The following is a 57,671-nucleotide window of genomic DNA, read 5'->3' as shown; positions in this document are numbered from 1 at the left end:
GTTGTTACCGAACCCGCCGGGTCGGACACCTTTGTCTCGATGCAATTGGGGGGCCGCGATGTGATTGCCCGGATGCGCTCTGACGCTGAGGTTGCGGCGGGACAGGATTTCGACTTTGCCGTCAATATGGAAAAGGCCGTGGCCTTTGACCCGGAAAGCGAGATGCGGATTGTTCCGTGACAAACCCGGATGTCATAATCATCGGATCTGGGATCGGAGGGGCGACGCTAGCCGCAGCACTTGCCCCCACGGGCCGTCGCATTCTGATCCTAGAACGCGGCGACTATCTGCGCCCTTCGCCCGTGGACCGGGACACCAATGCGATCTTTGCGGATGGGCGCTTCCGCCCCGATGAAACATGGCTGGATGGCGAAGGGCAGCCCTTCAATCCGGGGAACTACTACTGCGTCGGCGGCAACTCGAAATTCTACGGTGCTGCGCTGATCCGTTACCGGGCCGAGGATTTTGAACCGCGACAGCACATGGGGGGTCGCTCTCCCGGCTGGCCTCTCCGTTACGACGATCTGGAACCGGACTACACGGCAGCCGAGCAGCTGTACACGGTGCGTGGGACTGCTGATGAGGACCCAACCGAGCCGCCGCATAGCGGCGCTTACCCGCATCCTCCTGTGGCCGATGAGCCTGACATCGCGGATCTGCGCGCGCGCTTGCGTGGGGCGGGCCTGTCGCCTGCATCGGTCCCTTTGGGGGTGGATATCGATCGCTGGCTCTTGGCCGGGCAAACCACGTGGGATGCATTTCCGAACACCTGCGGTGGCAAAATGGATGCCGAAACCTGCGCTCTGGCGGACGCCCTGAAGCACGAGAATGTCGAACTATTGACGAACGCACCTGCCGAAAAACTGCTGAGCGACAATGACGGGCAAATCACAGGCGTTGAGGTCAAGGGGCATGGTACCCTGCACGCGCCGGTGATCGTGTTATCTGCTGGGGCGGTTCAGTCCGCTGCGCTGTTGTTGAAATCCGCCAATGACAATTGCCCCGCCGGATTGGCGAACCGATCCGATCAGGTTGGGCGCAACTTCATGAACCACAATTGCTCGGCGGTTCTGGCTTTGCATCCGCTGCGCCGTAACCGCTCGGTCTATCAGAAGACATTGATGTTCAACGACTATTACAACACTGACGGGCAGGGCGGCGCGCCTTTGGGCAATATTCAAATGCTGGGCAAGATCACTGGTCCGATCCTGGCGTCTCAGACCGGGCTGCCCGGCTCAATAGCTGCGCTGATCGCAAACCGCAGCTTCGATTTCTACGCCATGTCCGAGGACCTGCCCAACCCCGACAGCCGGGTAACGATCGAAGGTGATCAGATCCGGCTGGACTGGAAACGCTCGAACTGGCAGGCGCATGAGGCACTGGTGGCCAAGCTGAAACAGCACCTGCGACGGGCCGGGTTTCCAATTGTCCTGTCCCGGCCCTTCGACCGGCGCACCCCCTCGCACCAATGCGGAACCGCGCGGATGGGGCAGGACCCGGCCAGCAGTGTTGTGGACCCGTTCTGCCGCAGCCATGACCACCGGAACCTGTTCATCGTTGACGCCTCGGTCCTGCCGACCTCGGCTGCCGTCAATCCCGCCCTGACTATCGCGGCGCTGGCCTTGCGCGCCGGTCGTCACATTATTGAAACGGAGTTAGCGGCATGAGCCGAGTCGCTTTGGTCACCGGAGGGCAGCAGGGCATTGGCCTCGGCATCGCACGCGCATTGATCGCCGCCGGGCACAGAGTTGCGCTTGCCTCGGATGTGAACCCAGAAGACCCGGTCGTGCAAAAGGCACTGGCGGATCTGGGCCCGAATGCAATCTACCTGCAGCATGATGTCTCTGACATCAAATACGTGCCCGCACTTCTGGATCAGGTCGAGGCACAGCTAGGCCCGGTCACCGCGCTGATCAACAATGCAGGCGTCGGCGCGCCGGTCCGCGGCGATATGCTGGAACTGACGCCCGAGAACTGGGATTTCGTGCAAAACATCAATCTACGCGGCGCATTCTTTCTGACGCAAGAGGTCGCGCGGCGCATGTTGGCCGACCCGCAGGACAGCTATCGCTCTATCACATTCATTACATCGGTCAGCGCCGAGATGGTGTCCGTTGAGCGGGCCGAATACTGCGTGTCCAAGGCCGCCGCCGCAATGATGGCGCAGCTGTTTGCGGTGCGGATGGCCCCGCATGGGATTGGCGTGTTCGAACTGCGCCCCGGCATCATCGCCACGGAAATGACGGCGGGCGTGCGTGACACATACACCGCCCGGATCGAAGGCGGGCTGGTCCCTGCCGCGCGATGGGGTGAGCCGCAAGATATCGGCACGGTCATCGTTCCCATCGTGGACGGCCAGATGCAATTCGCCACCGGTGCCGCGATCCCCGTGGATGGCGGGCTTTCGATCTCGCGCCTGTAAGGAACTCAGAGGACAAGATGTCTGAAGGATATGATTTCATCGTGATCGGCGGCGGCTCGGCAGGTTCGGTCATTGCGGCGCGCCTCTCCGAGGAACCCGAGGCCAAGGTATTGCTGCTTGAGGCCGGGTCTTCGGACCGGCATCCGTTTTTCCACCTGCCTGCAGGCTTTGCCAAGATGACCAAAGGCATTGGCAGCTGGGGTTGGTCGACGGTGCCGCAGAAGCACATGCAGAACAAGGTGTTCAACTACACACAAGCCAAGGTGATTGGCGGCGGGTCGGCCATAAATGCCCAGATCTACACGCGCGGCGCGGCGCAGGACTATGACGACTGGCGGCAGATGGGGTGCGAGGGCTGGGGCTATGACGATATCCTGCCCTATTTCAAGAAGTCCGAGGATAACGACAGCTACGACAATGAGTTCCACGGCAAAGGCGGCCCGCTGGGCGTGTCGATGCCGGCCGCGCCTTTGCCGATCTGCGATGCCTATATCAAGGCCGCCGGGCAGGTTGGCATCCCCGAAACGCGCGATGTGAATGGCGCAAAACAGGACGGGGCAGGGTACTACCAGCTGACCCAACGCAACGCACGCCGATCCTCGGCCGCGATGGCGTTTCTGACACCCAACCGGACCCGTCCGAACCTTACCGTGCGTATGGGCGCACAGGTCCACCGGATCACAGTCGAAAAGGGTCGGGCAACCGGTATTGAGATGATGAGTGGCGAAAAGATCACTGCCGCGCGCGAGGTGATATTGTCCTCCGGTGCAATCGGCTCACCCCGCCTGCTGCAACTGTCCGGGATCGGACCGGCGGATAATCTGGAAAGCCTCGGGATCAAGGCAGTCTATGACCAGCCGCAGGTTGGTGAGAACCTGCAGGACCACCTCGATCTCTATTCGATTTGCGAGGTCACCGGCCCGCACACTTACGACCGCTTCGCCAAGCTGCACCTGTCGGCTTGGGCCGGGCTACAATATCTGCTCACCCGCAAGGGGCCGGTGGCGTCCAGCCTGTTTGAAACCGGCGGCTTTTGGTACGCCGACCCCGACGCCCGTTCGCCCGACATTCAGATGCATCTGGGGCTGGGTACGGGGATCGAGGCCGGGGTCGAAGCGATGCCCAATGGCGGCGTCACCCTGAACGCCTGTTTCCTGCGGCCCCGGTCTCGGGGGACGGTGCGATTGCAAAGTTCCGATCCCGCAGCAATGCCTTTGATCGATCCGAACTATCTGGCCGATCCCTATGACCGAGAGATGTCGATCCGGGGTCTGAAACTTGTGCAGAACATCCTCGCGCAGGATGCGTTGAAGCCATATGTTCTGGCGGAACGTCTGCCCGGTCCGACTGTAAAGACCGAGGAGGAGTATTTCGACTTCATCTGCGTGCATTCCAAAACCTCGCACCACTGCGCGGGCACCTGCCGCATGGGCAATGACGCCGAGGCCGTTCTGGACCCGCGCCTGCGCTTCAACGGGATCGAGGGTCTGCGCGTGGCCGACGCCTCGATCATGCCAACGGTTAATTCTTCGAACACCAACGCGCCCACGATCATGATCGGTGAGAAAGCCGTCGACATGATCAAGCAAGATCAAGGATTTACGCAATGATCCGTCATATCGTTCTGACGAAATTCCGCCCGGATGTGACCGAGAAGACGGTCGCCCAAATCTACAGCGGGCTGGCCAAGGTGGCTGAAGCTCTGCCCGGTGCCAAAGGTTTCACCGGGGGCCGCAGCCAAAGCCCGGAACAGATCGAGCGCGGATATATGCACGGCTTCGTAATCGATTTCGACGATTGGGACGCCTTGGCGACCTATCAGGCGAACGAGGATCACAAGGCGTGCGGGGCGCAACTGGTCGCAAACGCCGTGGGTGGAATCGACGGCATTCTGGTTCTGGATCTGGAGGTCTGAGACAATGAAATTAGTATTGCCCAACCGCGACGGCCAGTTGGAACCTTATGCTCTGACCGGAACACCCTTGATCCCCCGCGCGCCGCAGGTGCCGTTGACGCGCACGGCATTTGCCGCGGCGCATGTCGTCTCGGACCCGCTGGCCGAGCGAAACCCGTGGGATGGCCGACCGGCGGTAGATTGGGACGCGACCCTGAACTTCCGCCAGGGTCTGTGGGATCAGGGCCTTGGGCTGGCCGAGGCGATGGACACCGCCCAACGCGGCATGGGCGTGGATTGGGAGACGGCGCTGGAACTGATCCAGCGCACGATGGTGGCCGCCAAAACGCACCCCCTGTCGCCACGCGTTGCCTGCGGGGCCGGGACGGATCATGTGCCGATGAGCGCGCTAAACACGGCAGGGGAAATCCTGTCCGCTTATGAACATCAAGCTGAGGCGATCGAGGCCGCCGGTGGTCAATTGATCCTGATGGCCTCACGCGCCTTCCCTTCCATCAACGCAGGACCCGACACCTATCACGATGTCTACCACGCACTGATCGACGGGGCGGCGGAACCGGTGATCCTGCATTGGCTGGGCGATATGTTCGACCCGGCCCTGACCGGCTATTGGGGCAGCACGGATGTGGATCAGGCCAGCGAGTTTGTGCTGTCTCTGATCTCTGAAAACCCCTACAAGGTCGATGGCATCAAAATCTCACTGCTCGATCAGGCGCATGAAGAGGCGTTTCGCAAGCGCCTGCCGGACGGTGTGCGCCTTTATACCGGGGATGATTTCAACTATGCCGATCTGATTGCCGGGGACGAGGACCATTACTCCCACGCCTTGCTGGGCATCTTTGCGGCGATTGCTCCGGCGGCCTCTCAGGCGCTTGAGGCCCTGGCGCAGGACGACATGGATCGTTACCACGCGCTGTTTGCCCCGACCGTGCCGCTCAGCCGCGAGATCTTTCGTGCCCCGACGCGGTTCTACAAGGCCGGGATCGCCTATCTGGCCTGGCTGAACGGGGCGCAGTCCCATTTCATCATGCCCGGCGGGTTCCAATCCAGCCGCGACATCTGTCATTACGCCGAAGTGTTCCGGCTTGCAGATCAGGCAGGTTTGCTCTCGGACCCGGATCGGGCCACAGCGCGGATGACAACATTGCTGAACCTGCATGGGGTAGATCAATAGACTGAATGCGCAGACCGACGATCATAGATGTCGCCAACAAGGCGGGCGTGTCGAAATCCACGGTCAGCCTTGTGTTGCAGGGAAGCGCGCAGGTCAAAGCGGAAACCCGAACGCTGGTTCACGCAGCGATGAAAGAGATCGGTTATGTTTATAACCGATCCGCGGCCAATCTGAGGTCAACCGGGAACGCGTTGATCGGGTTGGTGATCAACGATCTGACCAACCCGTTTTTCACCGAATTCGCCACCTCCCTGCAAATGGCTTTGGGGTCGCGGGGCTATGCGGTGGTGGTCGCAAACACCAATGAAGACCCCAGTATTCAGGACCAGGTGGTCACCGCGATGTTGGAGCACGGTGTTTCAGCCCTGATCCTGTCCCCTGCTTATGGGGATGTCTCAAAAACACTTGAGGCTGTTGAGCGTGCTGGTATCCCGATGATGCAGGTCCTGCGTCAGGTCGAAAACGAGACGGATAAACACCCCTTCATCGCCCCTGACTACCGCGCAGGCGGGCAGGCCGCGGCCCAGCACCTATTGAACGCCGGCGCACGCCGGGTTGCCTTTGTGGGCGGGCTCGAGGGGCGGCAAGTCACTCAGGAACGCTTCTCAGGCTATCTCGAGGTTATACAGGAAAACGGTTTGGACCCGATTGTCATGACGGGCAAAACCAGTCGCGCGTTTGGGCATTCAGCAGCGATTGACCTGTTCAGGGACCACCCCGATTGCGATGCGGCACTGTGTTTCAACGATTTGGTGGCCTTCGGAATGATCAACGCCTGCCACGAGGCCCGCGTAGAGATCGGAAATTCCTTTCAGATCATCGGGTTCGACGATATTCGCGAGGCCTCAGAGTGTTGGCCAGCGCTATCCTCGGTTCACTGCGGCGTCGAGGCCTTTGGGCGACAAGTGGCAGATACGATCTTATGTTGGCTGCAAAAGGACGAGATGCCCGAGGCCGAAACTCGAACAGATGTCCGCCTGATACCCCGACAAACGACAAAAGCGCTCGGCTGACAGTACTACGAAAGCGTTTGGCCAGAACCCGGCACAGGTTTTGGGATGACATGCCAACGTATATCGGATTGTAATGAATCAACCGGGGCTATGCTGCCTCTGTCATCCACGGATAGGCTGTTTCACGCATGAAGATTGTCTCGCAATTCCCCAATTCTGTTGAAGAAATCTATCACGTCGAGATTCCAATGTCGGATGGCTGCCGACTGGGTTCGCGCATCTGGATGCCCCAAAGCGCTCCGTCGCAGCCAGTGCCTGCGATCTTCGAGTTTCAGCCCTATCGCAAGAATGACATCATGGCCGAGCGGGATGTGACGCTTTACCCCTATCTCGCGGGGCATGGCTATGCAGTTGTCCGTGTCGATTTGCGCGGCAGCGGCGATTCCGAAGGCGTTCTGACCGATGAATACACCCCTCAGGAGCTGCAAGACGGGTGTGAAGTGATCGCCTGGATCGCTGAACAAGACTGGTGCGATGGCAAGGTCGGAATCACCGGGAAATCGTGGTCCGGGTTCAATGGGTTGCAGATCGCAGCTCTGCAACCGCCTGCGTTGAAGGCCGTCCTGACCCTGTGTTCAACCGATGATCGCTATGCCGATGATATCCACTACTCTGGGGGCTGCGTGCTGGGCGAGCAATTGACGTGGTCCTCGATCATGTTTGGCAAGAACACCATGCCGCCAGACCCGGCAAATGTGGGTGAACGCTGGCGCGAAATGTGGTTGGACCGCCTGCGTGGCTCGGGGCTTTGGCTGAAAACCTGGATGCAGCACCAAACCCGCGATGCGTTCTGGAAACACGGATCGGTGTGTGAGGATTTCTCGCGCATCAAAATCCCGGTCTTTGCAGTCTCAGGCTGGGCGGACGGGTATTATCCGGCGGTGTTTCGCATGATGGAACATCTGCAAGGACCGCGCAAAGGGCTGATCGGGCCTTGGGCACATCTGATGCCAAATGCTGGCTTGCCAGGTCCTCAGATGGGGTTCCTGCAAGAGGTTCTGCGTTGGTGGGATCATTGGCTAAAAGGGCATGACACCGGCATCATGGATGAGCCAATGCTGCGCCTTTACATGCAGCACAGCGCCGAGCCGAAGGAGGCGATGACCCATCGCGACGGGCATTGGGTGGCAGAAAGCAGCTGGCCATCACCCGCCATAGGATCATCTGACTGGTACCCGAGCGCAAAAGGTACTTTGGCGACCGATGCCCCCGGATCGGGAACAGTATCGGTCAACTCACCGGTCATGTCGGGTGGCTATGCCGGGTTCTGGTGCGCCTTTGCCAGCGATGGGGATTTGCCAGGCGATCAGCGACGTGACGATGTGCTGTCGGCCTGCTTTGACAGCGCACCACTCTCGGACTCATTCGACATTGTGGGCCAACCGATCCTGCGGCTGGCCTTTTCCTCCGACAAGCCGGTTGCGCAAATAGCCGTGCGCCTGAACGAAGTTTTGCCAAGCGGGTCATCATCACGCGTGACCTACGCTGTTTTGAACCTGACCCACCGCAACAGCCACGAAACTCCCGAGGCTTTGGTGCCCGGACAGAGCTATGAGATTGAGGTTCCATTACGCGCCATCGCCCACCGGTTCGGGGTCGGCAGCCGCATCCGTGTTGCGCTTTCCACCAGCTATTTCCCGTTGATCTGGCCAGCACCCGAAGCCGCGACCCTGACGCTCAATCTGGATCGTTGTTGTCTGACGCTGCCAGACCGGCAACCAAGCCCGTTAGATAAAACGCTTCACGCTTATCCCGAGCCCGAGCAAGCCGCACCGCTTGAAACGGTGACGTTGGCGGAAGGTGAAGGCGGCCGAAGCATCACCCATGATGTGGTCCGCGATATTGTGACCGTCGACACAAAGCATGAGACGGGCCGCTACAGGATCGTAGAAAATGGCCTTGAGATCGAAGTAAAAGGCCGCGAAATCTTTAGCGCTTCCGCTCAATACCCGGCAGGCGCAGAAGGCAAGACGCGCTGGGTCTACCAGATGTCACGCGACGACTGGTCGATCCGAACCGAAACCGAAGTTTGCATGACCGCCACGCCGAAGAACTGGCAGATCACCGCAACCCTACGCGCTTTTGAAGGCACCGAACCTGTCCATGAACAACATTGGTCTGAGGAGCTGCCGCGCAATCTGAACTGATGGCAGCAGGTCAGAGCAGACCGCGCTCCTCCAGCACTTTCCGGGCAACGCGGAAGCACTCCAGCGATTGCGGTACGCCGCAATAAATGCCGATCACGTGGATAATGGCCTGAATTTCTTCTTTGGTGACACCATTGTTCAAAGCGCCTTTGCAGTGAATTTCCCATTCATGCATCTTTCCCAGCGCGCCGATCATAGACAGGTTCATCATCGACCGGGTCTTGGCATCGATCGTGTCATCACCCCAGCCAAAACCCCAGCACCAGGCGGTCATCGCCTCTTGAAACGGGCGAGTAAAGTCATCGGCGGCGGCCAGGTTCTTTTCGACATAATCTGCCCCCAGTGTCGCCTTGCGCTGCTCTAACCCTTTTTCGAACAGATCTTCATCCATCATTTCTCTCCTGTTTCAATGCTTTGATGATGGCGCGACCCTATGCCCGCAACCAGATCACAATTCCAGATTTTCACATAGATCAATCGACTGCGTCGCGCATCCATTGCTGTAGCCGAGCGATTGAATGCTCGCTCATCACCCCGCCATCGGGGTCTAGAACCAGAGGCCCGGGAACATATCCCTTGGATTTCAGGCCGCGATACACGGATTCGACCAGACGGATATCTTCGGCCACAGTTGTCTCGCGATCCTGAACCGCCAGCCCGCGGATCACATCGCTTTCATGCCCGCCGGTCGTGTACCAGCCGCGCCAGACCGTACAGGTATCAACGGATTCAGCGCGCCAGTGATAGGTGTTCAATACATTGCCTGGATAACACTGGAACGAGAACATCGGCCACAGGAACCATGACTGGTAGTCGCCCGCATGTGGCGCTGACATGTCGATGGGATAAGTCATCTTTTCTAGGCTTTGACACTCGGTTGTGTGGCGCAAAACATAGCCACCACCCATATCGGGCTGAATATCGTAGGTTTCGGGTTTCACTACGCCTTCCGCAAATGTCGGGTGGTTGGTCGGGCAATGGTAGCATTCCGAATAATTCTCGACCGAGACTTTCCAATTGCAGTTTTCCGGGATTTCAACCCATTCCAACGGTGCCAACTCATCAATCTGGGGAACAAACGCGGCAATCTCTTCCCGCACACCGGGATACCAGTCGTCCATTGGCGCGGCATCCTTGTCCAAATTTACAAAGATAAAGCCCAGAAAAATCTCAGTCCGAACCTCGGTCAGGCAGATTTTCTCACGATCAAATCCGGGAACCTTTTTGATGTTCGGCCCGGCGCGCAATCCGCCGGTTAGCTCATAGGTCCATTGGTGATAGGGGCAAACGACCACGCGAGTGTTGCCTGTACCAGTTACCATCTCATGCGCGCGATGCTGACAGACGTTGTAGAACGTGCGGATCACCTCATCCCGGCCACGAATGGCAAACAGGTTCTGACCGGCGATCTGAAAGGCAAAATAGTCGCCCACATTTGGAATATCTGCCGCATGCCCTGCAAATTGCCAGGTACGAGACAACAGCCCGTTCATCTCATTCTGGAAGACGGCTGGATCGGTGTAATAGCTGGCCTCCAGCGAATGGGTGAGCGGTTTATTCATTCCCTGACCTCGTAACAAAGCCCAAGTGATAGGCGGCAAGTTTGGCCTCAAAAACCCAAGCCGCAATCATTTGTATCATTATTCATTGACCGTGGTACATTTGTTTGAATATCAAATCCACAGAAATCTGCGACTCTCGAACAGGAATTTTGTGATGTCCAATAAAGAACTGCCGCAGCGCGCAAAGGTCGTCATTGTTGGCGGCGGCGTTATGGGCTGCGGCCTGGCTTATCATCTGGGGCATGAAGGCTGGGGCGAAGACGCGATCCTGCTGGAAAAGGCTGAACTGACCAGCGGATCAACATGGCACGCGGCCGGACAGATCACCCATTCCACCAGCTCCTACGGGCTGGGGCGGATGGTCGATTACAATATTGGCCTCTATTCCAAGACGCTTGAGGAAGAGACAGGGCAAGCGGTCACCTGGCATGGCTGCGGCTCGTTCCGGCTGGCCTATACCGAGGATGAGATGGACTGGCTGCGCCACACCTTGTCAGTCGGCCGTTCGCTGGGTTTCAATATCGAGCTGGTCGGGCCGGACTTCATCGCAGAAAAGCACCCGTTTTATAATCTGGATGGCGTTTTGGGCGCGCTTTACACCCCGGATGATGGCCATGTGGACCCGTCTAACGTGACCATGGCGATGGCCACCGGTGCGCGTCAGAAAGGGGTGCGCATCTTCCGTCATTGCCGCGCTACCAACATCACCCAGAATGATGCGGGCGAATGGGTGGTTGAAACCGAAAACGGCACAATCATTTGCGAGCATGTGGTCAACGCCGGTGGCACCTATGCCCGCCAAATGGGCGAATGGTCGGGCTTGCAACTGCCCATGACCTCGATGACCCACCATTATTTCGTCACCGAGAATGTGCCCGAATTTCAGGATCTGGACACTGAACTGCCGGTGATCCGGGATGACAAGATGGTCTCGGGCTATATCCGGATGGAGCAGAAAAAGGGTCTGATCGGGATCTACGAGAAAGAGAACTCGAACTCGGTCTGGCATGACGAATGCCCGTGGGAATACGAAAACTGGCTGTTCGAGGCCGATTATGACCGTGTCATGCCATGGCTGGAGAATTCTCTGGAACGCATGCCGATCTTTGCGGAACTGGGTATCACCCGTGAGGTCCATGGCGCCATCAGCCACCCGCCGGATGGCAACCCGATGGTTGGGCCTGCGCCAGGTGTCAAGAATTATTGGTGTTGCTGCGGCACTCAGATCGGGATCGGCTGGGGCCCCGGCCTGACACGCGAACTGGCCAAGTGGATGGTGCGGGGTGCCGCCGATATCTCGATGCGCGATTACGACCCCCGCCGCTTTGGCAGCTATGCCAAAAAGGACTGGCAGGTCATCAAAGCGCATGAGGATTACAAGCTGCGCCACGAGATTCCCTTCCCGCATTTCAACCGACTGGAAGGTCGCCCGATCAAGCCGTCACCGCTCTATGAGATCCTCAAGGACAAAGGCGCGGTGTATGAAGAGGTTTACGGGTTCGAGCGTCCCCGCTGGTTTGCGCCGGACGGCGTCGAGCAGCGCGACCACTACAGCTTCCGCCGCAATGTGGTGCATGATGTGGTGGGCGCCGAGGTGAAAGCCGTGCGCCAAGGCGTCGGCATCATGGATGTCACCGCCTTTACCAAGGTCGAGGTTTCGGGCCCGGACGCTTACGCATTGCTGGACCGTCTGACCGCCAACAAGATGCCGCAGAAAACCGGCTCGATCACGCTGACCCATATGCTGAACCGCCGGGGTCGGGTCGAGTTGGAAACCACGCTGGTGCGCATGGCGGATGATCGGTTCTATCTGGTCTGTGCCGCCTTCTTCGAACAGCGCCTGCTGGACCATTTGAACCACAACCGCGCCGATGAGGATGTAACCATCACGGCGCTGTCTGCCGAATGGTCGGCCCTGTCGTTGAACGGCCCAAAATCGCGCGATGTTCTGGCGCAATGCACCGATGCGGATCTGTCGAATGCCGGTTTCCGCTGGCTGTCGGCGCAGGAAATCACCGTTGCAGGCCACAAGGTCTGGGCGTTCCGGATGTCCTATGCGGGCGAATTGGGTTGGGAGCTACACATGCCCGACGCGGCTTGTGTTGACGTCTACACCGCGCTTTGGTCTGCGGGTGTACCTTACGGCATCGTCAACTACGGCTCTTTCGCAATGAACGCCATGCGGATGGAGAAAGCCTTCCCCGGCGCAGGCGAATTGACCAACGAGGTCACGCTGCCCGAGGCCAATGTGGGCCGGTTCATTAAGCTGGACAAAGACTATTTGGGTGTCGAGGCCACGCGGGTCAGCGCGGAACAGGCCGAGACAGGCGAAATGCCGTGGATCTGTGCCTATCTGGAGATCGAACCGGACGGGGTCGAGGACGGGCATGGCGGCGAAGCCGTTGTTGTAAATGGCGAAATCGTCGGCGCAACGGCCTCGGTCGCTTATGGTCACACGGTCGGCAAAATCCTGGCCTTTGCCTATATCAAACCGCACGCGCATGTGCCCGGCACAGAGATCGAAGTCATCATAGCGGGCAAGCCGCGCAAAGGGCGTATTCTGAGCGAACCAGCCTATGACCCGGCCAGCCTGCTGCCGCGCACCGACGCCCCACAGCTTGAACAAGTAGAGGAAGCCTGAAGTGAAGATCACGCGCATCGCGCTGTGGGAAGTCCCCCTGACCAGCCATGAGACCTACTACATGGCAGACGGAAAAACCTGCGACACCACCACCTCGGTGGTATTGCGGATCGATACCGATACCGGACTGCAAGGATGGGGTGAGGTCTGCCCCATTCCGCATTATCTGCCTGCTTATGCCAAGGGCGTAGTGCCTGCCGTCATGGAACTGGCCCCGGTTTTGATCGGGGCCGATCCGATTGGCCCCGAGGCGTTGATGGAGCGCGCGAACACCTACCTGTATGGCCATGGCTATGCCAAATCGGCCATCGATATGGCCCTGTGGGATTTGACAGCACAGGCGGCGAACCTACCACTGTACTGCCTGTTGGGCGGGCGACAGGTCAAGGACATGCCGCTCTATCACTCGATCACCTGCGTCGCGCCGGATGAAATGGCCCGAATGGCTCGCGACGTTTACGACGACGGCATGCGCCAGTTTCAAGTGAAGCTAGGCGCGGACGACGACTGGCAAGCGGATGTGGAACGTCTGGCCAGGGTGCGCGAAGCCGTTGGGTCAGGTCCCTTGGTGTACGGCGATTGGAACTGCGGCAGCGATGCGCTGACGGCCACTCGGGTCGGGCGGGCGGCATCTCATCTAGACGTGATGCTGGAACAGCCCTGCGCCACTTTGCAAGAATGCGCCCATGTCCAGCGTACAACCGGCCTGCCGATGAAAATCGACGAAAACGCCCATGACATCACCTCGGTGCTTGAGGCGCACCAACTGGGCTGCATGCAGGCGGCGGCGTTGAAACTGTCAAAGATGGGTGGCCTGTCTGCGATGCGGCAAATCCGCGACCTATGTCTGACGCTGGGCACCCAGATGTGTATCGAAGACACTTGGGGTAGTGACATCACAACGGCGGCCGTGCTGCATCTGGCGGCATCGACACCCGCGCGCGGCATCATGAATACTTGTGACCTGAGCCACTATGTCGGACCCCGCTTGGCTCCGGATTGCCCCGTGCGTCAGAATGGTCGCATCACTCCGCCCGAGGGGCCCGGTTTGGGTATCACGCCCGATGCTGACACGCTGGGCCAGCCAATTTCTATTGTTGATTGATCCAAATCTTCGCGCGGTTCGGCTTGTCGTTGGCACTGAGCAATCCTAGGCTGCCCCGAACTGCCACGGATCGTAAGTGGCGTAAACTTCGGGCGTAGTATGCCAAATACTTTCGACAATTGGATCGGGCGCAGCGAAAGCCACGGTGACATCCTGCGCCCCGAACCAGCGCGGTTCATGCAGGCCACGCTGGGGCAAGAGCCCGGCTTGGGCATTGGCGATCCGCTCCCCCCGCTGTGGCATTGGCTCTACTTTCTCGATGCCAAACCTCTGGATCAGTTGGGGCGGGACGGGCACCCGAAGAAGGGCGGTTTTTTGCCGCCTGTTGCATTGCCTCGGCGCATGTGGGCAGGGGGTCGATTTACGTTTCATACACCCTTGCCGCTGGGGGCGCGTATCAAGAAACGCTCGACCATCAAAGCCATCACTGAAAAAAGCGGGCGCAGCGGGGAGCTTTGCTTTGTCACGGTGGTGCATGAGGTTCTGGCCGAAGATGGCACGCTTGCCCTGACCGAAGAACATGACATCGTTTATCGCGAAGACCCAAAGCCCAACGCATCAAAACCCGCGCAACCTATCGCGCCTGCCGACGCAGAGGTTTCGGAAATGGTTACGCCGTCCGAGGTCATGCTGTTCCGCTATTCGGCCCTGACTTTCAATGGCCACCGCATCCACTACGACGTGGACTATGCCCGCACCGTCGAAGGGTACAGTGGGCTGGTTTTTCACGGCCCGTTGACAGCGACATTGTTGGCCGATCTAGCCAGTCGGAGCGTCAACAAACCGCTAAAAACATTCGCATTCAAAGGCCTGTCTCCCATCACAGGGATGGCACCATTTCAACTGCAAAGCAGGGCGAGTGAAGATGGTTTGGACCTTTGGGCCCGCCGCCAAGATGGGGTCAACGCGATGCAGGCCTGCGCGACATTCTGATCATCAGTTGTTAACCGCACTCAACACCGCGCCTCAAGCAATTCAACAGCCTGATTGAAGCTCGAGGTGTTTTCTTCGGCCCGTGCGGTCAAATGTGCCCCTTCCAACAGGGCAAGGGCCGCGCGGGCCTCGGCTGGGGCGGCGCCCAAAGATGAAATGGACCCATCCTGCGCCGCCAGTTCGAACACTCGGATCAGCCAGTTCACCATCATTGCTCGGAACTCAGATATCTTTTGGATCACCTCATCCGACAAGCTTTCGCGGCTGCCGATCAAGGCCACGCACAGACACAACGTTTTGCCACCGCCTAGCGCATCCCGGTAGATATCGATCAGCGCTAGCAGACGCTGGCCCGCAGTTGGCCAGGCGGCATCGATCCGATCACAATCGGCCTTCAGCGCGTCATGGTATCGATCCATCAACGCGGCAGTTAGTGCTGCCTTGGTCGGAAAATGATAGTGGATCGATGCTTTGCGAATGCCGACCGCATCGGCCAGATCTGCATAGCTGAACCCGTCAAACCCACGGGTGCGCGCTGCCTGCTCGGCGACGTTCAGAAGGGCTATTTTCGTATCGGTCATCATGACAACTCAACCTTTTGGTAGATGATAAGCCTTGCGGCCTGCTCCGCGGCTTCCAATGCACCTTCAACGTATCCACCGAACTGGGGGGCAACCTCGGTCCCAGCGAAAATCAGCGCCTGGTCCCAAAGACCCATCAGGGGTGAGGGCAGGCCATAGGTTGGGTGACTGAACAGCGGTTGCTGATCTTCCAATGTTGCCGTGAACGGGTCATTGGCCCAGTCTTTGACAAACAGGTCCAGCGGCTGTGCAGCCTCTGGCCCGAACAGCCGCTTGAGTTGTTCCAAGACCAGTTGGCGCAGACGCACCTGATCTTTGCGCGCCTGCGGCGGCAATCCGACAAAACCGAATAGCGCATAGGGCCCGTTTTGGGCGGGCGAGGCATCATGAATTTCAACCATCGGTCCCCGACGGCTCATCGCGTCGCCGGACAGTCCGGCGTCGCGCCAGAAGGGTGATGCGTAGATTGCGACGGCCTTGGCCTGACCCGCCATCCAAGTGGGAACCGCAAGCATCGAACTCAGCGCTTTGTCAGGCAACGCGGGCTCGAAAGACAACTGCGCAGCAACCCGCGGGGGCAGGGCGAGCACAACCCGGTCTGCGTGAACGGTCCGGCCGTCGGCAGCTGTTGCAATCACGCTATCTTCGCCCCGCGCGATCTGTTGTATTGGCATCGACAGGTGAACTCGGTCCGGGTGGACGCTTGCCGCCAAAGCGTCGATCAGCGCACCAAAGCCGCCGTCCAATCGCAGTGACCCCTTCATGGATGAAAACCCAAGGCCCCGCGACACGCGGCCTTGTTTGTCCTCATAGGTCAGCTCGCCTGCACAATGCTGTTCGAACCAGGATAGACCAAGCTGACCGATCAAGTCTGCAATCCTTGGTTGACCGGGCCAGAACCAGGCAGGACCCAGATCATAGCCAGTATCGCCATGATGCCGGGTCAGAATACGACCGCCTAGGCGATCCCGAGCTTCAACCAGAACAAAGTCATGCCCTTGTCGCGTGAGCTCTGTCGCGAGGCTCAGGCCCGAAAGACCCCCCCCGATGATCAGGGTCTGCGTCCGCCGTCTGGGTTGCGAGTTCATGTTCACTGCTGGATCAAACCGCAGGCGCTTTGGCATAAGGCAGATGGCCGGTCTTGATCCAGACCTTTGCACCATCTGGACCTGCCACAGCTGTCAGGTTTTCACCGTCAGGCAACCGTAGCCATGCATTCTTAGCCAGCGCATCCCCGCCCGCAGTGATCTGGCCGCCTATGACCAACAGCTCATGCCCACCAGCTGCATCCGAGATCAATTCCGCACCCGGATCAAGATGGCTGTAGGTGACGCGTTCGCGGGGATCTTCATGCAGGAGTGCTGTCGCAACGCCCTTCACTGGTGCGCTAAGCTCCTCCGCCATGGTTTTGCGAAACTGCGTTCGATCCTCCATGTCAAACTGCCAGAGTTTGACAAAGATCGTACATCCCGGCTCTGAACCGGGTGTGTGAGACGAGGTTGGTGGATTGCGCACATAGGTACCTTCAGGGAAATCGCCGTGTTCGTCTTGAAACACCCCGTCCAGTACGATGAATTCTTCGCCTCCGGTATGGGTGTGGGCCGAGAACGAACTGCCCGGTGCATAACGCACAATGGTGGTGGCACGGGCCACTTCGCCTCCGATCCGGTCCAGCATCCGACGGTCAACGCCCTTCATAGGCGAGGGCAACCAATCAATCTGGTCCGAGTGGACAACGACGCGGGCGGAGAAATCGGAGTTCAGTTCCATGGGAGGTTCCTTCTCGGGAAAGGTAGATTGGCATACAAGTTTCGCAATAACTATCTACTACTAGGTAGGCGGATTTCAACACCAAGTTTTGAACAACGATTTTTTTGTTGTACTTTAGGCATTTAACCGATCAAAACCGCTATGAATGCGCCAGAGCAGTGACCAGATAGTCGATCAACGCGCGAATTCTAGCGGTCAGGTGCCGGTTGGGCGGGTAAGTGGCGTAAAGGCCCAAAATCCGGGCCTCGTATGCCTCAAGGATCAACTTTAGCCGTCCTTCCGCCAAGAACGGCTTCGCGGTGTACAAAGGCACCCGCCCGATCCCCAACCCATCAGCGGCCATGTTCGCGACCGCGCGAGGCGAATTGGCGCGGAAATTGCCCGAGACTGGTACAAACAGCTTTCCGTCTGAGGTTTTGAAATCCCAACTGTCGATCAGATTGCCCGTCGTTTGCAGTAGGCAGTTGTGCCGTGACAGATTTTCTGGCGTTTTGGGGGCTCCCATTCGGCCCAGGTAGTCAGGTGCAGCACAGCAAACGATACGCATATCGGTCAGCTTACGCGCTACCAGCGAGGAGTCTTTCTGCGCCCCAAAACGAATGGCCAGATCAAATCCTTCATCCACCAAGGACACATGGTGATCAGACAAATGCAGTTCGATCAAAACGCCTGGATGTTCATCCTGAAAGGGTTTGAGCAGGTGAACTAACTCGGCCGATCCATAACCGGTTGGGGCGGTGATCCGGATGCGTCCGGCCAGCTCGGTCTGACGTTGCTGGACCAGCCCTTCCAACTCATCGAATTGTTCCAAGAGTGGCAAGCAGCGTTCGAAATAGGCCTTGCCGGTGTCGGTCAGGGTGACACTGCGGGTGGTGCGATGAAGAAGCTGAGCATTCAGACGCTGCTCTAGCTGGCCTATGTATTTACTGGCCAGTTTTGTGCTGATGCCGACCTGTCGGGCACCGTCTGTAAACGATGCGTGGCTTGCGACAGCTATAAAAACCCGCATTCCTGCGATGGTGTCCATTATCTACGCCACGTTCATAGTAATTCAACAAATGAATATATTATCGCCCAACTTTCCGCAAGTTATCTCTGGCTCCAGTGCAATCAAAAAGAAGGAGCCATCTGATGACACATCCCCTCCGCATTCACAGCTTTCCGCTGTCTGGCCACGCCCACCGGGTAGTTTTGTTCGCAAATTTAGCCGATATCCCTCATGACGTTGTAGATGTGGATTTGGCGGGCGGGGCGCATAAACAGGATGCGTTTCTAGCCTTGAACCCTGCAGGGCAAGTGCCGGTTTTAGAGGACGGCGATGTTGTCGTGTGCGACAGCAACGCGATCCTCGTTTACCTCGCCCGCAAATACGCCCCTGACTATTTGCCCAATGATCCGGTGCTTGAGGCTGAGGTTCAGAAATTCCTGACCCTTGCTGCTGGCGAGCTCGCCTTCGGCCCCGCAGCCGCCCGGTTGATCAATGTGTTCAACGCACCTTTGGACAAGGCGTTTACCCACGCAACAGCAGCCAAAGTGTTGGGCAAGCTGGACGCACATCTGGACGGGCGCAATTGGCTGGTCGGTGATCGGCCCACAATCGCTGATGTGGCCATCTACAGCTACACCGCCCATGCTCCCGAAGGCGATGTTTCGTTGGAACCCTACCCGAATGTGCAGCGCCTGCTAGCCAATATCGAGGCTCTGGAAGGGTTTGTACCAATGCCCAAAACCGCGGCCGGGCTAAACGCCGCCTAAAGCAGCATCTGAACCCAAAAGACACCGCGAGGTCCGCCATGAACGCCCCCCTTCAAACCGAGTATTCCCCGTTTCACCGCGGCGAACGCGAGATGCAGAGCCGCATCGGAAAACAGGACAGAATGGAAAAGATAGGTCGGACGGTGATCCGCCCGTTCATGCCGGACCAGCATCGTGAATTCTTTGCACAGCTGCCCTTTGTTTTTCTGGGCAGTGTCGATCAGGATGGCTGGCCCTGGGCATCGATCCTGTCGGGCCAGCCCGGATTTTTGTCCTCACCAAATGACAGACAGTTGAGGGTGCAGGCCCGGCCTCATCCCAACGATCCATTGGCTGACGCTCTGGTACACAACACGCCACTGGGTTTGCTGGGGCTCGAACTATCTACGCGGCGACGGAATCGTCTGAATGCAACAATTGGCGAAGTATCAGAAACCGACATACTGTTGGATGTGACCCAGTCTTTCGGGAACTGTCCGAAATACATTCAAACGCATGTCGTTGACTACATCCGAGAGCCGGGCAGCGAAGCGAAGCACTCGAAAATCGAGCGGTTCAATGAACTGGACACTGCCGCGCGTGACATGGTCGCCTCAGCCAACGCATTCTATGTCGCAAGCTATGCAGACACCGATCAGGGTCGCAGCGTTGACGTTTCGCATCGCGGTGGGCGGTCGGGGTTTGTGAAAGTGCAAGGCAACAGCCTTCTAGTGCCGGACTTTCAAGGAAACAACTTCTTCAACACGCTGGGCAACTTTCTTGTCACGCCGCGTGCAGGTTTACTATTCCCTGACTATCAAACCGGCGATGTGCTGATGCTGACAGGAACGGTAAACGTTCTGCAGGAACAGCATCCAGACATCGCGGTGTTTGAAGGTGCACAACGTGGCTGGCGGTTTGAGTTGGTCAGCGGCATTCGGATACATGACGCGTTGCCGTTTCGTGCGGAATTGACCGAATATTCACCGAACAGCCTCAGCACGGGGAGTTGGTCGACAGCAGCAAGGTAAGTGGTGGATACCCCGTTGGGTATGTCGTTCCGGGTCATATGTGTCGCAAATGCGCTAGTTCTGGCAGTTATCCAGCGCAACAAATGGCCATGCGCTATGTTTTGACAACCAACCCATTGGATCGCCGGGCAACCGGCTGTGATCTCGTTGTGATGTGCCAATAGAAGCCCGAGGGGCGTTCTGATTGGTCGAAGTCACATGCAAAACGAGATGAAACATGACATATGCGCTGCGCCTGGCCATAGATATTGGCGGCACCTTTACCGACACGGTTCTGGTTGAAGGCGATGAGACCATATTGGCCTCGGACAAAACCCTGACGACCCATCAGAACCCGGCGGACGGGGCAATGGAGGGCGCGCGGCGGGTGATGGCCGCAAGCGGGCGGTCTCTGCCACAGGTGACGGGGTTCATCCATGGCACGACTCTGGCTACAAATGCGCTGATCGAACGGCGCGGGGCCGTGGTGGCGACGATCTGCACCGAGGGGTTCCGAGATATCCTCGATATCGGGTATGAGAGGCGCTATTCCCAATACGATATCAACTTGGAAAAGCCTGATCTTCTTGTCCCGCGTGAGCGGTCGTTTGTGATCCGCGAACGTACGTCCGCCGAAGGCGCTGTGCTGATCCCATTGGATGAGGCGCAGGTCGGTGACTTGCTGGCCGAACTGGACGCAAGTGGGGCCGGGGCGGTGGCGATCTGCCTGATGCACGCCTATGCCAACCCGGCGCATGAACGGCGCCTGCGGGATCTGCTGGCTGAGCGCCGTCCAGACCTAACCGTCTCGATCTCATCCGATGTTAGCCCTGAAGCCCGAGAGTTCGACCGGCTCTGCACCACGGTCGCAAACGCCTACATCCAACCCCTGATGCAAAGCTATCTGGCCCGGTTCGCCAAGAAATTCGCAGCCGAAGGTGTGACATGCCCGATCTTGATGATGACGGCAGGCGGAGGCATGTGTACGGTCGAAACCGCAGCCCGCTTTCCAATCCGTCTGGTCGAATCCGGCCCGGCAGGAGGGGCCATTCTGGCCGCACGCATCGCCGCGCAAGCGGGACTCGATCAAGTTCTATCCTTTGACATGGGCGGCACGACCGCCAAGCTGTGCCTGATAGACGATGCAAGGCCACAGACTTCGCGTTCTTTCGAAATCGCCCGCGCGGCGCGGTTCATCAAAGGCTCGGGTATGCCGGTACGTATTCCGGTGATCGAGATGATCGAGATTGGAGCGGGCGGCGGCTCGATTGCCGGGGTGGATCGTCTGGGCCGCCTGACCGTTGGGCCGCAATCTGCAGGGTCAGAGCCCGGGCCTGTGGCTTTTATGCGTGGTGGAACGGAACCGACGGTAACCGACAGTGATATTACATTGGGTTACATAGTGCCGGATACCTTTGCCGAAGGGCATATCCAGTTAGACGCGATTAGCGCCAAGGCAGCGTTGGCCCGTAAAATTGCCGAGCGGTTGGACTTGGATGCGGTCGGTTCCGCGGATGGGGTCAGCCGCATTGTCGATGAAAGCATGGCCAGTGCCGGACGCATGCACGCTGTTGAGTCGGGCAAGGATCTGGGCCCGCGCACGATGATCGCTTTTGGCGGTAATGGCCCGTTGCACGCCGGTCGCGTCGCCCGTTCTGCCGGCGTGTCTCGCATCGTGATCCCACACAATCCGGGCGTCGGGTCGGCAGTGGGCTTCCTGTTCGCGCCGGTTTCGTTCGAGATTGTGCGCTCACACTATTCGCTGCTGAACAGCATGGACCTGGATGGGGTGAATGCCTTGTTTGATGCGATGATTTCCGAGGCGGAAGAGGTCGTGGCCAAAGGGGCGGGCGATGCGCAAACTCAAACCCGGCGCACAGCATTCATGCGCTATCACGGGCAAGGTCATGAGATCGAAATTCCTCTGCCGGACCGTGCGGTGACGCTCGAAGACATTGCCCCGCTGACCAACGCGTTTGAGGAGGAGTACCGCAAGCAATTCTCGCGCCCCGTACCTGGGATGCAGATCGAGATCTTGAACTGGGCCGTTAGGGTAGAGACGTTGGACAACACAGTTGCACCTGTGCTCGATACGCCCGAACGCACCATGTTCAACGCAACCGAGACACGCCCGATCACCTGCGATGTGGACGGCACGACAAAAGACGCGGCATTCATCGCGCGTGCCGATCTGGAACCCGGTGACTACGTATCCGGCCCGGCGTTGATCCATGAGCCTCAGACCACCACGCTCGTATCCGCAGATTTCTCAGCCCATATGGATGCAATTGGCAATCTAGTGCTGATCCAAGATCAGAAAGGAGGCGTATGATGAAACCCGAGCTTTCTCCCGCTCGCCTGCAAGTCATGTGGAACCGACTGCTGGCCGTCGTCGAGGAACAAGGACAGACCCTGATCCGCGCTGCCTTTTCCCCCATTGTAAGAGAATGCGGCGATATCTCTGCCGGGATCTTCGACGTCAATGGCCGGATGCTGGCGCAGGCAGTAACCGGCACACCCGGACACATCAACACCATGGCCGAGGCGGTTTTGCATCTGTGTCAGCGCTTTGCCATCCGAGACATGAGGCCCGGTGACATCTACATGACCAATGACCCCTGGCTGGCCTCGGGACACCTTAACGACTTCCTGCTGATGATGCCCGCGTTCAAGGATGGCAGGGTGGTTGGCTTTACCTCCTGCACCTCTCATCTGGTGGATTTGGGGGGCTTGGGCATGGGGCCAGAAGGATCGGATGTTTACGACGAAGGCCTACTGATCCCTCCTTGCAAACTGGTCGAAGAAGGCACGCCAAATGCGCTGCTGATGGACATCATCCGCGCCAATTCGCGCGAGCCGATTGCCAATGAGGGGGACATCTACGCCCTGATCGCCTGTTGTGAGGCTGGGGTGAACCGGCTGATGGCGATGATGGATGAGTTCGGGATCGACGATCTAGACTGTTTGGGCAATTACATCATCGACACCTCGCGCAAAGGCGCGCTGGAGGCCATCGCCGAGGTGCCCGAAGGCGTCTACAAGAACGTGCTGCGCATGGACGGGTACGAGAATGAGCTAGAGCTACACGCCACGCTGACCGTTACCAAGGACGGCATGCATGTGGATTTCACCGGCACATCGGGCTGTTCGAAAAAGGGCATCAACGTACCGCTGAACTATGCCACGGCCTATACGGTCTTTGCCCTGCGTTGCATCGTCGGGCCGGATATTCCCAACAATGCGGGGTCGCTGGAACCGTTCACGGTTGATGGTCCCAAGGGCTGTATCCTCAATGCGCAGCGCCCGGTGCCGGTGGCGATGCGCCATACGCTGGGGCAGGTGACGCCTGATCTGGTATTGGGGTGCCTGCATCAGGCGCTGCCCGATAAGGTTCCGGCCGAGGGTGCAAGCTGCATGTTTGATCTGCCCATGCGCCACGCGCCTGAGGTTACGGCCAATGGCGGGCGTGAGTTTGCCATCGAGCCCGTGCACAACGGCGGCACCGGCGCGCGACCCCATGCGGACGGGCTGTCGGCCACGGCCTACCCCTCGGGTGTCTTCGGCTCTCAGGTCGAGATCACCGAAAGCGTTGCGCCAGTGATCATATGGCGGCGCGAATTGCTGCCGGATTCGGGCGGTGCGGGCAAATATCGCGGCGGGCTGGGCCAGAGGATCGAGATGACCTCGTCCAATGGTGCGCCGTTCATAGTGTTCCTGTCGGTTGAGCGGCTGAAATTCCCCGCCTTCGGCCGGATGGGCGGCCAACCCGGCGCGCCGGGGCGTATCCGGTTTCGGGACGGGGTCAGCGACATTCCCGGCAAGGGTGAGCTAAGGGTCGAAGGCGGAGACCGTCTGATCTTCGACACGCCCGGGGGTGGCGGGTTCGGCGATCCGGCAGATCGGGACCCGGACGCGCTGGCGCTGGATCTAAAGCGCGGATTGATAACACCCGAAGGGGCCAAGGCCTACGGTGTTAAGCCATGATCCGGGCAGTCGATCATATCCGTGCGATGGCTCCTTACGCTTTGGCCGATCTCGGAGACGCAGGCACCGTTTCTCTGGCACAGAATGAAAGCGCCTTTCCGCCCAGCCCAATGGCTGTTGCAGCGGGTCAGGCGGTATTGGATCAGATGCCGCTTTATCCTGATCCGGACTGGTCTGATTTGCGTGCACCGATTGCCGAGGTGCATAACCTCGACCCTGAAATGGTCCTGTGTGGGGCAGGGTCGATGGAGTTGATCGGTTGCCTGATCCGAACCTATGCCGGGTCGGGGGACCGGGTGTTGGGCACGGATTACGGCTATGCCTATGTGGCGTCTGCCACCGCGCAGGTGCAGGCGGATTATGTGCAGGCGCGTGAGGTCGATCTGACCGTTTCGGTAGATGATGTCTTGGCCGCTGTCACACCCAAAACGCGGATTGTTTTTGTCTGCAACCCAGGCAATCCGACAGGCACTCTGATCCCGAATCCTGAAATCATCCGTCTTCGCGACGCCCTGCGAAACGATGTGCTGCTGGTGATCGATCAGGCCTATGCGGAGTTTGCGGATGCAGACCACAACCCGGCTGAAATTTTCGCCTTGGCGAAACGTGGTGATACGGTGGTTTTGCGCACGTTCTCAAAAGCATATGGGTTAGCGGGCGCACGTGTGGGTTGGGGTGTCTTTCCCCCAGAGATTGCATCTGAGGTGCGGAAGGTCCTGAACCCGAACAACGTATCGATTCCCTCTCAGACCATGGCAGCGGCAGCGATGCGGGATCAGGCGCATATGCAGGAAACGGTGAACCGAACGGCAGCGATCCGAGATCGCTTTGCCAATGAGTGCAGGGCGCTCGGCCTGGCTGTGCCACACAGCCATACGAATTTTGTGCTGATCAGGTTCGCGGATGTCGAAACCGCTCAGAAAGTTGATCACGCCCTACTGGCCGAAGGTTTGCTAATGCGGGGCATGGGCGGCTATGGGCTGGGCGATTGTCTACGGGCAACGATCTGCCCGCAGGAGATAATGGATCGCTGTTTGGCCGTGCTCAGAAAGATAACGTCATGACCCACGAGACCCGCACACGAGCAAAGATCGGTGTCTTGGTGCCCTTCACCAACACCAATCTGGAAGCTGACATGATGCTGATGCGGTGCCCGAATACGACAGTGCATTTTCAGCGCATGGGGGGGTATGACGTGGACGAAATCCCCGGCTCTGATCAGATGGCGGGGCTGGGGGCCTCGGATATAAGCCATGACCTGAGAATGATCGCTGGCGTTCGGCCTGATGTGGTTCTGTACGGTTGCACCTCGGCCACGCTGACCCATGGGCCATCTTTTGACGCGCAACTGGTGCGCGATATCAAGGCCGCGTCTGGTGCTATCACCTTCACCGCAGCCGGGGCACTGGTACAGGCGATCAAAGCACTGGGTGTGGGCAAAGTCGGGTTCGCCTCACCCTATTTGGGTGAGATCAACGCGCAGGCTGCAGATTTTCTGGCGCAGAATGACATCACGACGGTGCATTCTGCAGATATCGGGCGGGCGTTGGGAAACTATGGGCAGGGTGAACTGACACCAGATGAGGTGTTTGATCTTGCCTGTCGCGCAGATCACCCCGAAGCAGAAGCCATCGTGCTCAGCTGCACCGACATGCGCGCGGTTGAGGCGGTTGAGCGGATCGAAGACCGACTGGGCAAACCAGTGGTCACATCGAACCAGGCGATGATGTTTGCGCTTGTCAGGGCATTGGATTTGCCACGGCATCACGGCCTTCCCGGTCGTTTGTTCGATCTCATCTGATTGGAAACGCGACGACTCTGACGCAGATGTGGCAAAAAGTCAGTGTCGGACCTCTTGTGATCGGCAATCCTTATTACTATTGTCAGGTTTAAATCTGCAACTCACTCACGCAGACGAACAGGTTTCAGGCAACTATGCACGCAGTCGTTTACAATGCGGTTGAAGAACAGCACCTTGCGCCAGCCCAGCAAATGGCGGATCGGCCCTTGGCGATCATCAACCACTTGCGAATGGTTGCGCTGCGCTGCCGTTCTGCTGCGCGGGTCGATCTGGATCAGGCCTGTGCCTTGCTGTTGGCTGATCCCGCAGATGCACAGATGCGGCATGCGGAAACTTTGATGCGCGGCTTCCGTCAGGCGGTTGAAAAACGCCCCATCTTTCATCGTCCGGGTTCGTCCGAACTGTCCTTTGATGAGGCCTGGCTAGCGCGGTTGTTCGATGCCATCGAGCGCGAGGATGATGACAGTTTCCGGTTTCTGATCCAGTCCCGCGTTTCACGTTGGCGGCAACGAAACTTGGCTTTTCTGGTTCGGGCTGTCTCGGACCAGTTTTAGCTTCTTTAGAATAATTCTAAAAAGGTCTTGGAATCTCTGCCTGATCCTTTAGATAGAGGTAAGATCCCTGTTCTTGATCGACAAAAACATTTCGAACCCCAGGAAAAAAGGTGACTTCCATGACACAAACAGCCGTTGATCTGACCACCGACGCCCGCACCGCCATCGCAGATGCGTTGAACCAGTCAGTTGCTGAAACAGCCGTAACAACCATGTTGGCGCAGAATTTTCATTGGAATGTAACCGGCATGGCCTTTAGCCCGCTGCATGAACTGTTCCAGAAAATCTACGAAGATCACTTTGTTGCACAAGATGATCTGGCAGAACGTGTAAAGGCGTTGGGTGCCCATGCCGAAGGCACGCTGGCAGGGATGCTCAGGCGCTCGAAAGTTGAAGAACATGACGGCCAGGCCACCGACAAAGAAATGATCAAGCTCATGCTGGACGCTCAGGAAACACTGGCGGCCACTCTGGCCGGTGCAGGCGAACTGGCGGCCGAGCACGGTGACACCTTGACCGAGGATCTGTGCATCGGTCGTGGTCAGACACACGAGAAATTTGCGTGGTTCCTGCGCGCCATGCTGCGCTAAGTTAGTTGGCCAGGGGAATACCAACCTTGGCCTTCTTCTTTTTTAGCTTTTTCAGATAGGCCGGTCCCCAATGGGTGTACCGGCCCATTTTTTCCTGCTGGCAGACAAGCATCTGCACAAAAGCCTCTTGCTGATCCGCTCGTTTAATCGATTTGAACAGCTTCTTCTGGGATTTGGTCATCGAGCAGCCGATGCAATGACCCTCGCGCCGGAATTTGCAGACGTCGATACAGGGCGAAGGGACTTTCTTGCTCATCAAGACTACTCATTGAATAGGGGCCAAGGAATCGCCCCTAGCTGGATTTGTGGTTGTCACGTTCCAAATAAGGCGATCTGCTCCAGATTTCGAGAGATGCAGTTCAAAATTGCGCCTCACGGGCAATCAGCATTGTTGTTAAGGTGGGCCAAGACTGATTGCGGCCCTTTCCCCACGCAAAATGTCGTGGAATAAACCACTGAAACAGGTCGGGTGTGCTAGTACCTTATGGGCCCACCCATGAGCAGCGACAGGAACCCCAAATGATCAAAGACAATCCCGATCTGATCGCGGCCATCCGCGACCGTTTCGCCCATGTCGAGAGTTGCCCGTTTCAGGGAGAGCGTATCTTCTTTGAAAACGCAGGCGGTGCGCTGACTTTGAAAAAAGTGGCTGAGACCTCTGCGTTTTATGCTGCGATCCCTGACAATCCTGGGCGGATCAATCCGGCCGGGCAGGGCACGCAGAATGTGATCAACAAGGCCAAGGCCGATCTGGGCGTATTCATGAATGCCAGCTCGGGTCAGTTCTTTGCGGGGGAAAGCGGGACCGAGCTGTTGTTCCGGCTGATCCGCACCGCCTGTCTTGTTGTGCCGAAAGGGGCAAAGGTCATCGGGTCCTCAATCGAACACCCCGCCACCCGCAGCGCCGCGCGCCGTTGGGCTGGGATTGCCGGGCTGGACTATGTCAACGTTCAGCATGACGATGAAGCCGGGCTGGTCACGGCCAAGGATTATGCCGCGCTGATGACCCCGGACGTGGCAGTGGCCACGATCCTGCACGCCTCACCCGTCACGGGGATGGGGATGGATGTGGTGGCGATTTCCGCCGCGATCCGCGCGGTTTCGCCCAACTGTCTGATCATCGTAGATGGTATCCAGCACGCGGCGCACGGGCAGTTGGATCTGGATGCGTATAATGTCGATGGCTATGCGATCTCACCTTACAAAGTGTTCTCGCGCCACGGCTATGGCATCGCGTGGATCTCCGATAAGCTAAGCGCGCTGCCCCATGACATGCTGATCGACGCGCCCGCGACGGGGTGGGAGTTCGGCACCCGTGATGCCGGTTCTTACGCCACAATGTCTGATGTGATTGAATATTTCGTCTGGCTTGGTGGAGAGGTATCGGACGAGGCAGAACCGCAGAAACGAATCGAGGCGGCAGGCCGCGCCATCCACGCCTATGAGACCCACCTGACCAATGCGATGATCAACGGGGTCGGCAACCTGCCGGGTCTACGCGATATGGATCACATTCGCATTCTGGCCGGAACGGACAACACAGCGCGCGAAGGTCTGGTGTCGGTTGTGGTGGATGGCGTCCCGTCCGAACAAGTCGTCGAAACACTCAACCAGCAGGGCATCCGTACCCATGTGCGCAAAGCGGACCATTATTCGGGCAATGTACTGACGCCGCTGGGGCTGTCGGATTGCATCCGTATCTCACTGTGTCACTACAACACCGAACAGGAAGTGGCGCAATTGCTAGCCGTCTTGAAAGACATGGCAGCTTGAGCGCATGAAAAAAGCCCGACCAATGGGCCGGGCTTTTCAGTGATCAGATCAAAGCTTTAGAAATGAGCGGAATTGGTCGTCGCAGGTGCCTTTACCGGTGGCGCGAATTTGGTCAAATCAATGCCATCTACCGCCGTTTTGTATTCCTCGATGGTTGGGGTGCGGCCCAGAATGGCCGACAAGACCACAACAGGGGTCGAGGCCAACAGGCTTTCACCTTTCTTGTCAGGCGCATCCGCCACGACTCTACCCTGGAACAGACGGGTCGAGGTGGCCAGAACTGTGTCGCCTTTGGCCGCTTTCTCCTGGTTGCCCATGCAAAGGTTACAGCCCGGACGCTCAAGGTACAGGATGTTCTCGTATTCTGTGCGGGCTTGCGTTTTGGGGAACAGATCGTCGAACTCGAAACCAGAATAGCGTTGAAGGATTTCCCAATCTCCCTCGGCCTTCAATTCATCAATGATGTTGTAAGTTGGCGCGGCCACAACCAGCGGCGCATTAAACTCAACCTTGCCCGCGCCCTTTTCGAGATTGCGCAGCATTTGAGCGACAATCTTCATGTCGCCCTTATGCACCATGCACGACCCGACAAAACCCAGATCCACATGCTTTTCGGCATTGTAATACGAGATCGGGCGGATTGTATCGTGGGTGTAGCGCTTGGACACATCAGCATTGTTGACATCCGGATCGGCGATCATCGGTTCGACGATCTGATCCAGATCGACAACAACTTCTGCGAAGTACTTTGCGTTGTCATCAGGGCGCAGCGCCGGTTTTTCACCCGACTTGATTTCGGCAATGCGTGCATCTGCGATATCGATCAGCTTTTGCAGCATGCCGTTTTCATGCTCCATGCCCTTTTCGATCATGATCTGGATGCGCGACTTGGCCAGCTCCAGCGAACCAATCAGGGTCTCGTCATTTGAGATGCAGACCGAAGCTTTGGCCTTCATCTCAGCCGTCCAGTCGGTGAAGGTAAAGGCCTGATCCGCCAGCAGCGTGCCGATATGCACCTCAATCACGCGGCCCTGGAACACGTTGTCGCCATGCTGTTCCAGCATCTGTGCCTGCGTCGCATGCACCACGTCGCGGAAATCCATATGCTCGGCCATGTTGCCCTTGAAGGTCACCTTGACCGATTCAGGGATCGGCATTGAGGCTTCGCCGGTTGCAAGCGCCAGCGCCACAGTACCCGAATCCGCGCCAAATGCCACGCCTTTGGACATACGGGTGTGGCTGTCGCCGCCGATTATGACCGACCAGTCATCTACGGTGATGTCGTTCAGCACTTTGTGAATCACATCGGTCATCGAATGATAGACGCCCTTAGGGTCACGACCGGTAACGAGGCCGAAATCATTCATGAACTTCATCAGGCGTGGGGTGTTGGCTTGTGCCTTCGCATCCCACACAGAGGCCGTGTGACAGCCCGATTGGTATGCCCCATCCACGCTAGGTGAGACCACTGTCGCAGCCATCGCTTCGAGTTCCTGCATGGTCATCAAACCGGTGGTGTCTTGTGAGCCAACAATGTTGACCCGGACGCGCACATCAGACCCGGCATGCAGGGTCTTGCCCGGCGTGGTGCCCAGAGCGTTTTTGTTGAAAATCTTCTCAACTGCGGTCAGGCCCTGACCGTCATGGCTGATCTCTTTAGACGGCGCAAAAACCAGCGGGGCTTCGACGCCCAGTGTTTCGGCCGCGATGGTCTGCAGCTTTTTGCCAAAGACAATGGCATAGGAGCCACCGGCCTTCATGAATTCGACCTTCTGCGGCGTAAAGGATGCCGGCACATCAACCAGTTCTTCGCCATCTTCGCTCAGCAGCTTGTGGGTTTTGGTGTTGATCTTTAGCACCGTACCTGTGGCAACCGAGTATTTCTCTTCAAGGATCGGATTGCCGTCATTGTTCAGGATCGCGTTGCCGTCTTCGTCGACCTTTTTGACCCAGTTCTTCAGGTCAAGACCAATGCCGCCAGTCACGCCCACGGTTGTCAGGAAGATCGGCGAGATGCCATTGGTGCCCGCCACGACCGGGGCGATGTTGACGAAGGGCACGTAGGGGCTGGCCTGCTTGCCGGTCCATAGCGCCACGTTGTTCACACCTGACATACGGGACGAACCCACACCCATCGTGCCTTTTTCCGCAATCAGCATCACGCGTTTACCGGGGTGTTGCAGCTTCAGCGCCTCGATTTCCTGCTGCGCTGCCTCGGAAATCAGGCATTTGCCATGCAGTTCCCGATCAGCACGCGAATGCGCCTGATTGCCGGGCGACAGCAAATCGGTCGAGATATCACCTTCGGCGGCAACATAGGTGACGACCTCAATCTCATCATCAATTTCGGGAAGCTTGGTAAAAAATTCAGCTTTGGCGTAGCTTTCAAGAATGTCTTTCGCGATCGGATTGCCGGCCTCAAAGGCGGCCTTCAGACGGTCGGTATCAGCGTCATAAAGGAACACTTGCGTCTTAAGAACTTCAGCCGCTTCGCCAGCAATCTTTGTATCTTCGCCCAAGGCCAGATCCAGCAGCACCTCGACTGAGGGGCCGCCTTTCATATGCGACAGCAACTCAAACGCAAATTCCTGCGTTATCTCTTCGACATCCGCCTCGCCAAGAATGATCTCTTTCAGAAAGCGAGCCTTTTCACCGGCGGCACTCGTTGTACCGGGCAGCGTGTTGTAGATGAAATAGTTCAGTGAATCGGCGCGATATTCGTTCTGACGGTCGCGGATCTGATCGATAATCTCTTTCGCCAATGCGCCATCATCAATAGGCTTGGGGCTAAGGCTCTGCTCTTTGCGGGTTTCGATTTCACTCAGGTAATCTGTATAGAGGCTCATGGCATTTTCCGACGATTTGGGCGAGAGCGCGAGGTGTGAATTTTACCTCGCCATTCAATTTGTATGCGGCGGTATACGAAAAGCGCACAAGTTGCAAGAGTAGCAGGTGTGGCGCCATGTCTCGGTTTTGTCGTTTAACGAATGATCGCGATCCAGACATCCCCAACACGGAACTGACTGACAGAGCCAAGCCGGACAGGTTTATCCGGTGCAATTTGCCGCCCGCGCACCCAGGTTCCATTCGAAGAACCCATATCCCGAATTTGAAGCTGGTTGCCCTTGGCAATCTGCAAGATGCAATGTTTGCCCGACGCGCCCTTGCTGCGTGTCAATGCCAGATCGGCCCAACCGGGATCGCGCCCGATTTTGATCTGCCGCGAGGATTTGAGGCCCTTGACCTGATTGAAAACCAGGGTCTTGCCACGATCCGGTCCGGATTGCACACGCAGCCGCCAAAGGGTCACCAAGCGCGGCGCCATCGGGCTGAACCAGCGGACTTCAGCAGCCCTGTCATATCGTGCGGCGGTGTTTGGGTTCAGACCCATCAGACCCAGCGTCATGATCTTTTTCATGGCGCGTGTGGACCGGCGCACGGGTGAAACCGGCTTGCCGCTTTTGTCACGCATCGTCAGGCGCAGGACAAAGCGGCCAAGGGTTGCGCCGCTCAGCACGCCTTCGCAGATCAGCCAGTAGATGAGGACCATCGCCAGATAAAGCCCCGCCGTCAGGGCAGGGCCTGCACGCAGCAGCCCAAGCTCTTGCCGCAACACGGGTTCGATAGTAGCGCAAACAAATGCCAGAAACATGAAATCGAACAGCGCAGCCGCGCTGAGCAGGCGGGCGGCGTTTTTGTCGTCCAAAGGGCCCCCGATCGCCATCACCGTGCCCCCAGCATCGTCAGAATCATGAACAGCGCTGCTCCGATTGAGCACAGCATGAGCGCATCACAATGAAGCCGCAGCGCATGTTTCCCGGCTGCGTTAGAGTTGCGAAAATGAAACCCGGCGACCCACAAGGCAAGACCCATACCGACAATGGTGAACAGCAAGGTCTCGGACAGGATTTGCCGGTTCATGGCAACCGCCAACCAGTCGGCAGCACCCACAATCAATCCACCCCACAGAATGGCAACAACATAGACAGCAAAGCTCAACGCCTCATTCCGGGAACGGCTGAGCCAAGTTACCAACGCCCCCAAACCCCAGCCCAATGCGGCGGCGATGAGAATCACCAAAATCATACGAACGGGCAGCGAAAGTGTTGCCACCTCAACATTAAAGACCACCCTGGAGGTATTGTTCGCGAAATTGGATCTAACACCCAGAATAGCCAATAACGCGCCAATACCGGCGCCGATATTTCCGGCAAATGCAAAAACCTCATTCGCCAGAACCATCTTGTCCCGTAAACCAAAGGGTAATCTCATCTTAAAACTCATCCTATGATCGAATGTTCAAAAGTATTTGGTCGAATGCCAATCGAATCAGTATTCTATCTTTGCAGGTCATTTGCGAATCGTTGATTGAAAATAAAAAATATGTGAGTTCTTAATCAACTAAGAAGAAAAATTGTTTTACGGAGTAACGAGATGCGTACAGTTGCAGTGTCATTTTTTGCTGCTATTTCCCTTCTACTGACAGCATGTACCGATGAGGCTTTCCAATCTGCGTCATCATCTTCAGTAGCTGGAAAAACCCAACAGGAAAAACAGCTGGAAAAGCAGGTTAAAAGCCTGGATCAGGTGTCCAAGGACATCATTGTTAACAATACGGTTCAGGGTGCGCTGGCTGGCGCAGTTGTCGGTTGTGGTCTCGGCCTGTTGCTGGGCGGCGACGCCGGGGATTGTGCGGCTGGTGCCGCCGCAGGTGGCCTGATCGGTGGTGTCGGCGGCAACCAGGTCGGCCGTCAGGCCGCTGCTAAGAATGTTGAAATCGTCAACAGCAAGCAGGTTCTGGCAAACCTGTCGAATGTCAGCAAACAGCTGAGCTCGGTCGAAGCAAACCTGCGTTCGGTATTGGCCTCGCAAAATGCAGAACTGAAATCGCTGCGCCGTCAGCTGGACGGCGGGCAGCTGTCTCAGTCGGCTTACAATCAGCGCGTCAACGCGATCAAATCCAACCGTCAGGTTGTGTCGAACGAGTTGAAGCGCAGCGAAAAGAACATGGACAACACCATCTCGGATCTGAAGACGGCGTCAAGCAAAGGCCAACCCGGCCTGGGCGGAGCAACAAATGCCGCGGTCAGCAACAAGAACCGGCTGGCACGCACGCGGGCATCCATCAACCTGCTATAAGTTTCAATAACCCGCGTCTGACCTTGGGCGCGGGTTTTCAATTGGTAAGAGTGAGAAAATGACTTCAGATCTTCTTCGTTTTTCAAGACCTTTCGCCCTTGTCGCCGTTACCGCTGTTGCCGGATGTACTGGTTCAACAGATCCAACAACGGCAACTTTGTTTGACAATATTGCTAACCTGAATTCCGGTGAATACGACCGCCAGATCGCAAATAATAAGGCGCAGGCGGACGCTATTATTGCACAGAACAAAGCGGCAGAGCAGCGCAATGCGCAATTGGCGGCGCAAAGCAATGCCAACAAAGCCGAAATCGACTCGCTGCGCAGGCAGATTGCTGACGTAAAGGCTCAGGGTGCGAAGGCGCGTGCCGCCTCGGCCTCGGACCCTGTAAAACTGCAGCAGGTTCAGGCGCTGGACAATCAGCTGAACGCGGTCGAGCGTGACGTTAACAGCGGTGCAAGTTCCGCCGCCATCTCGTCCGAACTGAGCCGGATCAAGTCGGCGTATCGCGCGCTGTCCATATAATTCTAATCACGTCAGGTCGGCGCTTGTCGGCACATGCGACGACCGGGACGTCTTGCCTGAGGGGGGTCTTGGGATCGTGACCTACGGATTTTTACGCAGATTGGTGGCGCTTGCTGCCGCTTTGGTCATTTCGGGCGTAGCCCACGCGCAAGAGGGTAAGACTCGCGCGCCAGCCACCGGGCTGGCTATCTTGGATTGTGCGCCCTCCGATCCCGCACCCGAGGACAGCTGCCTCGTGCGCGTACCTTCCGGCAATCAGCGTGGCGATATGAGCTTTCGCTCGCTTGGCGACGCACAGGCCGATTTCGAGTTTGTTAAATCTCTGGATGACATCCCAGGCAACCTGACCCTTTCGGCGACAATGGTTCTGATTGACCTCTCCGTTGGAGAGCGCAGCGCGCGCGTGCGCAGCTGGAACCGCGAGCGCGAGCTGATTTCGCGCGTTGTGACCAATCTACCAACGGATGAAAAAGTCGCAATCTATGGGTTCGGCAATGATATTGTTGAGTTATCGCCCTTTTCGACCAACCGTTCTCAGGCCGAAGACGTGGTTGAGGGGCTCGAGATTAAGGAACAGAACACCCGTCTGGTCGCCAACGCGACCCGTGCGATCGAATTGCTAAGCCAGCAAGATGACGTGCTGCTGAAGAACCTGATCCTGATCACGGACGGGGATGAGGAAGGTTTGGCCACGGTTGAAGAAATCACCGAGGCCGCCGAGCGCGAGGGCGTTTCGGTCTCCGCCCTTGGCATGTTCTGGCGGGCACAAGGCAATGCCCGCACCACGCGCGGCATTGACGTACTGAAACGCCTGACCGATCCGCAAAATGGCCTGATGGAAGAGGTGTTTTTGCAAAATCAATCTGACGCCAATACCGTGGTGTCAGATTTCATCCGGTCCTATGGCAATTCGGTCAAAGGCTCGGGCCTGATTGTGCCAGTAGGTGATCCGGCGCCTGCGCGCATTACCATCGAAATGATCGAACCGGTTGTCGGCCAGCCGGGACAAACCCAGACCAAGAGCTATTCTGCCGAGTTCCAGCCCGTGGTTGACCCAACGCCAGAGCCTGAACCAGAGCCCGCGCCAGAACCCGAGGATGAGATTTTCGGGTTCCCGGCGCTTTATGTCTACATCGCGGGTGGCGTTCTGTTGCTGCTGCTTCTGCTGCTGGCGGTGCTACTGGCGCGGCGCGGTTCGGGGGGTGAGCCCGAGGATGATCTGGAGGCTGGCGATTTCGACGATGGCGACGCAACAGGTATGCCGCAGCCACAGGATGAGACGCGCACAGTCGCAACTGCACCTCCGCCGATTGCCTTTCTGGTTCGGGTGGATAACGGGCATCGTTTCCCGGTGCCCGCGGGACGCTCGACCATCGGGCGTAGCAGTACAAACGGGGTGGTCATCCCCGATGGCGGTGTGTCGCGTGTGCATGCGGAACTCAGCGGTTCGCCAGACGGACGATTCACCATCAGCGATCTTGATAGTTTGAATGGTACGCTGATCAATGAGCGCAAGATCAAAGGCGTGCAGAGAGTAAATGTGGGTGACACAGTGGGCCTTGGGTCCGTTCGCCTGAAACTGGTCCGGGCATAGTCCGGGACCATACACACAGGAAAGGTGAAGACATGGGCAACGACAACAAGACAAGCTGGCTGTTCGACAAGGACGACGAAGAGCTGAACGACGATCTGGATTTTGGAGCAGATGACGGGTTCACCGAAAGCATCTCGCCCTCGGATGACGAGGCGACACATGCCATGCCAAGCGGATCATCCTTCAGTGAAGCGCCGACTGAATATGTCGAAGATGAGAAGACGCAGATCTACCATGGTGGTATGTCCAAGAACTTCTCGGACAAGGCCGAATTTGATCCGATGGTCGACCCGATTACCGGGTGGCTGGTTGTGGTCAAAGGTCCGGGGTTGGGCCAGTCGGTCAATCTGGGCTCGGGCATGAACACGCTGGGCCGCGACAGTGGCGAGCGTGTTGCATTGGATTTCGGCGACAAGATGATTTCCGGCAAGGACCATTTGCGCGTGATCTTCGATGATGCCAACCGGGTGTTTTTTGCTGCCCCGGGCACGGGCCGTAACATCAGCCGTGTAAACGGTCAGATCGTGGCCACAACCATGCCCCTGGAAAACTACGCGCTGATCGAGTTGTCGAAACAGACGCATGTGCGCTTTGTGGCCTTCTGCAACGAGGATTTTGACTGGTCAGAGCTGGCCGACAGCGCTGACGACTGATCCCGATGACAATCATCAGCGGCAAACAAAGCCTCGGCCAGCGCGAAAATCAGGAAGACGCGTTCGATCTTGTCTATCAGAACGAACGCGACCCGAAATCCGACATCCTGATGCTGGTTGCCGATGGAATGGGTGGCCACGCTGGGGGGGAGGTTGCATCCAACCTAGCCCTGTCGGCGTTCAAGAAGCATTTCATCGGGGGCTCGGACGCGCCGCGCCCGCGGGACCGATTGCAGGAGTCGCTGACGGCGGCAAATGAAGCCTTGCGCCAGCGCATTGCCAGCCAGCCCGATTTGAAGGGCATGGGATGCACTCTGATCGCGGCGCTCAAGCTGGGCGATCGGCTGGTTTGGGTTTCCGTCGGTGACAGCAGCTTGTTTCTGTTGCGCGACGGACGCCTGAAAAAGCTGAACGCAGATCACTCGCTTTATGGTGAATTGTTGCAGATGGTTGCTGCCGGCAAGATCACGCAGGAAGAAGCGGACAGCCACCCGCGTCGCAATGCCTTGCGCTCGGCGCTGATGGGGGACCGGATTTCGCTGACCGATGTCAACGCCATCAGCCTGAAACCCGGCGATGTGGTTCTATCCTGCTCGGACGGGTTGGATACACTGTCGCAGTCTGAAATCCGGGATATCCTGCAAGTTGGCAAAAGCCGCGATATGCGCGGTGTCGCCTCGGATCTGTTGAACGCGGTCGAGGCGAAAGGAAAGCCTAAACAGGATAACACAACCGTCGTCGTCTACGCTCATGTCCAGGACGGCATGAGCAGCATGCTGCGTGGAAGCCAATGGGCGTTTCACAACACCGGCGGCAATGGGAATACGCTTAAATATGCAGCGATTGGTCTTGGGGCTTTGGCCCTTGTTGCGGCGGCTGGCGCATGGCTGCTGCGGCCTGATCCAGTCGAAGTCACGCCAGAGCCTGAGCCCGTCCAAAATCCGCCATCACAAGAAGAACGCAGTATTGGTGACAGCACTGTCGATGATGACCCAATTGCGTCCGACCCGAATAGCGACGAGGAGCCGTTAACAGAGCCTGAAGGCCAGGTGCCAGAGGCTGAAGAACCGCAGCCAGAAGAACCCCCTGCACCCGAGGAAACGACCCCAGAACCCACCGATCCATCTGCGCCCGAAGAACCAGAAAGCACAGAGCCGGTGGAGCCGGCAACGCCAGCGCAGCCTCCGGCAGAGGATGATGCTTCAGTAGAAAATCCTAGTGGCGAAGGAAGGTAGTTCTGACGGTGTCGGTGCATTTGCCAAAAGGAGAAACCTTTGCCGGTTACGTTCTCGGGGACGTATTGGGGCAGGGGGGCTTTGGCATCACCTACCGTTCGCGCAACCGCGAAACCGGCGAGCGTTTTGCGATCAAGGAGTATTTCCCGGCTGACTATGCAGACCGAGGCCCCAACAACGCTGTCTCGCCCACGTTCGAGGGGCGGCAGCTGTTTCACATGGGATTAGAGGCCTTTCTGCAAGAAGCCAATCTGTTGCGTGATCTACCACAGCAGCAGGGCCTAATGCGCGTGCGGGCTGCATTCCGAAAACACGGCACAGCCTATTGCGTGATGGAGTATATTCACGGCGATCCACTGGACCGGATGATGGCGCGCATGATTGATGCCCGCGGATCGGTCCCGCCCGATCTTGTCACCACTTTCCTTCACTCGATGCTGAATGCCCTGGATGCGGTTCATGATGTCGGTGTGGTCCACCGCGATATGAAACCGGCAAATGTCATGATTCGTAAAGACGGGCAGCCCATTCTGATCGATTTTGGCGCTGCTCGCCTGATGGGCAAATCCAGCGGTCTGGCGTCAATGTTCACACGCAAATACGCGGCGATTGAGCAGTTTCCGGCGGATAAAACCGGATTGACCGGCAGTGTGCAGGAAGGCCCGTGGAGCGATTTGTTTGCCCTTTCGGTCATCCTGTATGAGATGGTTTCGCAAAGCCTTCCGCCCAACGCCGAAGAACGCTGGAAAGAAAAACGGGCGACAGGTCGTGACCCCTACGTCCCGGTACGCCACAACCTGAAGCGCAATCGTGTTCAGGAAAAATATGATGATGCCTTGCTGAATGCTATCGATCTTGGCTGCAGGTTGCTGCCGCGTGATCGCATCCGCACAGCGCGTGACTATGCGCGGCTCGCGGGCATTGATCTGCACGGAGCGGTGCCCGGTCCTGACCGGCCAGAACGAGAGCCTCGCGCGAAACCTGTTAGCCGCCCAAGGCCGCGCCCAAAGAAAAAAACCGGAGGCCGCAAGGCTTCAATATTGGTGTTGCTGTTGATCCTGATCGTGGCAGCGGCCGTCATTGCATATGGAATACTGATTTGAAGATTGTAGCTTTAACTCGTTCCCTTTGTTTTACGGCCGCCTGGCTGTTCGGTATGACCTGCGCTGCCGCTGCGCAAATCGCGCCGGATATCGTTGCGGAAACGGACAAGGCGGTTGGACGAGCGGTCGTGGACGTCAGCGGCGGGCAAGCAACTGGATCAGGATTCGTCCTGTCAGAACTGCCCGAAGGTGGCGGTTACTACTACATCACCAACCATCATGTGATTAACGGTGGCCTGAACATACAGGTCGGGTTCAAACAGGATGACCGGGTCTTTTTATATGATGCGAAGGTTCTGCATGCCTCGCGCGAACTGGATTTGGCCGTACTGCGCATTGTCCCGCAGGAACCTAGCGGACATAGGCCCGGATTTCTGTCTCTGCGCGAAGGCAAGGCACTGAAGGGTGAACAGGTGGCTGCCATCGGCTATCCCGGTTCCTCGGACCAGATCAATGCCGGGCGGGATATGTTGCCTTTTTTTGAAACGACGTTGACCCAGGGTGCGATCAGTAAGGTTGCTCCGGGATCATTCAATGAAACGGGGCGGACCCTCGAAATTGTGCAGCACACAGCATCGGTCAATCCCGGCAATTCGGGCGGACCATTGATCGACTATTGCGGATCGGTACTGGGTATCAACACCGTCATCTCGGTCTGGAACTCGGATGGTCGCACGCCAACAAACAACACATTCTGGGCCTCGTCAGCGAACCCAATATCCGGTTTTTTGCGGGATGCGGGCATTCCCTTTAACGCGCACCAGCAGGAATGTGATCCAGACAACCCGGACTTTGTAGGCGGTGGTGCGAAAGACAACAGCCTGCTGATCATCCTGGCCGTACTGGCTGGCGCCAGTGCAGCGGTGATCGGCGGTATCTATTTCGTAGTTTCGCAAAGCAAAGCCGATGGCGGATCAAAATCCGCGCGCGCGAGTGGGTCGGCCAAACCTTCGGGCCGGGCCATTCTGGCTGTCAGCATGGATGGAAAATCCGAACGGTTCAGCGCCGCCCAGCTACAGTCGGGGGTCACGATAGGCCGCGCCAGCGAGAACACGCTGACCATCACCGATCGCAATCTCAGCCGCCGCCATGCCAGCCTGTCGTTGCAGGGGCGCAAGATGATGCTGACCGATCTGGGCTCGTCCAACGGCACCAAGGTCGATGGCCGCCGTCTGAAACCGAATGAACCGGTTCAGATCAACACCAAGTCCAAGGTTGAACTCGGGGGGGTAGCGCTTGTCCTCAGACGTCCCTGATACGGTTCTGTCGATCCGCAACCTTGGGATCGAACGCGCGCCCGGTTTCTTTGTGGTGATCGAAGAGCTGGAACTGAGCGCAGGTGAGACCATCGTTCTGGACGCGGTCAGCGGGGCGGGCAAAAGCACAGCGCTGGGGCTGATTGCCGGGGCGCTGCCGCTGACGGACCTGCCGGATATGCTGCATGTGATCGGCGGGGTGACGGTCACGCCGGACACCCCGAGGGCCGAATTTGCCGGGCCCGACAAGCTGGGCTTTGTACTGCAAACCAATACGCTGGTGCCGTATCTGAGTTTGCAGGAGAATATTGAACTGCCCGTTCGTGTCGCCGGGCAGGTGCCGGATGCAGAATGGCAGGATCACCTGATCCGCGCTATGGGGCTAAGGGACCTGACCGCCCGCAAACCGGGTCAGTTGTCGGTGGGCCAACGCCAACGCGCCTCGGTCGCGCGGGCGTTGCTGGGGCAGCCCGCGTTGCTGTTGCTGGACGAGCCGGTCTCGGCCCTCGACCCCGCCAATGTGGCCGAGGTCGAAGGGTTGATCGTACATCTTGCTGCCGAGGCCGGGTCGGCCGTCGTACTGGCCAGCCATCAGGCGCAAACGGGTGAGTTTGCGGACACCCCCCGTGCCGATCACCGACTTCTGGATCATCAAGGGCAATCCTATTCGATTTTCTCGACAGTAGGCCGCGCGGCGGCGAGGGTGGCGTGATGGTGCGGATACCAGCCATGTTGGCCCTGCGCGAATTGCGCCATGACTGGCAGTCGGCTTTGTGTTTTGTCGCCGCCCTGGCCGGCGTTCTTGGCCCTCTGCTGATCATTCTGGCGCTGAAGAACGGGATCATAGGCACCATGGTCGGCCGGTTGATCGAGGACCCGTCGAACCGCGAAATCCTGGCCATTGGGGCCGAGCAGCATGATGCGGCCTTCTTCGCCGCCCTGGGCGCGCGGCAGGATGTCGGGTTCATCGTTCCCGCCACCCGCTCGATCAACACATCCGCCAACGCGGTGCGGCATGAGGCGCAGCGCAAACTGGAGCGCGCGGTGCCTCTGATCCCATCGGCTGCGGGTGATCCGCTGATCGACGGCGAACCCGTTGCGCCGGGTCGCGTGTGGGTCTCGGACAAACTGGCGCAGGACCTTTCGGTCTCGGCCGGGGATACAGTTGACATGATCATCGGGCGCGAAGTGGATGGGCAACGCGAAAACGCCCGTCGCGATCTGCAGGTGATTGGCGTATTGCCCCCCGAAATTTGGCCGCGTCCTGCCATCTTTCTGTCGCTGCCCGATCTTCTGGCGGTCGAGCGGTTTCGCGACGATCTGACCTCGACCCCCGCAAACTGGACCGATCCGGTGGCCGAGCCCGAGACCTATGCCAGTTTCCGCCTTTATGCGCGCTCGCTGGAGGATATCGGAACCTTGTCTGCCAATCTGGCCGAACAGGGGCTGCAATCGCGTCCTCGAGCTGAAAACGCGGCCCTGTTGCTATCCTTCCGGCGCAATCTGAACATACTGTTCACAGCTATCGCCGCGCTGGCCATGTTTGGCTTCTGGGCCGCGATGTCCGCCAATCTACGCGGAATGGTCGAGCGGCAGCGGGTCATTTTCAGTCTGTTTTCCATGCTGACCATGCCCGACCGGCAGCGCTGTGTAATCCCGGTGGTCCAAAGCCTTGCGTTGGTGCTGGGCGGCGTGATCGCAACGCTGATCATCATACTGCCCTTCCTGCTGGCCATCAACGCCACGTTCGAAACCGCCCCCGGCGAATCTGTTGCGCGCCTTTATGCGGGCGATGTGTTTGCAACACTGGTTCTGGGCGCCGTGACGGCGGTAACCGCAGCGATCTGGGCCGTATTTGCCGTGCGCAATGTCGAACCTCAGGAGGTCTTGACCCATGCCTAAATTGACCCGCCTTGCCCTGGCCCCTCTGATCGGTCTGTTGACCTTCTCCGCAACCGCGCAGGCACAAGACATCAGTTGGCGCGAGAAATACTATAATCCGCAGCCTGCGGATGGGGACCTGTCCCTGCCCATGCCCTGCGGCGGGGCGATGACCTTCCGCAAGGTGGCAACGCCCAACACAGATGGCGTGATCGGCGATGTCTCGGTCGTGCTGGGGCAGGAGGGCAGCGATCAACCCTATCTGAACGGCCTGCGCCGCGCCTTTGTCTCGGGCGCGTTTGCCGATCCCGAAGGTGCGGCCAAGGGCTATTTCTACATGGCCAAGTATGAGCTGGCGCAGGCACAGTGGGATGTGGTCATGGTTGGCTGCCCCGACAAGGAGCCGCGTCGCCGTGGCTTTGTTCCGGCGGTTGGGAATACCAAGCTGGACTATCAGCGCTTTGCAGAGGCCTACACCCTGTGGCTGATGGAGAATGCACCCGACAGCCTGCCCCGCGTCGGCGATACGCGGGCCTATCTGCGCCTGCCCACCGAGGAGGAATGGGAGTATTCCGCCCGTGGTGGTCTGGCGGTGGATCAATCCCTGTTCCGCGCTCCTCTGCCGCCCGTGCCGGAAGGCACGCCACAGGATGAATACATCGCCCATGGCGGCACGGCTTCTGCGGGGGGCAAATTGCAGGTGGTTGGTTCTCTGAAGCCCAACCCTTTGGGTCTGCATGACATGCTGGGCAACGCGGCCGAGATCGTGGGAGATCCGTTTGCTCTGGTCCGTCACGGGCGACTGCACGGTCAGGCAGGGGGGTTCGTGAAACGCGGTGGCGATGCCCGAACGCCTTTGGCTGACATCACATCCTCGACCCGGTTTGAGGTTCCGCCCTTTGACATCCTGTCCAACACCGCCTCGGCGGATCGCTTCACCGGTACCCGGTTGGTACTACAGGGCCTGGCCATCACCTCGGCGGATCAGGATCAGGCGCTGAAGGACGGGCTCGCCGAACTGGCGCGTCCGGATGAAGGGCTGGCCTCGGCCGCAAGCGAACAAGAGGCGATGGAGTTGCTGGATGAGATATCAGCGGAAACCCTGTCGGATCGAACCAAGACGCAATTGGCGGTGATCAAGGACACGCTGAACAGGGGCCGGGTTGAGCGCAACGCACAAAGGGATCAATCGGTCAGGCTGATCCTGACCTCGGGCGTTCTGGTCTGCGGCCAGGCGCTGCGCCGCTATCTGAACGCTCTGATCTCAATGCTGACAATCCAGCCCGAGCTTGACGCCATCGAACGCGAGGCGCGCGCCGCCGGGGATCAGGAGTTGTTGAAGGAAATTGAGATCGCCCGACAAGAGGCCGCCGCAAAACTCAGGGAAATCGAAGAGAAAGCAAAGGCGGATGTGGTTGAGTATGCCAACCTGATCGAAGGGTTGGTCGATCAATACTCGCCCGTGTTGCTGCGCAAACAGATCGATTTCATCTACCCCACCGAAGAAAGCCGGGGACGTGAGCGGGCAAACTGTCTGGCGCTGGTGCAGGATCATATCGGCGCGCGCAGCGTCGCGGGATATTCGGATTTGGATCAAATCGCGGACGATATTCAGGGGCTGGCCCTATCGTTCATGGAAGACTGACTTGGAAAGGTTGAAGAATGAGGGATGTATTGAACAAATCGCTGGAGGTTCTGGTTTGGATCACCACCGCGCTGTCGATTATCTTTTTCTGTTTCACCGCTGTGACCATGCTGCGCCTGTCGCCGCTCGGTCCGGATACAACCACGATCATCGCCGCTTTCCTGACGGTGGTGTTCGGGATCACATCGTCGCTGGTATTTGCCGGTATCTGCTTTCAGATCATGGATATCCGCACCTTTAGCAAGCACAGCGCCATCAGCCTGAAAAACCGGAGGTAAGGACACCCATGGAACACTCGGTACTTGGCCTGAAACCCGGCAGCGTTCTGCAGGATACGTACGAGATCAAATCCCTGCTGGGCGAGGGCGGCATGGGAGCCACCTTTCGTGGCCTGAACCGGGCCAGCGGGCATGAGGTAGCGATCAAGGTCATGACGCCCAGCTTTGCCAAGAACCAAAAGGCCGTTGATCTGTTCCGGCGCGAAGCGAACCTGCTGCGCACCGTGCGCAGCGATGCCGTGGTACGGTTCGAAACCTCGATGCTGGACAAGGATGGTCGTCTTTTCCTGGTGATGGAATTTGTGCCCGGTCATCCGTTGGCGCACTACCTGAAAAAAGGGGCAAGGCTGTCCTCGGATGATGTCTTGAAACTGGGTCTGCGCCTGTCGCAAGGGCTTGAGGCCATTCACAAGCTGGGCATTGTCCACCGCGATGTGGCACCGGATAATGTGATGATCTCGCATGATGATATCAATCAAGCCAAGTTCATTGATTTTGGCTTGGCGTCAGACAGTGTTGGGACGGACAAGTCCATCATCGGCGACAGTTTTGCAGGTAAGCTGCGCTATTGCGCGCCGGAACAGTTGGGCCTGTTCGGCAATGAGGTGTCTACTGCCACAGACGCCTATGCGCTGGGGCTGGTCTTGATGCGGACCTCGGGGCTGGAGCTACCCGGTGAAGGCAAAGGGTTTGCAGCGGTTGAAGACCGGAAGGCGGATGTCAAAATCACCGATCCCAAGGTTGCACCCGGTTTGAAATGGGCGCTGGAGCAGTTGCTGAAAGCCAACCCAAAAGATCGCCCCTCCGACCTGCCCGGATTGTTCCGTCAAGCGCTGAACGGCGAGGTAAAAAAGAAGCCCTCAGCAGGCGCTGCCCAGCCTCAAGATGCAGTGCCGTCCGAGGAAAGCTCTGGCGGCAACAATATGCCCATGATCGCGGCTGGAATCGTCGCTCTGGCCGTCATAGTAGGCGCTGCGTGGTATTTTCTTGTCGGCCCCGGTGGTCAGTCGGCCAAGGTCAATGAATCCGTTGTCGTTGCACAAGAGGCGGTCGCAGCAGACAATCCCTTGACCGCGGCGCGCGATTTGCTGGCGGCGGGTGGGGCTCAGAATCTGGATGCGGCCCTGGGCGCTTTGATTGCCATCAGCAATGATCAAGAACTGTCGGAACAGGACCGGGCAGACGCCAATATCCTGATTGCTGAAATGTATGACCCTGAAACCCATAGTACAGTGACTTCCCCTTTTCCGCGCCCCAACCCCTCGGCGGCGCGGCGATACTATCAGCGCGCAGCTGATCTGGGATCAGACCCGGCGCGCGAAGCCCTGAACAGATTGGGCGAGTGAGGAGACGGATATGATGTTGAGACGGATACTCCTTCTTGTAACGGCGCTGGTGCTGGCCGGGCCGCTGCTGGCGCAATCGAAATCACCATTGCCTATCGAGGGCAAAACCAGCCTGTTCCAGCGCGTGCTGATCCGGGAACGGGTCGAAGCGCGCGCTGAGCCGGAAAGCGAAAGCCCCGGCACGGCCCTGTCTCCGCTACAGGTGTTCTTTGTCTATGACCGCAATGGCGATTGGATGCAGATTGGCGCCACTGATCAGGGAGACGACCTGATGTGGGTGCCTCAGGCCGCGACGGTCGACTGGAACCAAAACATCGTTGCGACGCTAGAAGGCAGTGACAATGTGGGCCGGGTTTTGTTCTTCAACGATATCGACCCGATTTACGACATCATCGAAAGCGAAAATCCCGCGGATCTGGCTGCGGATGCGCGGGATGAAGCGCTGGCGGCTGAGCAGGGGGGAGACCCATCGGAAACCGTGATCGCCCTTGGCCCGCGTGAGACTATTGATCAACGGCAGAACCTCTACGTCATGCCGATCCTATCGACCGAAGAGGCGGTGTTCGACATCGGGCCCTTTGTCAATCTATTGCAAGTCGCCGTCGCCAGCGCCAACGCACCGAACCCACCAGCCGCCCCAAGTGGTCAGGCTGCGGGTGATCTGAAAACCGGGGTGGTTTTTGTCGTCGACACGACCATTTCCATGGAGCCCTACATTCGCGCCACCCGCGATGCGCTGCAGGAAGTGTACCGCGAGGCAGCCTCCTCGGATGCAGCCGATGCGGTCAGCTTTGCCCTTGTGGGCTATCGTGACAGCCTGCAAGCCGCGCCTGATCTGGGTTATGACGTTAAGACCTTTGTGGATTTGCAGCAGGGGCTGGATGTCGAGAATTTTCTGGCCGGGATCGACCAGATGCAGGAAGCGAAGGCCAGCAGTAAGAACTTCCGCGAAGACAGTTATCGCGGGATCGAACATGCCCTGCAGGATATGGATTGGAGCGATTTCGGAAGCCGGTTCATCGTTCTGGTAACCGATGCGGGCCCGCGCGAATTTGATGATGAATATTCCTCGACCGGTCTAAGCGCTGAAAGCCTGAACCGCCTTATTCGCGAGCGGATCGGGGGCGCTATGGCCGTCATGCATCTGCGCACCGCACGCGGAGCCAAGGATCACCCCTCGGCCGAGGCGGCCTATAAGCAACTAACAGCATTTCCGAACTCGGCGCCGCTGTACTTTCCCATCGAGAACGGCGATCCCACCATCTACAAGGACACAGCTCGCCAATTGGGTCAGTTCGTGGCGCAACAGGCGTCGTCTTATCGCGGCAGCGACGGCGACGCCCTATTGGATGAAGATGCAATCGTCGATGAGGCCGAAGGCGGGCTGTTCAGCGGGCTCAACACCGCCAGCCGCACGATGCAGCTGGCCTATCTTGGTCGGACCGAAGGCGCGCAAGCACCCGATCTGTTCGAGGCTTATGTCGCCGACCGAGATTTCGACCGCACCGGTTTGAAACCACTGTCTATCCGTCTGCTGATCTCGAAAGCCGACCTGAGCAATCTGGAAGAAGCGTTGCGGATCATCGTGGATCAGGCTGAACGGAACGTGGTGAACCCTGATCAGTTCTTTACCCAAGTTCTAGGTGTCGCCGCTGATATGAGCCGTCGCCCTGATCAGGTGTCACGCCAATCCGATCCAAGCCTGGCCGAGGCAGTGGCTTTGGACGAGTATCTGGCCGATTTGCCTTATAAATCACAGATTATGGCCATTACCGAAGACGATTGGGTTCGTCTGCCCATTTCTGAACAGCAGACCATCGTCAATGGCCTCTATGACAAGATCGAACGCTATCGTCGCTACAATGAATCGACGGATCAGTGGGTCGACTATCTGGGGGCAGGGCCACAGGCGGGCAATCTATTGTATCCCATGTTGTTGGACGATCTGCCCTAGAACAGGTGAACAATCCAATAAAAACCGGGGCCTCGGGATACTTCCGCTGCCCCGGTTTTTTTTATTCTGCGACCTTAGTTTTTTCAGCACTCTTTTTAAACTGTTGGTCATAAAGCCTGCGGAAGCTGCCGTTGCGGGCGATCAGCTGATCCAGATTGCCTTGTTCGACAACGGCCCCGTCCTGAATCACCATGATATTGTCCGCTTCAAGAATCGTGGACAGACGGTGCGCGATGACGACCACTGTCATGTCCTTTGTCAGCGCATCCAGCGCTTCGCGCACCAAGTTTTCGGATTCTGCATCGAGAGCGCTCGTGGCTTCGTCCAGCAACAGAATCTCAGCCTTACGCAAAATCGCGCGCGCAATAGCCAGACGCTGTTTCTGACCCCCGGAGAGGAAGGCACCGTTCTCACCGACCAGAGTATCATAACCATTCGGCAGCTCGGAAATGAAATCATGTGCGTGTGCGGCACGGGCCGCGTCAAAGATTTCCTCATCGGTTGCATCAGGCGCGGCAAAGCGAAGGTTCTGCATCACCGTCGTCGAGAACAGGAAGGTATCCTGGCCCACGTAAGAGATTTTCTTGCGCAGCGACGCAAAACTCGCATGGCGGACATCATGGCCATCGATTTCGACTGTGCCTTCATTGGGGTCGTAAAACCGCATGATCAATCCGAAAATCGTAGACTTGCCACCCCCGGACTGGCCGACCAAAGCAGTGGTTTGCCGCGCTGCAAAGGTTACGCTCATATCTTCGATCACTGAAATTGAGCCCTGATAGCCAAAGGTCACATTGCGCAGCGCGATCTCACCTGGACCGTCCGGAATATCCTCTGCGTCGGGACTCTCGGTCATCGTGTCTTCTTGATCCAGCAACCCGAATACCAGGCTTACGCCAACCATCGCTGCTTCGATCTGAACGCGCATCTTCGACAGGCGTTTAGCTGGCTCATAAGCCATCAGTAACGCGGTGATGAACGACATCAGTTGACCTGCAGTGGGTTGCTCAGCCCCAGCAATTCCCAGTGTGCTGACGATCAGAACGCCCGCAATAGCCAGACCGGCCAGAAACTCCATCAACGGGCTGGCAATCGCTTGCAGGCGTGCAATATCGTTGGAGCGTGCCTCGACCTTTCGGATCGCGGTATCCATTCGTTTCGTCATCAACTCTTCGAGCGACAACACTTTTATCACTTTGATTCCAGCTGAGGTTTCTTGGAGCACGCGGATAATCTCAGCAAGCGATGTGAATTCCGCTTGCATGATCTTTCGCACACTTTTCAGCAGTTGACGAACTCCGAGCAATGCTATCGGACCGACAATCAGAAACATAACTGACAAAAGTGGCTGCTGATAAACCATAACAGCGATCAGACCCACGAGTGTGAGCAGGTCTCGTACAAAGCCGGTTACGAGCACATCGATCAAAGTACGGGCGGCTTGTGCACCGTGCGTCGTTCGCATCAAAAGTTCTGATGATTCGTTTTGGCCAAAAAAATCGACACCGTGCCGAAGGAGTTTACGAAAAACTTTATCTTGCTGCGCCGCAACAATCCGATTTCCAGCCCGGGCGAGGTAAATCGCCTGAATATAGGTTGCCGCAGCTTTTAACAGGAACAAGCCAACAACTGATAGTGCGATAATCGGAGCCCACCCACGCATCTCCGGGCTGGTCATGGCATCGACGATGTACTCCATCATATAGGCCGCGCCCGCAGTGGTGGCAGCGACCAATATCATCGCCACGATTGCGATCCCGTACATCCAGCCTTGTGCATAGAAGCTTTCGCCAATCAGGCGGCCCATATAGCCGGACCGCCAGTTGTTCCAGGCGCGCTTAATCATTGCGTTCTCCAGATCATGAAACCATGCGCTCGCTCAGATAACCTAAAATCATTTTGGCCAAAAGGGCAGATACCCAAGCGTGACAGAGTGACCTTTCAATTGGTCGCGTATTGACGACGGCAACGTGTCATCATTTTGGCGTGCTCAGGTAAGTATGATCCAAGTATTATGCAACAGTAAGCAAAAGGAATGATGGCGATCCGACGCCACGAACCTCCTAGTCCCAACCATTACATCCTTGAGAGAATTCACAGTTTTCCTACCTGAGCGGTTATTTGCCACCAGAGCCCTGCTAGTTATTTGCGCAGGTTTCCCCTGCGTTTATGGCTTGTGATTGTTATACTTGACCCCTAGAACCCTGCCAGATTTCGTTTAGGTAAGCCACCCGTGTCGATTAAAGCCGTCATTCTAAGCCTTCCAAGGGACATTGATCGGCGCAACGCATGTGAAGCGGAATGTACGCAGCTGGGGTTGTCACACTCTTTCTTCAACGCCATCTACGGCGATCAACTGTCAGACGCGGATGTATCGCGCGTTTACGATGCCAAAAGGAACCGGCGCGCGTTCAAAAGACCGCTTAGCCGCAATGAAGTAGCCTGTGCCTTGGGCCATCTGAAAATCTGGCAAGCAATCGCTGAGGCCGAAGATTCCCTGACCCTTGTGCTGGAAGATGATGCGACATTTCTTCAGAATCCGATGCCATTTCTGGATGCATTGTCCAAGTCATCGGAGCGTTATCAAGATGTTATGATCAAACTGGATGGTATGGCGGGCAATGGTGGGCAGGTTTTGGCTTCGGTGACAGATCAAAGCCTGATCCTGACGGATCGACTGCCACCTAGGACAACAGGCTATGTCATTGGTCGCAAAGCGGCGGCGCATCTGGCAGCTGTCCATGCCCCGTTTGCCCGCCCCGTCGATATCGACCTGAAGTTCTACTGGGAACACCAAGTGCCAATTCTGACGTTGGCGCATCAAATGGTTGCAGAACGCGGAACTTTTGACAGTACAATCGAGGCGAACCGCAACCGCAAGAAAGCCGGTTCTTCTCTGGGGCGCTTTCTAAGCAATGCGCTATACCAAATCAGATACAGTTATGGGCGGCTTAGTCATCCGCTCAAACCTGCCGAGATTGCGGGACTAACACCCCTTCTAGACAACCGAAGCGGGGCTCAGGACAGATCATGAAGAAAAACCTAGTTGTTGTCCGGGCAGGCGGAAAATCCTTGCATCCGCGCTGGCAAGAGATTTCGTATGAAGATCGCAACTATGATCTGCTGATCAGCTTTTTCTCGGATGAGGCATTTGCTGCGTTCAAGCCCGAACCGGGGGTCGAGGCCGTTCTGGTTAAGGGCGGGAAATGGGACGGTCTGTTTCTGACCCTTTCGAGCAGGGATTTGGAAGCGTATGACTATGTTTGGCTACCAGATGACGATCTAGATATTGCAGCCCAGAATGTGAATGACCTGTTCAACGCCATGGATTCCCATGGGCTAAGGATCGCACAACCGTCACTGACACCCGAAAGCTATTTCTCGCATTTTGTCTTCAGCCAATGCCCCGGGTTTGTGCTGCGATACACCAACTACATCGAGATCATGGCCCCTTGCCTTCATCGCGATGTTCTAAAAAAGGCCTTGCCCTTGTTTCAGTCCACCATGAGTGGTTACGGCCTGGATTACATCTGGTGCCGCTGGCAAGAGGCGGGTGCGTTTCGCACAGCCATTCTGGATGAGATTGCTATGCATCACACCCGCCCGGTCGGCAAGAACCTCAAATCCGCTATGGCCGCAAGCGGCAACCAAAGCTCGGAAGAGGAAGAGGCGGTTCTGAAAGAAATGTTCGATCTTTCACGCCGCACGGTTCCGATTGTATTTGCTGGCGTCTTGAACGGTGGCCAGCCAATCTCGGGCCGGGTGCAGGTTGGCTGGCGTATGTGCCGTGCGTGGTGGGCGATGTTGTCGGATTTCCGAAGCAAAAGCGAGGCCCGCGCAGGAATCTTCAAAATCGCCCGCCGCCAGCTGAGCAAACCGCTTGAGATGGGAGCTATTTCACTTAGTTCACCGAGGTAATAAAGCAGAGCGGGTCACGGCATTCTCGCGCCTTTTGACCCACGCGCCAAAACACTCTCGAGGCTTTCACGCCGGAACGTGTTCAACGCAGTTTTTCTAGAACAATTGATAATCTGCACGCCCAAAGCCTGCGTTTCGGCTTGAGCCTTCGCGTACGAGACATCCAGCACGTGAAGGTTTGGCGAATGCCATTTTTCACCTGGTTTCCTGTACTTTGGATGAAAGTGGTTTTGTTCACCATCATGAACCATTACACCCTGTTCACCCTCCACTGTACGACCCAGCGTATATGAATGGTCTAGACCCAATACGCAGACCTCTTTGAAACCCATGGCTATCGCCATTTGTATTTGCGTATAAACGATTGTCGATCCCCACGCGATTCCGGTTTCAAAGCTGGGGCTGAAACTGGGGAAGTCCGGATCTTCTAATGGAGTGTCCCAGTTGTTAGGTGGCAATATTGGGAACTGCACCACATTTGATAAGGGTTCACGATTGTGAAACATCTGTACGGGAAAGAGCTTTTGGCTGCCTTGCAGTTCTTTGATTTCGTCGAGGCATTGCTCAAATACCAACCTGTCTTCAACAGAATAGAAATTCGGGCGCCAATCTGTTTCGTCATAAATTAGAAATATCTTGTTGGAAGCAAATGAGACTTCGCCCTTAATTAGTTCAAGATCCGCAACAGTCAGGCTTGGCCCATTCCCAATAACAAAACACCTCTCGCCATCGTACTTGTTTGCAAGCTGCGCTAGTATTTTCCTATCGGTTTTCCCAATCTCGCTGAAAATTTGTTCCCGGTAATTTGATGAAAACGCCCTTTTGATCTCTCGTTTTATTTTCCAAAGAGGAATCATGCTTCTTGCAGTCCTTAATGTACTTGATCATACGGTCTTAAATTTGTCGCAAGATCATCGGGTGGCGAAACCGACCGTTGTAGTGTGGGCCTACCGACTGACTTACAACAAGACTTGAACACTTGTCCACGCGCCTAAAACGAGAGACTTTGTGCGTGACCGCCGATGGGCTTCGATCGAAGCCTGCACAACGCTTGTGCATTTGTCTCAACTTACACGGAATAGATGAGCGAGTTCTTGCTCGTCTATCGTTTGGCTTTCCCAGAACCGCTCATGGAACCGAAACCGCCGAACCATCTGCATTTGGCGAAGGCGGTGAAGATTTGCGCCAAACTGGGTCCGCCCGGCAGGTTATGTGGCCTCGCAAATCGATGCTGGATCGGTAAGCAGTCACAATGAAGACCTTTTGAGACAGCGGTGTTTGTCTTTGAGAACATTAGAGGATTAATGCAGAGTTTGTTGTGTCGCGACGACCGCGGACATGCGACGCGAAAACCGGGGCGACAGTGCTTGCTCTAGGTCGGCCGAACCGCTGCGACATGTGACCTATTCGATCAAAAATGGGGGCGCGCGCCTTTCACATCCGTGTATCGACATGAAACAAAGCCGTGTTGCAACGGGTCAGGCAATCCGATAGTGCTTTGCCGAATTTATGCAGGTAACCTAGGCTAAGAATGTCTGACAAATATTTGATGGTGGGGGCCGGTCTGTCCGGCGCTGTGATTGGACGTCATCTGGCCGAAGCAGGTCACGATGTTGTTGTTGTCGACACCCGTGAACATATTGGTGGCAACTGCCACACTGAACGTGATGAAAACACGGGCGTTATGGTTCACACCTACGGTCCACACATCTTTCACACCGATGATCAAGAAGTATGGGATTATGTCAATCGCTTCGAGACGTTTTTGCCTTATAAAAACCGAGTAAAGACAACGTCGCAATACCCAGATGGGTCGCGCGGCGTGTTTTCTCTGCCAATCAATCTACACACGATTAACCAGTTCTTCGGTAAAACAATGGGGCCAGATGAGGCCAAGCAGTTTGTGTCTGAACAGCAGGCCGACACTACAATTGACAACCCGCAAACCTTCGAAGAACAAGCCATGCGCTTTGTGGGGAAGGACCTATATGAGGCCTTCTTCAAGGGATATACGATAAAGCAGTGGGGCCTGCATCCATCGGAATTGCCCGCGTCGATTTTGAAGCGCTTACCCGTAAGATTCAATTACGACGACAACTATTTCTTTCACAATTATCAGGGAATGCCTGAAAATGGCTACAGCAACATGATTGCAGCCATTTTGGAGCATCCCAATATCACTGTTAAGTTGAATACCCGTTTTACGCGTGAAATGGGATCTGGCTATGATCATGTTTTTTATTCCGGCCCTCTGGATGGGTATTTTGACTACGAGTTGGGGCGCTTGGGATACCGCACCCTGGATTTTGAGCGGTTTGAGTATGAGGGCGACTACCAGGGTTGCGCCGTTATGAATTATGGCGAAAAAGATGTGCCCTATACACGGATAACCGAGCACAAGCATTTTTCTCCCTGGGAACAACACGACAGGTCTGTGTGCTACCGCGAGTATTCGCGCGCAGCCGATGTTGATGACATCCCCTACTATCCGATCCGACAAGTTAAGGAAAAGGAACTGTTGAGTGCGTATGTCGATTTAGCTAACGCGACCAACGGCGTCACGTTTGTAGGTCGACTGGGTACTTATCGATACTTAGACATGGATGTCACCATCCGAGAGGCTTTGGATACTGCTCGTAGTTTTGAAGGTATCGCCGAGAAGGGCGAGCGTGCTCCAGCCTTTTTTGTCGCGCCTCTCTGATCCTAGACAAGGACATAGAATTCCTTTTGCAAGAGGTCCCTCATAGCAAACGGCGCCGCCCATACAAAGGTATATTGAATGACTAGAAATGCGATCGTCTTCACTGCGAACACCATGCACGTGGCGCAGGCAAACTTGATGATTGATTCCCTTTTTGACCCAGAAAGAGGGAACTTCCAGGGCGATTTGTGGGTGATCTCAACGCATTTGAGCGCCCAGTGCCAACGATACTTGGACAGCCGTGGCATTCGCTATCTGATCAACCCTCTAATGAGTTTTCAGCAGTGGAACTACCGCACTGAGATCGCGCGTTCACAACCTGAGTTTCGGGATGGAAGCCTGAACGAGGATGACGCATTCCTGCTCTACCGCAACAAACGTATGAGCAAGCTGATTATCTGTGATTGGGTTGAGAAGTTCGGGCAAAACTACGATGGGCTAGCGCTATGCGACAACGACCTTTACTTCCAGCGAGATGTGAACGAGCTGTTTGAAAAATCGGCACAGGTCGACTCGGACGTGCTGTGGTACTGGCAGGAAGAAAACAAGAACCTACCCGGCACCAATCTTTGGAAGAAAAACTTTCACTACACACGCTTGCACGACACTGACGGAATGGATTTCGGCGAACACGAAATCAACATCGGATTTGTGATTTCTTCGCCAAATCTGATGCGACACGTATTTCAGAGAGTTAACAGCCTCTTTTCAAGCTGCAACATTGAACTTTTTCGGGACTGCAAATGGCACGATCAGGATCTCGTGAGAGTCATTCGTGCTCAGGATCCGCAGATCTTCCGCCTTTTCGAAGAAGGCGATGTATTGCATCTGTGCAATGGCGGCCAAACACTGGTCAGCGAATATTGTCCGCAAGAGTTCTATCACAAGAAAACCGGCGAAAAACCCTACATAGTGCATTTCGCCGGAGGGGCTTGGAAGCCGTTCCAATCAATTTCTGCATCGTACAACGTCGATCATGAAAACTATTTCTTCATGGAAGAACAATCGGAAAGGTTCGATGCGATACGCAGCCTGACTGATTTCGACCCTTTTGATACAGAATCCGAGTACATTTCTGCACACAATATCGCTACCAAAGAAACGGCGCGAAAGCACTGGATGACGCAAACGAACGGCAGCGATAAGAAACGCATGCTGTTTTTCACTTGGCTCGATACAGGCAGCCACCAGCCATTGCGTGAAACGCTTTCAGATTTTCTTAGTAGTGAAGATTTTGATCTTGCTGTCGTCGATGGCAACGTTAAAGCATTGGACCACAGCGGGTTGCAGTTTGAGGATTTGCCTGATCTGCTTTCCAAGGTTTCAAGCACAGTCCACGACAATTATTTTGGCCGCAGCTTTGGATACAAACACGATGATGTGCCCGAGCAGGCCATAGGCGGTGCTATTGCGGCGCTTGTCAAAGAGTATGGGTGTTCGCAGAGAAACGCGCGCGCTGTGGCCAACGCGGCATATATCTACCTTAACAAAACCGTCTCTTTCTACAAACCGGACGTAATCGTCGCATGGGGTACATATCTGCTGTGCTCGCGGATCCTCAAGCAGATCTGTAAGGAACAGGGTATTCCATTCCTGACCATGGAACTTGGTGTGTTACCTCAAACCCTTGCGTTCGATTGCTTGGGACATATGGGGGAAAGCTGGGTTTCTCAAAAATCCGAAGACTTTAATCAGCTTCCGCTGACCCAGACCGACAAGGAAATGGCGGCCCAGTATCTGGAAAACGCACGTCGAGAGAAACCATCCCGCAACAAGAAACTAAAGGTGTCTGCTTCCGCGCGCACTCAACTCGACCGTATCAAGGCATCCGGTAAGAAAGTTGTTGTCTATATTGGAAGCAATTGCGCGTTTTCGGGTCATGTCCCTTACGATGAGGCTGCGCAGAAGTTTCATTCACCATTCTATGTCGACAATGATGAGGTCGTCAGAAATCTATCCCAAGCGTTTGCCAATGACCCGGATATTCAGCTGATCTACAAGCCCCACCCAATCACTATAACACGCGGTCTTGATTTGTGGACAGAGTATCCTGGCGTAACCGTACTAAGCGACGTAAACCTTGGCGACTGCCTCGACATCGCCGATCTCGCGGTGGTGAAGGTTTCGCAAGGGAACTACGAATCTCTCCTGCGCGATATCCCAGTACTGATGCTTGGAAGAAATCAGCTTAATGGGTCTGGAGCTGTCTACGAGTTGAGTAGCAAAGACGATTTGAGGTCTGACATATTCAAAGCGCTCGAGAGCGGCCTCACGGTTGAGCAGAAGGTCGCTTTCCAAGACCACGTTGCCCGGCTGCTGAAGTACTATCTGTATGGCGTGTCTGGCAAAACGCTCGGGCGGCCACAAGCACAGGTCACTAAAGATATCTTGTCATTGCTGAACTCTGATGCCGCTAAGCACCTGGAAGTTGAACAAAATGCGTTAGCAAATTATCAGAAACAAAAGCAGACGTTGAGTGCGCAGCCGAAGCTTTCGGTAGTGATGCCTGTCTACAATGGCGCCCAGTTTCTAGCCGATTGTATCAGTTCTATCCTCGCGCAAACATTTAGTGAATTTGAGTTGCTATGTGTCAACAATGGTTCGACTGACGGATCGCAGGAGATAATCGACTATTTTGCGCGGCAAGATGCGCGGGTGAAACCACTTTATCAGACCGAAGCTAATCAACGATCCGCCCGCAATCTCGGAGTACAGGAAGCTAAAGGCGAATACCTACATTTCATGGATTGCGATGATCTGCTAGTCGCCGATGCATATACTCAACTCATTTCGGCAATGAAACAGACCAAGGCAGATGTCGTCTACTTCTTCTTCAATGAACTGCGCAGCGTTCCACGATCGGCCAGACCTCGCCATTGTGAGTTTAGGAACTACCTGCCTGAACAAGAACTATTTGCTATGGAAGAAGAGCATAAGCACCTGTTTGCGCAGTACCCATTCCCATGGGCCAAGTTTTTCAGAACAGATATTGTTCGGAAAAACGAACTATACTTTGATTTGGACTGCTCAAATTTTGATGACAACCCACACAACCTAAGAGCTTTGTTGTCCTGTCAAAACATTCAAGTTTTGAACAAAGCGCTGTATCGGTTCCGGATTAATCAGAATTCGATGACGCAATCGGTGAACGCGCGTGCAACTGGGATGATCGATGCTGTTCGATTGATGAACGAAATTTACAACAAATTCGGTCGCTATGAAGAGTTTCAGAGCAGCTACGTGCCCTACAAGATGCACCTGTTGCATTTTGCCTGGACCCGTTTGCCCGAAGAGCTGAAACAAGACTATTTGGCAAAGGTATCCTCGTTATTCTTGCAAGACGACACGGAATATTTTGAGCGCGATGAGCTAGCCTCAATGTTTTCTTACATGTCACCTGAAAAGGTCGATTTTGCGAGGTCCGCGCTAAACGGTGAGATCCCGCAGCCCCCTCTTCAGGCATACAATCCGGAGCCGCGCGTCGAAACGATCAATAAAGACTGGAGCAAAGGCAAGAAGCTGCGAAAGCGTACCTCTAGGTTCTTCAAGAAGAAGGCTCCGGGATTGGTTCGTTCTGTGCATGACTTGCGCGACACACTGCGTTTAGTAAAGAAACGCTTCAAGAAATCAAAGCAGAGCCTATGATCAGCCCCACTTGAGTGGTCCAATTTGATTGTTAGTGCATGATCGGCCTTTGGTCCATCTGGACGATGGTTTCAGGCACCGGCGGCCG

Annotated in this window: 49 protein-coding genes (1 of these 49 running past the window's edge); 37 read left to right on the top strand and 12 right to left on the bottom strand. The window is 56.7% G+C overall.

The genetic code is table 11. The features are described from left to right. From ACR0DH_RS12565 to ACR0DH_RS12530, 8 genes are all read left to right on the top strand, one after another. Window positions 1-180 carry the end of an ABC transporter ATP-binding protein gene (locus tag ACR0DH_RS12565; RefSeq protein ID WP_480549538.1) on the top strand. 933 nt of this gene lie to the left of the window's left edge, so only the last 180 of its 1,113 coding nucleotides appear in the window; its start codon lies off the left edge, out of view; it ends in the stop codon at window positions 178-180. Next, window positions 177-1,667 (top strand): GMC oxidoreductase, encoded by a 1,491-nt coding sequence (locus ACR0DH_RS12560; RefSeq protein ID WP_480549536.1) that lies wholly within the window; start codon window positions 177-179, stop codon window positions 1,665-1,667. The genes ACR0DH_RS12565 and ACR0DH_RS12560 overlap by 4 nt, the downstream gene beginning before the upstream one ends. Beyond that, on the top strand, window positions 1,664-2,422 hold the full coding sequence (locus tag ACR0DH_RS12555; protein WP_480549534.1) for a 3-ketoacyl-ACP reductase: 759 nt from the start codon (window positions 1,664-1,666) through the stop codon (window positions 2,420-2,422). Before ACR0DH_RS12560 ends, ACR0DH_RS12555 begins: the two co-directional genes overlap by 4 nt. A 17-nt stretch (window positions 2,423-2,439) precedes the next feature. Next, window positions 2,440-4,032, top strand: coding sequence for a GMC family oxidoreductase (locus tag ACR0DH_RS12550; protein ID WP_480549532.1), 1,593 nt, complete (start codon window positions 2,440-2,442; stop codon window positions 4,030-4,032). After that, window positions 4,029-4,337: a Dabb family protein gene (locus ACR0DH_RS12545; RefSeq protein ID WP_480544728.1), complete on the top strand. Its 309-nt coding sequence runs from the start codon at window positions 4,029-4,031 to the stop codon at window positions 4,335-4,337. The genes ACR0DH_RS12550 and ACR0DH_RS12545 overlap by 4 nt, the downstream gene beginning before the upstream one ends. Before the next feature lie 4 nt (window positions 4,338-4,341). Then, window positions 4,342-5,511 (top strand): dihydrodipicolinate synthase family protein, encoded by a 1,170-nt coding sequence (locus ACR0DH_RS12540; protein ID WP_480549530.1) that lies wholly within the window; start codon window positions 4,342-4,344, stop codon window positions 5,509-5,511. A 5-nt stretch (window positions 5,512-5,516) separates the two neighbouring features. Then, on the top strand, window positions 5,517-6,524 hold the full coding sequence (locus ACR0DH_RS12535; protein WP_480544730.1) for a LacI family DNA-binding transcriptional regulator: 1,008 nt from the start codon (window positions 5,517-5,519) through the stop codon (window positions 6,522-6,524). 128 nt (window positions 6,525-6,652) lie between these two features. Then, entirely contained in the window at window positions 6,653-8,671 is a 2,019-nt protein-coding gene (locus tag ACR0DH_RS12530; protein WP_480549528.1) for a CocE/NonD family hydrolase, read from the top strand. Window positions 8,672-8,681: 10 nt separating this feature from the next. Here the strand turns inward: ACR0DH_RS12530 and ACR0DH_RS12525 are convergent, their stop codons facing one another. Then, window positions 8,682-9,065 carry a carboxymuconolactone decarboxylase family protein gene (locus ACR0DH_RS12525; protein WP_480549526.1) on the bottom strand — a complete coding sequence of 128 codons (384 nt, stop codon included), beginning with the start codon at window positions 9,063-9,065 and terminating at the stop codon, window positions 8,682-8,684. Between the two features lie 79 nt (window positions 9,066-9,144). After that, window positions 9,145-10,233 carry an aromatic ring-hydroxylating oxygenase subunit alpha gene (locus tag ACR0DH_RS12520; RefSeq protein ID WP_480549524.1) on the bottom strand — a complete coding sequence of 363 codons (1,089 nt, stop codon included), beginning with the start codon at window positions 10,231-10,233 and terminating at the stop codon, window positions 9,145-9,147. A 154-nt stretch (window positions 10,234-10,387) separates the two neighbouring features. Here ACR0DH_RS12520 and ACR0DH_RS12515 point away from each other — a divergent pair, with 154 nt between their 5' ends. The 3 genes from ACR0DH_RS12515 (at window position 10,388) to ACR0DH_RS12505 (ending at window position 14,912) form a co-directional block, all read left to right on the top strand. Further along, the gene (locus ACR0DH_RS12515) at window positions 10,388-12,874 is read left to right on the top strand and encodes an FAD-dependent oxidoreductase (protein ID WP_480549522.1); all 2,487 of its coding nucleotides are present in this window, start codon (window positions 10,388-10,390) and stop codon (window positions 12,872-12,874) included. Between the two features lies 1 nt (window position 12,875). Continuing rightward, window positions 12,876-13,979, top strand: a complete 1,104-nt coding sequence (locus tag ACR0DH_RS12510) for a mandelate racemase/muconate lactonizing enzyme family protein (RefSeq protein ID WP_480549520.1) — start codon at window positions 12,876-12,878, stop codon at window positions 13,977-13,979. A gap of 99 nt (window positions 13,980-14,078) precedes the next feature. Next, window positions 14,079-14,912, top strand: coding sequence for an HTD2 family dehydratase (locus ACR0DH_RS12505; RefSeq protein WP_480549518.1), 834 nt, complete (start codon window positions 14,079-14,081; stop codon window positions 14,910-14,912). A gap of 20 nt (window positions 14,913-14,932) precedes the next feature. On the opposite strand, the gene ACR0DH_RS12500 is transcribed toward ACR0DH_RS12505, so the two are convergent. From ACR0DH_RS12500 to ACR0DH_RS12485, 4 genes are all read right to left on the bottom strand, one after another. Further along, on the bottom strand, window positions 14,933-15,493 hold the full coding sequence (locus tag ACR0DH_RS12500; RefSeq protein ID WP_480549516.1) for a TetR/AcrR family transcriptional regulator: 561 nt from the start codon (window positions 15,491-15,493) through the stop codon (window positions 14,933-14,935). Then, window positions 15,493-16,581, bottom strand: a complete 1,089-nt coding sequence (locus tag ACR0DH_RS12495) for a flavin monoamine oxidase family protein (protein ID WP_480549514.1) — start codon at window positions 16,579-16,581, stop codon at window positions 15,493-15,495. Before ACR0DH_RS12495 ends, ACR0DH_RS12500 begins: the two co-directional genes overlap by 1 nt. Window positions 16,582-16,594: 13 nt before the next feature. Continuing rightward, complete coding sequence (locus tag ACR0DH_RS12490; protein WP_480549512.1) at window positions 16,595-17,263, bottom strand: cupin domain-containing protein; 669 nt, start codon at window positions 17,261-17,263, stop codon at window positions 16,595-16,597. Window positions 17,264-17,402: 139 nt separating this feature from the next. Then, window positions 17,403-18,290: a LysR family transcriptional regulator gene (locus ACR0DH_RS12485; protein WP_480549510.1), complete on the bottom strand. Its 888-nt coding sequence runs from the start codon at window positions 18,288-18,290 to the stop codon at window positions 17,403-17,405. A gap of 104 nt (window positions 18,291-18,394) precedes the next feature. Between ACR0DH_RS12485 and ACR0DH_RS12480 the strand changes: the two genes are divergently transcribed. The 8 genes from ACR0DH_RS12480 to ACR0DH_RS12445 all read left to right on the top strand — a co-directional run bounded on the left by ACR0DH_RS12480 (window position 18,395) and on the right by ACR0DH_RS12445 (window position 26,936). Next, window positions 18,395-19,018, top strand: coding sequence for a glutathione S-transferase family protein (locus ACR0DH_RS12480; RefSeq protein WP_480549508.1), 624 nt, complete (start codon window positions 18,395-18,397; stop codon window positions 19,016-19,018). A gap of 38 nt (window positions 19,019-19,056) precedes the next feature. After that, a complete protein-coding gene (locus ACR0DH_RS12475) occupies window positions 19,057-20,028 on the top strand; it encodes a pyridoxamine 5'-phosphate oxidase family protein (protein ID WP_480549506.1) in 972 nt (323 codons plus the stop codon). 217 nt (window positions 20,029-20,245) lie between these two features. Continuing rightward, window positions 20,246-22,339, top strand: coding sequence for a hydantoinase/oxoprolinase family protein (locus ACR0DH_RS12470; protein ID WP_480549504.1), 2,094 nt, complete (start codon window positions 20,246-20,248; stop codon window positions 22,337-22,339). Then, on the top strand, window positions 22,339-23,991 hold the full coding sequence (locus ACR0DH_RS12465) for a hydantoinase B/oxoprolinase family protein (protein WP_480549502.1): 1,653 nt from the start codon (window positions 22,339-22,341) through the stop codon (window positions 23,989-23,991). The genes ACR0DH_RS12470 and ACR0DH_RS12465 overlap by 1 nt, the downstream gene beginning before the upstream one ends. Then, on the top strand, window positions 23,988-25,055 hold the full coding sequence (locus ACR0DH_RS12460; protein WP_480549500.1) for a pyridoxal phosphate-dependent aminotransferase: 1,068 nt from the start codon (window positions 23,988-23,990) through the stop codon (window positions 25,053-25,055). The genes ACR0DH_RS12465 and ACR0DH_RS12460 overlap by 4 nt, the downstream gene beginning before the upstream one ends. After that, window positions 25,052-25,792, top strand: a complete 741-nt coding sequence (locus tag ACR0DH_RS12455; protein WP_480544746.1) for a maleate cis-trans isomerase family protein — start codon at window positions 25,052-25,054, stop codon at window positions 25,790-25,792. Before ACR0DH_RS12460 ends, ACR0DH_RS12455 begins: the two co-directional genes overlap by 4 nt. 134 nt (window positions 25,793-25,926) lie before the next feature. Continuing rightward, complete coding sequence (locus ACR0DH_RS12450) at window positions 25,927-26,346, top strand: hypothetical protein (protein ID WP_480549498.1); 420 nt, start codon at window positions 25,927-25,929, stop codon at window positions 26,344-26,346. Between the two features lie 119 nt (window positions 26,347-26,465). Next, window positions 26,466-26,936 carry a Dps family protein gene (locus ACR0DH_RS12445; protein ID WP_480549496.1) on the top strand — a complete coding sequence of 157 codons (471 nt, stop codon included), beginning with the start codon at window positions 26,466-26,468 and terminating at the stop codon, window positions 26,934-26,936. 1 nt (window position 26,937) lies between these two features. Here the strand turns inward: ACR0DH_RS12445 and ACR0DH_RS12440 are convergent, their stop codons facing one another. After that, the gene (locus ACR0DH_RS12440) at window positions 26,938-27,192 is read right to left on the bottom strand and encodes a DUF1289 domain-containing protein (RefSeq protein WP_480549494.1); all 255 of its coding nucleotides are present in this window, start codon (window positions 27,190-27,192) and stop codon (window positions 26,938-26,940) included. Window positions 27,193-27,455: 263 nt separating this feature from the next. Here ACR0DH_RS12440 and ACR0DH_RS12435 point away from each other — a divergent pair, with 263 nt between their 5' ends. Next, window positions 27,456-28,709 (top strand): aminotransferase class V-fold PLP-dependent enzyme, encoded by a 1,254-nt coding sequence (locus ACR0DH_RS12435; protein WP_480549492.1) that lies wholly within the window; start codon window positions 27,456-27,458, stop codon window positions 28,707-28,709. Window positions 28,710-28,765: 56 nt separating this feature from the next. Here ACR0DH_RS12435 and ACR0DH_RS12430 read toward each other — a convergent pair whose 3' ends face one another. The 3 genes from ACR0DH_RS12430 to ACR0DH_RS12420 form a co-directional block, all read right to left on the bottom strand. Continuing rightward, the gene (locus ACR0DH_RS12430; protein WP_480549490.1) at window positions 28,766-31,555 is read right to left on the bottom strand and encodes a bifunctional aconitate hydratase 2/2-methylisocitrate dehydratase; all 2,790 of its coding nucleotides are present in this window, start codon (window positions 31,553-31,555) and stop codon (window positions 28,766-28,768) included. A gap of 134 nt (window positions 31,556-31,689) precedes the next feature. Beyond that, window positions 31,690-32,433 (bottom strand): FHA domain-containing protein, encoded by a 744-nt coding sequence (locus ACR0DH_RS12425; protein WP_480544752.1) that lies wholly within the window; start codon window positions 32,431-32,433, stop codon window positions 31,690-31,692. Further along, entirely contained in the window at window positions 32,433-32,981 is a 549-nt protein-coding gene (locus tag ACR0DH_RS12420; RefSeq protein WP_480549486.1) for a hypothetical protein, read from the bottom strand. The genes ACR0DH_RS12425 and ACR0DH_RS12420 overlap by 1 nt, the downstream gene beginning before the upstream one ends. A gap of 162 nt (window positions 32,982-33,143) precedes the next feature. Here ACR0DH_RS12420 and ACR0DH_RS12415 point away from each other — a divergent pair, with 162 nt between their 5' ends. The 13 genes from ACR0DH_RS12415 (at window position 33,144) to ACR0DH_RS12355 (ending at window position 47,319) form a co-directional block, all read left to right on the top strand. Then, window positions 33,144-33,848, top strand: coding sequence for a hypothetical protein (locus ACR0DH_RS12415; RefSeq protein WP_480549484.1), 705 nt, complete (start codon window positions 33,144-33,146; stop codon window positions 33,846-33,848). 58 nt (window positions 33,849-33,906) lie between these two features. After that, window positions 33,907-34,374, top strand: coding sequence for a hypothetical protein (locus tag ACR0DH_RS12410; protein ID WP_353010189.1), 468 nt, complete (start codon window positions 33,907-33,909; stop codon window positions 34,372-34,374). Between the two features lie 76 nt (window positions 34,375-34,450). Beyond that, a complete protein-coding gene (locus tag ACR0DH_RS12405) occupies window positions 34,451-35,968 on the top strand; it encodes an FHA domain-containing protein (RefSeq protein WP_480549482.1) in 1,518 nt (505 codons plus the stop codon). Between the two features lie 32 nt (window positions 35,969-36,000). Next, the gene (locus tag ACR0DH_RS12400) at window positions 36,001-36,621 is read left to right on the top strand and encodes an FHA domain-containing protein (protein WP_480549480.1); all 621 of its coding nucleotides are present in this window, start codon (window positions 36,001-36,003) and stop codon (window positions 36,619-36,621) included. A gap of 5 nt (window positions 36,622-36,626) precedes the next feature. Beyond that, window positions 36,627-37,856 carry a PP2C family protein-serine/threonine phosphatase gene (locus ACR0DH_RS12395; protein ID WP_480549478.1) on the top strand — a complete coding sequence of 410 codons (1,230 nt, stop codon included), beginning with the start codon at window positions 36,627-36,629 and terminating at the stop codon, window positions 37,854-37,856. A 14-nt stretch (window positions 37,857-37,870) separates the two neighbouring features. Continuing rightward, window positions 37,871-38,959 (top strand): serine/threonine protein kinase, encoded by a 1,089-nt coding sequence (locus ACR0DH_RS12390; protein ID WP_480549476.1) that lies wholly within the window; start codon window positions 37,871-37,873, stop codon window positions 38,957-38,959. A 53-nt stretch (window positions 38,960-39,012) separates the two neighbouring features. Then, window positions 39,013-40,215 carry a trypsin-like peptidase domain-containing protein gene (locus ACR0DH_RS12385; protein WP_480549474.1) on the top strand — a complete coding sequence of 401 codons (1,203 nt, stop codon included), beginning with the start codon at window positions 39,013-39,015 and terminating at the stop codon, window positions 40,213-40,215. After that, window positions 40,196-40,927 (top strand): ATP-binding cassette domain-containing protein, encoded by a 732-nt coding sequence (locus ACR0DH_RS12380; protein ID WP_480544761.1) that lies wholly within the window; start codon window positions 40,196-40,198, stop codon window positions 40,925-40,927. Before ACR0DH_RS12385 ends, ACR0DH_RS12380 begins: the two co-directional genes overlap by 20 nt. Beyond that, window positions 40,927-42,117 carry an ABC transporter permease family protein gene (locus ACR0DH_RS12375; protein WP_480544762.1) on the top strand — a complete coding sequence of 397 codons (1,191 nt, stop codon included), beginning with the start codon at window positions 40,927-40,929 and terminating at the stop codon, window positions 42,115-42,117. Before ACR0DH_RS12380 ends, ACR0DH_RS12375 begins: the two co-directional genes overlap by 1 nt. Further along, window positions 42,110-43,741, top strand: coding sequence for a formylglycine-generating enzyme family protein (locus ACR0DH_RS12370; RefSeq protein ID WP_480549472.1), 1,632 nt, complete (start codon window positions 42,110-42,112; stop codon window positions 43,739-43,741). The genes ACR0DH_RS12375 and ACR0DH_RS12370 overlap by 8 nt, the downstream gene beginning before the upstream one ends. A gap of 17 nt (window positions 43,742-43,758) precedes the next feature. Further along, the gene (locus ACR0DH_RS12365; RefSeq protein WP_170535048.1) at window positions 43,759-44,019 is read left to right on the top strand and encodes a hypothetical protein; all 261 of its coding nucleotides are present in this window, start codon (window positions 43,759-43,761) and stop codon (window positions 44,017-44,019) included. A gap of 8 nt (window positions 44,020-44,027) precedes the next feature. Then, entirely contained in the window at window positions 44,028-45,365 is a 1,338-nt protein-coding gene (locus tag ACR0DH_RS12360) for a serine/threonine-protein kinase (protein ID WP_480549470.1), read from the top strand. A gap of 10 nt (window positions 45,366-45,375) precedes the next feature. Further along, window positions 45,376-47,319 carry a vWA domain-containing protein gene (locus ACR0DH_RS12355; RefSeq protein WP_480549468.1) on the top strand — a complete coding sequence of 648 codons (1,944 nt, stop codon included), beginning with the start codon at window positions 45,376-45,378 and terminating at the stop codon, window positions 47,317-47,319. A gap of 61 nt (window positions 47,320-47,380) precedes the next feature. Here the strand turns inward: ACR0DH_RS12355 and ACR0DH_RS12350 are convergent, their stop codons facing one another. After that, entirely contained in the window at window positions 47,381-49,165 is a 1,785-nt protein-coding gene (locus ACR0DH_RS12350; protein ID WP_480549466.1) for an ABC transporter ATP-binding protein, read from the bottom strand. 387 nt (window positions 49,166-49,552) lie between these two features. On the opposite strand from ACR0DH_RS12350, the gene ACR0DH_RS12345 reads away from it, so the two are divergent. Continuing rightward, on the top strand, window positions 49,553-50,353 hold the full coding sequence (locus ACR0DH_RS12345; protein WP_480549464.1) for a glycosyltransferase family 25 protein: 801 nt from the start codon (window positions 49,553-49,555) through the stop codon (window positions 50,351-50,353). Beyond that, a complete protein-coding gene (locus tag ACR0DH_RS12340; protein WP_480549462.1) occupies window positions 50,350-51,237 on the top strand; it encodes a hypothetical protein in 888 nt (295 codons plus the stop codon). The genes ACR0DH_RS12345 and ACR0DH_RS12340 overlap by 4 nt, the downstream gene beginning before the upstream one ends. 14 nt (window positions 51,238-51,251) lie before the next feature. On the opposite strand, the gene ACR0DH_RS12335 is transcribed toward ACR0DH_RS12340, so the two are convergent. Further along, on the bottom strand, window positions 51,252-52,094 hold the full coding sequence (locus ACR0DH_RS12335) for a 6-hydroxymethylpterin diphosphokinase MptE-like protein (RefSeq protein WP_480544769.1): 843 nt from the start codon (window positions 52,092-52,094) through the stop codon (window positions 51,252-51,254). Between the two features lie 674 nt (window positions 52,095-52,768). Between ACR0DH_RS12335 and glf the strand changes: the two genes are divergently transcribed. Further along, entirely contained in the window at window positions 52,769-53,938 is a 1,170-nt protein-coding gene (glf, locus tag ACR0DH_RS12330) for a UDP-galactopyranose mutase (protein WP_480544770.1), read from the top strand. 78 nt (window positions 53,939-54,016) lie between these two features. Next, complete coding sequence (locus ACR0DH_RS12325; RefSeq protein WP_480549460.1) at window positions 54,017-57,583, top strand: glycosyltransferase; 3,567 nt, start codon at window positions 54,017-54,019, stop codon at window positions 57,581-57,583. Window positions 57,584-57,671 lie beyond the last annotated feature (88 nt).

The organism is Ruegeria sp. I1 (assembly GCF_056532675.1).
The sequence above is the reverse complement of the archived record's forward strand: the minus strand, read 5'-3'. Positions and strand labels throughout refer to the sequence as shown.

Coding starts and splice junctions, on each gene's coding strand:
- ACR0DH_RS12555 (WP_480549534.1), top strand. CDS start 1,664: ATGAGCCGAGTCGCTTTGGTCACCGGAGGGCAGCAGGGCATTGGCCTC.
- ACR0DH_RS12550 (WP_480549532.1), top strand. CDS start 2,440: ATGTCTGAAGGATATGATTTCATCGTGATCGGCGGCGGCTCGGCAGGT.
- ACR0DH_RS12545 (WP_480544728.1), top strand. CDS start 4,029: ATGATCCGTCATATCGTTCTGACGAAATTCCGCCCGGATGTGACCGAG.
- ACR0DH_RS12540 (WP_480549530.1), top strand. CDS start 4,342: ATGAAATTAGTATTGCCCAACCGCGACGGCCAGTTGGAACCTTATGCT.
- ACR0DH_RS12535 (WP_480544730.1), top strand. CDS start 5,517: ATGCGCAGACCGACGATCATAGATGTCGCCAACAAGGCGGGCGTGTCG.
- ACR0DH_RS12530 (WP_480549528.1), top strand. CDS start 6,653: ATGAAGATTGTCTCGCAATTCCCCAATTCTGTTGAAGAAATCTATCAC.
- ACR0DH_RS12525 (WP_480549526.1), bottom strand. CDS start 9,065: ATGATGGATGAAGATCTGTTCGAAAAAGGGTTAGAGCAGCGCAAGGCG.
- ACR0DH_RS12520 (WP_480549524.1), bottom strand. CDS start 10,233: ATGAATAAACCGCTCACCCATTCGCTGGAGGCCAGCTATTACACCGAT.
- ACR0DH_RS12515 (WP_480549522.1), top strand. CDS start 10,388: ATGTCCAATAAAGAACTGCCGCAGCGCGCAAAGGTCGTCATTGTTGGC.
- ACR0DH_RS12505 (WP_480549518.1), top strand. CDS start 14,079: ATGCCAAATACTTTCGACAATTGGATCGGGCGCAGCGAAAGCCACGGT.
- ACR0DH_RS12500 (WP_480549516.1), bottom strand. CDS start 15,493: ATGACCGATACGAAAATAGCCCTTCTGAACGTCGCCGAGCAGGCAGCG.
- ACR0DH_RS12495 (WP_480549514.1), bottom strand. CDS start 16,581: ATGAACTCGCAACCCAGACGGCGGACGCAGACCCTGATCATCGGGGGG.
- ACR0DH_RS12490 (WP_480549512.1), bottom strand. CDS start 17,263: ATGGAACTGAACTCCGATTTCTCCGCCCGCGTCGTTGTCCACTCGGAC.
- ACR0DH_RS12485 (WP_480549510.1), bottom strand. CDS start 18,290: ATGGACACCATCGCAGGAATGCGGGTTTTTATAGCTGTCGCAAGCCAC.
- ACR0DH_RS12480 (WP_480549508.1), top strand. CDS start 18,395: ATGACACATCCCCTCCGCATTCACAGCTTTCCGCTGTCTGGCCACGCC.
- ACR0DH_RS12475 (WP_480549506.1), top strand. CDS start 19,057: ATGAACGCCCCCCTTCAAACCGAGTATTCCCCGTTTCACCGCGGCGAA.
- ACR0DH_RS12470 (WP_480549504.1), top strand. CDS start 20,246: ATGACATATGCGCTGCGCCTGGCCATAGATATTGGCGGCACCTTTACC.
- ACR0DH_RS12465 (WP_480549502.1), top strand. CDS start 22,339: ATGAAACCCGAGCTTTCTCCCGCTCGCCTGCAAGTCATGTGGAACCGA.
- ACR0DH_RS12460 (WP_480549500.1), top strand. CDS start 23,988: ATGATCCGGGCAGTCGATCATATCCGTGCGATGGCTCCTTACGCTTTG.
- ACR0DH_RS12455 (WP_480544746.1), top strand. CDS start 25,052: ATGACCCACGAGACCCGCACACGAGCAAAGATCGGTGTCTTGGTGCCC.
- ACR0DH_RS12450 (WP_480549498.1), top strand. CDS start 25,927: ATGCACGCAGTCGTTTACAATGCGGTTGAAGAACAGCACCTTGCGCCA.
- ACR0DH_RS12445 (WP_480549496.1), top strand. CDS start 26,466: ATGACACAAACAGCCGTTGATCTGACCACCGACGCCCGCACCGCCATC.
- ACR0DH_RS12440 (WP_480549494.1), bottom strand. CDS start 27,192: ATGAGCAAGAAAGTCCCTTCGCCCTGTATCGACGTCTGCAAATTCCGG.
- ACR0DH_RS12435 (WP_480549492.1), top strand. CDS start 27,456: ATGATCAAAGACAATCCCGATCTGATCGCGGCCATCCGCGACCGTTTC.
- ACR0DH_RS12430 (WP_480549490.1), bottom strand. CDS start 31,555: ATGAGCCTCTATACAGATTACCTGAGTGAAATCGAAACCCGCAAAGAG.
- ACR0DH_RS12425 (WP_480544752.1), bottom strand. CDS start 32,433: ATGGCGATCGGGGGCCCTTTGGACGACAAAAACGCCGCCCGCCTGCTC.
- ACR0DH_RS12420 (WP_480549486.1), bottom strand. CDS start 32,981: ATGAGATTACCCTTTGGTTTACGGGACAAGATGGTTCTGGCGAATGAG.
- ACR0DH_RS12415 (WP_480549484.1), top strand. CDS start 33,144: ATGCGTACAGTTGCAGTGTCATTTTTTGCTGCTATTTCCCTTCTACTG.
- ACR0DH_RS12410 (WP_353010189.1), top strand. CDS start 33,907: ATGACTTCAGATCTTCTTCGTTTTTCAAGACCTTTCGCCCTTGTCGCC.
- ACR0DH_RS12400 (WP_480549480.1), top strand. CDS start 36,001: ATGGGCAACGACAACAAGACAAGCTGGCTGTTCGACAAGGACGACGAA.
- ACR0DH_RS12395 (WP_480549478.1), top strand. CDS start 36,627: ATGACAATCATCAGCGGCAAACAAAGCCTCGGCCAGCGCGAAAATCAG.
- ACR0DH_RS12385 (WP_480549474.1), top strand. CDS start 39,013: ATGACCTGCGCTGCCGCTGCGCAAATCGCGCCGGATATCGTTGCGGAA.
- ACR0DH_RS12375 (WP_480544762.1), top strand. CDS start 40,927: ATGGTGCGGATACCAGCCATGTTGGCCCTGCGCGAATTGCGCCATGAC.
- ACR0DH_RS12370 (WP_480549472.1), top strand. CDS start 42,110: ATGCCTAAATTGACCCGCCTTGCCCTGGCCCCTCTGATCGGTCTGTTG.
- ACR0DH_RS12365 (WP_170535048.1), top strand. CDS start 43,759: ATGAGGGATGTATTGAACAAATCGCTGGAGGTTCTGGTTTGGATCACC.
- ACR0DH_RS12360 (WP_480549470.1), top strand. CDS start 44,028: ATGGAACACTCGGTACTTGGCCTGAAACCCGGCAGCGTTCTGCAGGAT.
- ACR0DH_RS12355 (WP_480549468.1), top strand. CDS start 45,376: ATGATGTTGAGACGGATACTCCTTCTTGTAACGGCGCTGGTGCTGGCC.
- ACR0DH_RS12350 (WP_480549466.1), bottom strand. CDS start 49,165: ATGATTAAGCGCGCCTGGAACAACTGGCGGTCCGGCTATATGGGCCGC.
- ACR0DH_RS12340 (WP_480549462.1), top strand. CDS start 50,350: ATGAAGAAAAACCTAGTTGTTGTCCGGGCAGGCGGAAAATCCTTGCAT.
- ACR0DH_RS12335 (WP_480544769.1), bottom strand. CDS start 52,094: ATGATTCCTCTTTGGAAAATAAAACGAGAGATCAAAAGGGCGTTTTCA.
- glf (WP_480544770.1), top strand. CDS start 52,769: ATGTCTGACAAATATTTGATGGTGGGGGCCGGTCTGTCCGGCGCTGTG.
- ACR0DH_RS12325 (WP_480549460.1), top strand. CDS start 54,017: ATGACTAGAAATGCGATCGTCTTCACTGCGAACACCATGCACGTGGCG.